The 55,854-nt window shown below is 69.0% G+C and carries 56 protein-coding genes, 1 tRNA gene and 3 pseudogenes (2 of these 60 cut by a window edge); 38 read left to right on the plus strand and 22 right to left on the minus strand.

The window, feature by feature from the left end:
- Both OG844_RS29545 and OG844_RS29550 read left to right on the plus strand, forming a co-directional pair.
- Positions 1-1,678 carry the 3' portion of an AMP-dependent synthetase/ligase gene (locus OG844_RS29545; RefSeq protein WP_406394366.1) on the plus strand. 245 nt of this gene lie to the left of the window's left edge, so the window shows 1,678 of its 1,923 coding nt (coding positions 246-1,923); its start codon lies off the left edge, out of view; it ends in the stop codon at positions 1,676-1,678.
- A 162-nt stretch (positions 1,679-1,840) separates the two neighbouring features.
- Positions 1,841-2,658 (plus strand): annotated as a pseudogene (locus tag OG844_RS29550) (M23 family metallopeptidase).
- 73 nt (positions 2,659-2,731) lie between these two features.
- Here the strand turns inward: OG844_RS29550 and OG844_RS29555 are convergent.
- Complete coding sequence (locus tag OG844_RS29555; RefSeq protein ID WP_406396302.1) at positions 2,732-3,463, minus strand: siderophore-interacting protein; 732 nt, start codon at positions 3,461-3,463, stop codon at positions 2,732-2,734.
- Positions 3,464-3,830: 367 nt separating this feature from the next.
- Here OG844_RS29555 and OG844_RS29560 point away from each other — a divergent pair, with 367 nt between their 5' ends.
- On the plus strand, positions 3,831-4,676 hold the full coding sequence (locus tag OG844_RS29560) for an LLM class F420-dependent oxidoreductase (protein ID WP_406394367.1): 846 nt from the start codon (positions 3,831-3,833) through the stop codon (positions 4,674-4,676).
- 143 nt (positions 4,677-4,819) lie between these two features.
- The gene (locus OG844_RS29565; RefSeq protein ID WP_406394369.1) at positions 4,820-6,304 is read left to right on the plus strand and encodes a peptidoglycan D,D-transpeptidase FtsI family protein; all 1,485 of its coding nucleotides are present in this window, start codon (positions 4,820-4,822) and stop codon (positions 6,302-6,304) included.
- 47 nt (positions 6,305-6,351) lie between these two features.
- On the opposite strand, the gene OG844_RS29570 is transcribed toward OG844_RS29565, so the two are convergent.
- Both OG844_RS29570 and OG844_RS29575 read right to left on the minus strand, forming a co-directional pair.
- Positions 6,352-7,557 carry a hypothetical protein gene (locus OG844_RS29570; protein WP_406394370.1) on the minus strand — a complete coding sequence of 402 codons (1,206 nt, stop codon included), beginning with the start codon at positions 7,555-7,557 and terminating at the stop codon, positions 6,352-6,354.
- Between the two features lie 155 nt (positions 7,558-7,712).
- The gene (locus OG844_RS29575) at positions 7,713-8,402 is read right to left on the minus strand and encodes an HAD family hydrolase (RefSeq protein ID WP_406396304.1); all 690 of its coding nucleotides are present in this window, start codon (positions 8,400-8,402) and stop codon (positions 7,713-7,715) included.
- 120 nt (positions 8,403-8,522) lie between these two features.
- On the opposite strand from OG844_RS29575, the gene OG844_RS29580 reads away from it, so the two are divergent.
- The gene (locus OG844_RS29580) at positions 8,523-11,105 is read left to right on the plus strand and encodes a bifunctional FO biosynthesis protein CofGH (RefSeq protein ID WP_406394372.1); all 2,583 of its coding nucleotides are present in this window, start codon (positions 8,523-8,525) and stop codon (positions 11,103-11,105) included.
- Positions 11,106-11,130: 25 nt separating this feature from the next.
- Here OG844_RS29580 and OG844_RS29585 read toward each other — a convergent pair whose 3' ends face one another.
- On the minus strand, positions 11,131-12,066 hold the full coding sequence (locus tag OG844_RS29585) for an SDR family oxidoreductase (RefSeq protein WP_406394373.1): 936 nt from the start codon (positions 12,064-12,066) through the stop codon (positions 11,131-11,133).
- Positions 12,067-12,285: 219 nt separating this feature from the next.
- Between OG844_RS29585 and OG844_RS29590 the strand changes: the two are divergent.
- Together OG844_RS29590 and OG844_RS29595 are read left to right on the plus strand one after the other, a co-directional pair.
- Positions 12,286-12,507 (plus strand): annotated as a pseudogene (locus OG844_RS29590) (carboxymuconolactone decarboxylase family protein); the annotation flags it as partial.
- Between the two features lie 118 nt (positions 12,508-12,625).
- Entirely contained in the window at positions 12,626-13,741 is a 1,116-nt protein-coding gene (locus OG844_RS29595; protein WP_406394375.1) for an ADP-ribosylglycohydrolase family protein, read from the plus strand.
- 99 nt (positions 13,742-13,840) lie between these two features.
- Here OG844_RS29595 and OG844_RS29600 read toward each other — a convergent pair whose 3' ends face one another.
- The 4 genes from OG844_RS29600 to OG844_RS29615 form a co-directional block, all read right to left on the minus strand.
- Complete coding sequence (locus OG844_RS29600) at positions 13,841-15,415, minus strand: sodium:solute symporter family protein (RefSeq protein WP_406394376.1); 1,575 nt, start codon at positions 15,413-15,415, stop codon at positions 13,841-13,843.
- Between the two features lie 593 nt (positions 15,416-16,008).
- Positions 16,009-16,215: a DUF397 domain-containing protein gene (locus OG844_RS29605; RefSeq protein WP_406394378.1), complete on the minus strand. Its 207-nt coding sequence runs from the start codon at positions 16,213-16,215 to the stop codon at positions 16,009-16,011.
- Between the two features lie 257 nt (positions 16,216-16,472).
- A complete protein-coding gene (locus tag OG844_RS29610) occupies positions 16,473-17,330 on the minus strand; it encodes a helix-turn-helix domain-containing protein (protein WP_406394379.1) in 858 nt (285 codons plus the stop codon).
- A 218-nt stretch (positions 17,331-17,548) separates the two neighbouring features.
- A complete protein-coding gene (locus tag OG844_RS29615; RefSeq protein ID WP_406394380.1) occupies positions 17,549-18,262 on the minus strand; it encodes a GPP34 family phosphoprotein in 714 nt (237 codons plus the stop codon).
- A 164-nt stretch (positions 18,263-18,426) separates the two neighbouring features.
- Here OG844_RS29615 and OG844_RS29620 point away from each other — a divergent pair, with 164 nt between their 5' ends.
- The 3 genes from OG844_RS29620 to OG844_RS29630 all read left to right on the plus strand — a co-directional run bounded on the left by OG844_RS29620 (position 18,427) and on the right by OG844_RS29630 (position 24,252).
- Positions 18,427-21,189, plus strand: a complete 2,763-nt coding sequence (locus OG844_RS29620; protein WP_406394381.1) for a D-alanyl-D-alanine carboxypeptidase — start codon at positions 18,427-18,429, stop codon at positions 21,187-21,189.
- Between the two features lie 221 nt (positions 21,190-21,410).
- Positions 21,411-23,234 carry an MFS transporter gene (locus tag OG844_RS29625; protein ID WP_406394382.1) on the plus strand — a complete coding sequence of 608 codons (1,824 nt, stop codon included), beginning with the start codon at positions 21,411-21,413 and terminating at the stop codon, positions 23,232-23,234.
- A gap of 130 nt (positions 23,235-23,364) precedes the next feature.
- Positions 23,365-24,252, plus strand: a complete 888-nt coding sequence (locus tag OG844_RS29630) for an adhesin (RefSeq protein ID WP_406394383.1) — start codon at positions 23,365-23,367, stop codon at positions 24,250-24,252.
- Between the two features lie 18 nt (positions 24,253-24,270).
- Here the strand turns inward: OG844_RS29630 and OG844_RS29635 are convergent, their stop codons facing one another.
- Both OG844_RS29635 and OG844_RS29640 read right to left on the minus strand, forming a co-directional pair.
- Entirely contained in the window at positions 24,271-25,020 is a 750-nt protein-coding gene (locus OG844_RS29635) for an ATP-grasp domain-containing protein (protein ID WP_406394385.1), read from the minus strand.
- A gap of 148 nt (positions 25,021-25,168) precedes the next feature.
- Positions 25,169-25,669, minus strand: a complete 501-nt coding sequence (locus tag OG844_RS29640) for a GNAT family N-acetyltransferase (protein WP_406394387.1) — start codon at positions 25,667-25,669, stop codon at positions 25,169-25,171.
- A gap of 247 nt (positions 25,670-25,916) precedes the next feature.
- Between OG844_RS29640 and OG844_RS29645 the strand changes: the two genes are divergently transcribed.
- Positions 25,917-26,351 carry a hypothetical protein gene (locus OG844_RS29645; RefSeq protein WP_406394389.1) on the plus strand — a complete coding sequence of 145 codons (435 nt, stop codon included), beginning with the start codon at positions 25,917-25,919 and terminating at the stop codon, positions 26,349-26,351.
- A gap of 57 nt (positions 26,352-26,408) precedes the next feature.
- On the opposite strand, the gene OG844_RS29650 is transcribed toward OG844_RS29645, so the two are convergent.
- Positions 26,409-26,786 (minus strand): winged helix-turn-helix transcriptional regulator, encoded by a 378-nt coding sequence (locus tag OG844_RS29650; protein ID WP_406394390.1) that lies wholly within the window; start codon positions 26,784-26,786, stop codon positions 26,409-26,411.
- A gap of 105 nt (positions 26,787-26,891) precedes the next feature.
- Between OG844_RS29650 and OG844_RS29655 the strand changes: the two genes are divergently transcribed.
- Positions 26,892-27,254: a DoxX family protein gene (locus OG844_RS29655; RefSeq protein WP_406394392.1), complete on the plus strand. Its 363-nt coding sequence runs from the start codon at positions 26,892-26,894 to the stop codon at positions 27,252-27,254.
- Positions 27,255-27,504: 250 nt separating this feature from the next.
- On the opposite strand, the gene OG844_RS29660 is transcribed toward OG844_RS29655, so the two are convergent.
- Entirely contained in the window at positions 27,505-27,735 is a 231-nt protein-coding gene (locus OG844_RS29660) for a hypothetical protein (RefSeq protein ID WP_406394393.1), read from the minus strand.
- On the opposite strand from OG844_RS29660, the gene OG844_RS29665 reads away from it, so the two are divergent.
- The gene (locus tag OG844_RS29665) at positions 27,728-28,186 is read left to right on the plus strand and encodes a hypothetical protein (protein ID WP_406394395.1); all 459 of its coding nucleotides are present in this window, start codon (positions 27,728-27,730) and stop codon (positions 28,184-28,186) included. The two genes, OG844_RS29660 and OG844_RS29665, sit on opposite strands and share 8 nt — an antisense overlap.
- Positions 28,187-28,238: 52 nt before the next feature.
- Here the strand turns inward: OG844_RS29665 and OG844_RS29670 are convergent, their stop codons facing one another.
- Positions 28,239-29,582 carry a lipase family protein gene (locus OG844_RS29670; RefSeq protein ID WP_406394397.1) on the minus strand — a complete coding sequence of 448 codons (1,344 nt, stop codon included), beginning with the start codon at positions 29,580-29,582 and terminating at the stop codon, positions 28,239-28,241.
- 725 nt (positions 29,583-30,307) lie between these two features.
- Between OG844_RS29670 and OG844_RS29675 the strand changes: the two genes are divergently transcribed.
- Positions 30,308-30,718 (plus strand): hypothetical protein, encoded by a 411-nt coding sequence (locus tag OG844_RS29675; RefSeq protein ID WP_406394399.1) that lies wholly within the window; start codon positions 30,308-30,310, stop codon positions 30,716-30,718.
- A gap of 594 nt (positions 30,719-31,312) precedes the next feature.
- On the opposite strand, the gene OG844_RS29680 is transcribed toward OG844_RS29675, so the two are convergent.
- Positions 31,313-31,633: a hypothetical protein gene (locus tag OG844_RS29680; protein ID WP_406394401.1), complete on the minus strand. Its 321-nt coding sequence runs from the start codon at positions 31,631-31,633 to the stop codon at positions 31,313-31,315.
- Positions 31,634-32,378: 745 nt separating this feature from the next.
- Between OG844_RS29680 and OG844_RS29685 the strand changes: the two genes are divergently transcribed.
- The gene (locus OG844_RS29685) at positions 32,379-32,555 is read left to right on the plus strand and encodes a GntR family transcriptional regulator (protein ID WP_406396305.1); all 177 of its coding nucleotides are present in this window, start codon (positions 32,379-32,381) and stop codon (positions 32,553-32,555) included.
- Positions 32,556-32,951: 396 nt separating this feature from the next.
- On the opposite strand, the gene OG844_RS29690 is transcribed toward OG844_RS29685, so the two are convergent.
- Positions 32,952-34,421, minus strand: coding sequence for a PIN-like domain-containing protein (locus tag OG844_RS29690; RefSeq protein ID WP_406394402.1), 1,470 nt, complete (start codon positions 34,419-34,421; stop codon positions 32,952-32,954).
- A 220-nt stretch (positions 34,422-34,641) separates the two neighbouring features.
- Between OG844_RS29690 and OG844_RS29695 the strand changes: the two genes are divergently transcribed.
- Complete coding sequence (locus OG844_RS29695; RefSeq protein ID WP_406394404.1) at positions 34,642-35,550, plus strand: YDG/SRA domain-containing protein; 909 nt, start codon at positions 34,642-34,644, stop codon at positions 35,548-35,550.
- Positions 35,551-36,146: 596 nt separating this feature from the next.
- Here the strand turns inward: OG844_RS29695 and OG844_RS29700 are convergent.
- On the minus strand, positions 36,147-36,812 hold the full coding sequence (locus OG844_RS29700) for a YdcF family protein (RefSeq protein ID WP_406394406.1): 666 nt from the start codon (positions 36,810-36,812) through the stop codon (positions 36,147-36,149).
- 2 nt (positions 36,813-36,814) lie between these two features.
- On the minus strand, positions 36,815-37,603 hold the full coding sequence (locus tag OG844_RS29705; protein ID WP_406394408.1) for a GntR family transcriptional regulator: 789 nt from the start codon (positions 37,601-37,603) through the stop codon (positions 36,815-36,817).
- A gap of 161 nt (positions 37,604-37,764) precedes the next feature.
- Between OG844_RS29705 and OG844_RS29710 the strand changes: the two genes are divergently transcribed.
- The 12 genes from OG844_RS29710 to OG844_RS29765 all read left to right on the plus strand — a co-directional run bounded on the left by OG844_RS29710 (position 37,765) and on the right by OG844_RS29765 (position 44,349).
- Entirely contained in the window at positions 37,765-38,094 is a 330-nt protein-coding gene (locus OG844_RS29710; protein WP_406394410.1) for a hypothetical protein, read from the plus strand.
- 2 nt (positions 38,095-38,096) lie between these two features.
- The gene (locus tag OG844_RS29715) at positions 38,097-39,455 is read left to right on the plus strand and encodes an FtsK/SpoIIIE domain-containing protein (RefSeq protein WP_406394411.1); all 1,359 of its coding nucleotides are present in this window, start codon (positions 38,097-38,099) and stop codon (positions 39,453-39,455) included.
- Positions 39,456-39,539: 84 nt separating this feature from the next.
- Positions 39,540-39,725 carry a hypothetical protein gene (locus OG844_RS29720; protein ID WP_406394413.1) on the plus strand — a complete coding sequence of 62 codons (186 nt, stop codon included), beginning with the start codon at positions 39,540-39,542 and terminating at the stop codon, positions 39,723-39,725.
- 76 nt (positions 39,726-39,801) lie between these two features.
- Complete coding sequence (locus tag OG844_RS29725; protein WP_406394415.1) at positions 39,802-40,464, plus strand: DUF2637 domain-containing protein; 663 nt, start codon at positions 39,802-39,804, stop codon at positions 40,462-40,464.
- A gap of 19 nt (positions 40,465-40,483) precedes the next feature.
- A complete protein-coding gene (locus OG844_RS29730; RefSeq protein WP_406394416.1) occupies positions 40,484-40,669 on the plus strand; it encodes a hypothetical protein in 186 nt (61 codons plus the stop codon).
- A 2-nt stretch (positions 40,670-40,671) separates the two neighbouring features.
- The gene (locus tag OG844_RS29735) at positions 40,672-40,860 is read left to right on the plus strand and encodes a mobile element transfer protein (RefSeq protein ID WP_385488361.1); all 189 of its coding nucleotides are present in this window, start codon (positions 40,672-40,674) and stop codon (positions 40,858-40,860) included.
- A 14-nt stretch (positions 40,861-40,874) separates the two neighbouring features.
- Positions 40,875-41,159 (plus strand): hypothetical protein, encoded by a 285-nt coding sequence (locus tag OG844_RS29740; protein WP_406394417.1) that lies wholly within the window; start codon positions 40,875-40,877, stop codon positions 41,157-41,159.
- 89 nt (positions 41,160-41,248) lie between these two features.
- A complete protein-coding gene (locus OG844_RS29745) occupies positions 41,249-41,431 on the plus strand; it encodes a hypothetical protein (protein WP_406394418.1) in 183 nt (60 codons plus the stop codon).
- Positions 41,432-41,436: 5 nt separating this feature from the next.
- Positions 41,437-41,604, plus strand: coding sequence for a hypothetical protein (locus OG844_RS29750; protein ID WP_406394419.1), 168 nt, complete (start codon positions 41,437-41,439; stop codon positions 41,602-41,604).
- On the plus strand, positions 41,601-43,013 hold the full coding sequence (repSA, locus tag OG844_RS29755; protein WP_406394421.1) for a replication initiator protein RepSA: 1,413 nt from the start codon (positions 41,601-41,603) through the stop codon (positions 43,011-43,013). Before OG844_RS29750 ends, repSA begins: the two co-directional genes overlap by 4 nt.
- Positions 43,010-43,198: a helix-turn-helix domain-containing protein gene (locus OG844_RS29760; RefSeq protein ID WP_030075792.1), complete on the plus strand. Its 189-nt coding sequence runs from the start codon at positions 43,010-43,012 to the stop codon at positions 43,196-43,198. The genes repSA and OG844_RS29760 overlap by 4 nt, the downstream gene beginning before the upstream one ends.
- A complete protein-coding gene (locus OG844_RS29765) occupies positions 43,198-44,349 on the plus strand; it encodes a tyrosine-type recombinase/integrase (RefSeq protein ID WP_406394423.1) in 1,152 nt (383 codons plus the stop codon). The genes OG844_RS29760 and OG844_RS29765 overlap by 1 nt, the downstream gene beginning before the upstream one ends.
- A gap of 71 nt (positions 44,350-44,420) precedes the next feature.
- Here OG844_RS29765 and OG844_RS29770 read toward each other — a convergent pair.
- The 5 genes from OG844_RS29770 to OG844_RS29790 form a co-directional block, all read right to left on the minus strand.
- Positions 44,421-44,493, minus strand: a tRNA-Arg gene (locus tag OG844_RS29770).
- Between the two features lie 159 nt (positions 44,494-44,652).
- Positions 44,653-44,889, minus strand: coding sequence for a hypothetical protein (locus OG844_RS29775; protein WP_406394425.1), 237 nt, complete (start codon positions 44,887-44,889; stop codon positions 44,653-44,655).
- A gap of 112 nt (positions 44,890-45,001) precedes the next feature.
- Positions 45,002-45,328, minus strand: coding sequence for a thioredoxin (trxA, locus tag OG844_RS29780; RefSeq protein WP_406394427.1), 327 nt, complete (start codon positions 45,326-45,328; stop codon positions 45,002-45,004).
- Positions 45,329-45,340: 12 nt separating this feature from the next.
- Positions 45,341-46,300, minus strand: a complete 960-nt coding sequence (trxB, locus tag OG844_RS29785; protein ID WP_406394429.1) for a thioredoxin-disulfide reductase — start codon at positions 46,298-46,300, stop codon at positions 45,341-45,343.
- Positions 46,297-46,710, minus strand: a complete 414-nt coding sequence (locus OG844_RS29790; protein ID WP_406394430.1) for an arsenate reductase ArsC — start codon at positions 46,708-46,710, stop codon at positions 46,297-46,299. Before OG844_RS29790 ends, trxB begins: the two co-directional genes overlap by 4 nt.
- Positions 46,711-46,799: 89 nt before the next feature.
- On the opposite strand from OG844_RS29790, the gene OG844_RS29795 reads away from it, so the two are divergent.
- The 10 genes and pseudogenes from OG844_RS29795 to OG844_RS29840 all read left to right on the plus strand — a co-directional run.
- Positions 46,800-47,108, plus strand: a complete 309-nt coding sequence (locus OG844_RS29795) for an ArsR/SmtB family transcription factor (protein WP_384609334.1) — start codon at positions 46,800-46,802, stop codon at positions 47,106-47,108.
- Complete coding sequence (gene arsB, locus OG844_RS29800) at positions 47,105-48,184, plus strand: ACR3 family arsenite efflux transporter (protein WP_406394432.1); 1,080 nt, start codon at positions 47,105-47,107, stop codon at positions 48,182-48,184. The genes OG844_RS29795 and arsB overlap by 4 nt, the downstream gene beginning before the upstream one ends.
- A complete protein-coding gene (locus tag OG844_RS29805) occupies positions 48,181-49,272 on the plus strand; it encodes an ArsO family NAD(P)H-dependent flavin-containing monooxygenase (RefSeq protein WP_406394433.1) in 1,092 nt (363 codons plus the stop codon). Before arsB ends, OG844_RS29805 begins: the two co-directional genes overlap by 4 nt.
- Positions 49,273-49,733: 461 nt before the next feature.
- On the plus strand, positions 49,734-51,110 hold the full coding sequence (locus OG844_RS29810) for an NAD(P)-binding domain-containing protein (protein WP_406394434.1): 1,377 nt from the start codon (positions 49,734-49,736) through the stop codon (positions 51,108-51,110).
- Positions 51,111-51,144: 34 nt separating this feature from the next.
- Positions 51,145-51,612, plus strand: coding sequence for an ArsI/CadI family heavy metal resistance metalloenzyme (locus tag OG844_RS29815; protein WP_406394436.1), 468 nt, complete (start codon positions 51,145-51,147; stop codon positions 51,610-51,612).
- Between the two features lie 7 nt (positions 51,613-51,619).
- Positions 51,620-52,099 (plus strand): annotated as a pseudogene (locus tag OG844_RS29820) (MFS transporter); the annotation flags it as partial.
- 41 nt (positions 52,100-52,140) lie between these two features.
- Entirely contained in the window at positions 52,141-52,440 is a 300-nt protein-coding gene (locus OG844_RS29825) for a tetratricopeptide repeat protein (protein ID WP_406394438.1), read from the plus strand.
- Positions 52,441-52,655: 215 nt separating this feature from the next.
- Positions 52,656-53,282 carry an RNA polymerase sigma factor gene (locus tag OG844_RS29830; RefSeq protein ID WP_406394439.1) on the plus strand — a complete coding sequence of 209 codons (627 nt, stop codon included), beginning with the start codon at positions 52,656-52,658 and terminating at the stop codon, positions 53,280-53,282.
- Positions 53,279-54,415 (plus strand): CU044_5270 family protein, encoded by a 1,137-nt coding sequence (locus tag OG844_RS29835; protein ID WP_406394441.1) that lies wholly within the window; start codon positions 53,279-53,281, stop codon positions 54,413-54,415. The genes OG844_RS29830 and OG844_RS29835 overlap by 4 nt, the downstream gene beginning before the upstream one ends.
- Before the next feature lie 112 nt (positions 54,416-54,527).
- Positions 54,528-55,854 carry the 5' portion of a class I adenylate-forming enzyme family protein gene (locus OG844_RS29840; RefSeq protein ID WP_406394443.1) on the plus strand. 464 nt of this gene lie beyond the right edge of the window, so 1,327 of the gene's 1,791 nt are visible here — the first part of the coding sequence; the start codon lies at positions 54,528-54,530; its stop codon lies beyond the right edge, outside the window.

The following is a 55,854-nucleotide window of genomic DNA, read 5'->3' on the forward strand; positions in this document are numbered from 1 at the left end:
CGCCGCGGAGGTGCAGGCGGTCGCCAAGGGCCTCATCGCCGAAGGCCTCAAGGCCGGTGACCGGGTCGCGATCATGGCCCGTACGACCTACGAATGGACGCTGCTCGACTTCGCGGCCTGGGCGGCCGGGCTGGTCACCGTGCCCGTCTATCCCACCTCGTCCGCCTTCCAGACCCGCTGGATACTCCAGGACTCCGGCGCCGTGGCCTGCGCCGTGGAGACGAAGGAACAGGGCCGGCTGGTCAGCCAGGAGCGGCAGCAGCTCGGTGATCTCGCCCACCTCTGGCAGTTCGACACCGGTGCCATCGGCCGCCTGAAGTCGCTGGGCAAGCAGATCCCCGACGCGGAGGTCGCCGCCCGGCGTTCGACCCTGGGGCCGGACAGCCCCGCCACCCTCGTCTACACGTCGGGCACCACGGGCCTGCCCAAGGGCTGCGTCCTGACCCACGGCAACTTCTTCGCCGAGGTCGACAACGCGATCGAGCTGCTGCACCCGGTCTTCAAGTCCGTCTCCAAGTACCCCGCCTCCACCCTTCTCTTCCTGCCCCTCTCCCATGTCTTCGGCCGCATGGTCGCGGTCGGCTGCCTGCGCGCCCGGGTCCGGCTCGGCCACGCGCCCTCCATCCGGACCGAGGACCTGCTGGCGGACCTGGCGGGCTTCAAGCCCTCGTTCCTGCTGGCGATCCCGTACGTCCTGGAGAAGGTCTTCAACACCGGCCGGGCCACCGCCGAGAAGATGGGCCGTGCCTCGTCCTTCGACCGTGCGGCCCGCATCGCCCAGCGCTACGGTGAGGCGGTCGAGGCCGCCGAACACGGCACGGGTCCCGGCCCGGGACCGGGCCTGCGCCTCGCCAGGGCCCTGTACGACCCGCTGGTCTACCGCCGCATCCGCGCCGCGCTCGGCGGCCATGTCCGGTACGCGATCTGCGGCGGCTCCCCGTTGGGGCACAGGCTCGCCGCGTTCTACGCGGGCGCGGGCATCGAGATCTTCGAGGGCTACGGACTCACCGAGACCACAGCGGCCGCCACCGTCACCCCGCCCCTCAAGCCCCGCCTGGGCACGGTGGGCTGGCCGCTGCCCGGCACCGCCGTACGGATCGCGGACGACGGGGAGGTACTCCTCAGCGGCGGCCAAGTCTTCCAGGGCTACTGGGACACCGAGCGCGGCGAGGCGGTCCCGTATCCGGAGGAGGGCAACTGGTTCCCGACCGGCGACCTCGGCGCACTGGACGAGGACGGCTACCTCACGATCACCGGCCGTAAGAAGGACATCATCATCACGTCCGGCGGCAAGAACGTCATCCCGGCCCCGCTGGAGGACTGGCTGCGGGCCCATCCGCTGGTCGGCCAGTGTCTGGTGGTCGGCGACAACCGTCCGTTCGTCACCGCTCTGATCACCCTGGAGCCGGACGGGCTCGCGCACTGGCGCCGGATGCGGAAGAAGGTCGACGTGCCGATTCGTGAACTCGTCAACGACGCGGAACTGCGCGCGGCGCTGCAGCGCGCGGTCGACGAGGCCAACCGGCTGGTCTCGCGCGCCGAGTCGATTCGCAAGTTCACGGTCCTGCCAAAGGACTTCACCGAGGAGAGCGGCCACCTCACCCCGTCCCTGAAGCTGAAGCGGGACGCGATCACACGTGATTTCGACGCGGAGATCGAGGACCTGTACCGCAGGTAGATGTCCGTCAACGCGTGGAGGGGCGGCCCCGGTTGGGGTCGCCCCCCTTTCCTCCTGGGTCTACTGGTGCAGGCGAAACTCCGGCACTCTTACGTCCGTTCAACACGGATTGATGCCTGTACCCCGTACCTCCCCGGACCCCGGACTCGACTCGGAGGAAGAATGCGCTCGATACGCATCGTGCTGCTGGGCCTGATCGCCCTCGTCGCGGGCCTGCTCACCGCGACCCCGGCGGCAGCCGCACCGAAATTCTAGGCCCCCTACCCCTGCGGTCAGCAGTGGACCTACAGCCACCACTCGGCCGAGGTCAGACAGGCCCTCGACTTCGTGCGGACCGACGGCGGATCCACGGCGGGCTCCCCCGTCCTCGCCTCATCGGGCGGCACCGCCCACCGCTACTCGCAGCCGAGCGGTGCGGGCAACTACATCGCCATCGATCACGGGGGCGGCTGGAAGACCTACTACTTCCACCTGGCCTCGTACTCCGTGGCCAACGGCGCCCAGGTCTCCCAGGGCCGGCAGATCGGCGTGACCGGATCCACCGGCAACAGCTCGGGCGCCCACATCCACTACGAGCAGCTGTACAACGGCGTCGGCCAGACCATCGTGATCAACGGCCAGTCACTGGCCCCGTACCCCGGTTCGTACTACAGCAAGTACCTGACCAGCGACAACGGTTGTGGCGGCGGCACCGCGAAGTACTGGGCCGACACCTTCGCCAACGCGACGGGCTACGCGGCGGCCAACACCGCCGACGCCCAGGGCGTGCTCAACGCCGGCACCAACTACGTGTACTGCAAGGTGTGGGGTGCCCAGGTCGGCTCGGCAGCAGCTACAACCACTGGTGGCTGAGGACCGACCTGGACACGGTCTACGCCGGCAAGAACGGGCGAGGGGCGTACGTGTCCGCGTACTACCTCTCCCGCTGGGGCAACGACGAGGCCCGCGACAACAACGGCACGGTGATCCCGAACTGCTGACCGGCCCGTACGTGCCGGCCCGGCGGTTCCTGCGCCGGCCCGGCGGGCCGAGGCACCCGCCCGCGACCGCGCCTCAGGCGGCGCGCCAGTAGCCCAGTGCGTTCACCCGGTCCTTGGCGAGGCCGAGTTCCTTGCGGGCGTACGAGGACAGGGCCCGGGTCGTCGCCGTGTCGCAGGCGATCCAGAGGTAGGCGTCCGAGGCGTCGTCGCCGAGCAGGTCCGGCAGGGCGGCCTTCACCTCGGTGACCAGGTGCGTGCCCGCGTCGCGCCGCGGGACCGTGTGCAGGGTGTGGCGGGCCGGGTCCAGGCGCAGGGGGAGCTTCTCGTCGGCGGCGTGCGCCGTCTCGAACCAGATCGTCGCCGGTGCCTCCGGGACCGCGTCCAGCAGGGAGTTGACCGCGGGCAGCGAGGCGGCGTCGCCGATCACGAAGAGTCGGGCGGGCCGCGGTTCGGGCAGGGTGAAGCCGGTGCCCTGAAGGGTGGCGTCGACCGTGTCGCCCGGCCGGACGGTCCGGGCCCAGGTGCTCGCGGCCCCGTCGTGGAGGGCGAACTCCAGGCTGAACGTTCCGGCCTCCCGGTCGGGGTCGACGAGGGTGTAGGCGCGCTGGTGGGGTTTGCCGTCGTGCTCGAACCAGATCCTGACCCACATCGTCGGGTGCGCGCCGCCCGTCGCTTCGAGCAGTCCGCCGTCGGTCAGATGCACCCGCCGGAAGTTCTCGGTGACCTGTTCGGCCCCGGTGACGGTGAACGTGAAGTCACGCCCCCGGAAAAGCTTGAGGACGACGCCCTCCCAGCCATGACCCACGACCGTGCCCCTCTTCACCCTAGAATTATTGAGGTTAGGCTAACCTAAATTATCGGCTCCGGGGAGTGGTGCCGCACCGAGGGGGGCGGTCGCGAAAGCGGGCTGACGCCCCAGGAACACCGGGTTGGTGAGCGCCGCCAGGGCTCCCGGCAGCCCCGGCATCGATGCCGGGGGTGTCGTGAGTGACGAGGGTGACGTACTCGAACTCTCGTATGAGGCCGTGAACTCCGGGGCAACGCAAGAGGGGGAACGGCCTTCGCGAAGCCGCACGACCCGGGTCGTGATCGGAAGCGCCGCTTCGCGCACCCGGCGGCACGCGACCGCATACCTTGGTGCCGTCACCGGACGACGACGGAGGTGTCCGCGCATGCGGATCGCGACAACGATCTTCCTCACCGACGAGACGATCACGCCCGTACGGCTCGCGCGGGAGCTGGAGCAGCGCGGGTTCGCCGGGCTGTACCTGCCCGAGCACACGCACATCCCCGTGAGCAGGGACACCCCGTACCCGGCGGGTGGCGAGCTCCCGCCCGAGTACGGCCGCCTCCTCGACCCGTTCGTCGCCCTGGGCCAGGCGGCGGCGGTCACGGAGCGCCTGTCCCTCGGCACCGGCATCACCCTGATCGCCCAGCACGATCCGATCGTCCTGGCGAAGCAGGCGGCGACGCTCGACCACCTCTCCGGTGGCCGGTTCACGCTCGGCATCGGCTTCGGCTGGAACGTGGAGGAGGCCGCGGACCACGGGGTCACCTGGTCGACACGGCGGGCGCTGGGGCGCGACCGGATGGCACTGATGCGCGCCCTGTGGGCCGACGAACCGACCGCGTACGAAGGTGAGTTCGCCTCGGTCAGGGCGAGCCACGCGTATCCGAAGCCGGTACGGAAACCGCGTGGCCCGGTGAACGGCCCGCGCACCCTGATCGGCGGCGCGGCGGGGCCGACACTGTTCGCGCGGATCGCCGGCGAAGCGGACGGTTGGCTGCCGATCGGCGGGCGCGGCCTCTCGGAGTCCGTACCGCAGCTGCGCGCGGCCTGGGAGTCGGCCGGCCGCGATCCGAAGCAGCTCCAGGTGGTGCCGTACGCGGTCGTGCCCAGCCCGGGGAAGCTGGCGCACTACGCGGACCTGGGTGTCGAGGAGGTCGTCCTGCAGTTGCCGCCGGCGGGGGAGCCGGAGGTTCTGCGGGCACTGGACGCGTACGCCGTGCATCTCTGACGGCAGGGCGGCCGGGTGGTCGGGATCGGCCGGTGGCGATCTTCGGATGCAACCACCGACGCTAAAGTTGCATCTTTCACCGACGGACATCGATGGTGCGGCCCGTGTGCGTGTGTGCTCGGCTGCCGGGGAGCGGGAGCGCGATGAACAGGCCGTTGCGGCACATAGCCATCTTCTGCGGGCTGCTGATGCTCGCCCTGCTGATCCGGACCAACTGGCTGCAGTTCGCCAAGAGCGAGGAGCTCGCCACCCACGAGCACAACCGCCGGGTCAAGATCACCCAGTTCGCGACACCGCGCGGCGACATCATCGTGAACGGCAAGGCGATCACGGGCTCGAAGGAGGTCTCCGGGACCGACTTCAAGTACCAGCGCACCTTCAAGGACGGTGCGATGTACGCCCCGGTCACCGGCTACGCCTCCCAGGCACAGGGCATGTCCCTGCTGGAGAAGACGTACGACAGCGTGCTCAGCGGCCAGGACGAGCGCTTCGCCTTCTCGAACGCCAAGGACATCCTCACGGGCGAGGAGCGGCGCGGCGGTGATGTGATCACGACCATCGACCCGAAGGCGCAGGAGGCCGCGTACGAGGGCCTCACCGACCTCGACGCGCGGGGTGCGGTCGTCGCCCTCGACCCGGAGACGGGCAAGGTGCTCGCCCTGGTCTCGACCCCCTCGTACGATCCCTCGGTCTTCGCCGGCAACTCCTTCAAGGAGGGCGACAAGTTCCAGTCGCTCGTCGACGCCAAGAGCAAGCCGCTGGCCAACCGCCCGCTGCGCGAGACCTTCCCGCCCGGCTCCACGTTCAAGATTCTCACGGCGGCCGCCGCCCTGGAGCACGGCGTCGTCACCGACGTCGACGCGGCGACCGACGCGGTCTCTCCGTACAAGCTGCCGCTCTCCTCGAACACGATCAGCAGCGAGGCGGGCGACCGGACCTGCAACAAGGCCTCGTTCAAGACAGCCATGCAGTTCTCCTGCAACAACGTCTTCCTCGACGCGGCTTCCGAGCTGGGCGACGACAGGATGCGGGAGACGGCGGAGAAGTTCGGCTTCAACGCCGACGTGTACTCCGAGGACTTCGGCGACATGCTCGCCACGAAGAGCCTCTACCCCGGGGAGCTGGACAAGCCGGGTACGGCCCTGACCGGCATGGGCCAGGGCAGCCTGACCAGTACGCCGATGCAGATGGCCATGGTGACCGCCGCCCTCGCCAACGACGGCAAGCTGATGCAGCCGTACATCGTCGAGGAACTGCGCGGCCCGGACCTGTCCACGCTGGAGAAGCACGAGCCGAAGCTCAAGAGCCAGGCGGTCTCCGGGGACACGGCGAAGAAGGTCCAGGAAATGATGGAGTTCACCGCCCGTGAGGGCAGCGCGAAGCGCGCGCTGATCGACGGTGTGACGGTGGGCGGCAAGACCGGTACGGCGCAGCGTGGTGACGATGTGACCAAGGAGGTGCCGTACGGCTGGTTCGTCTCGTACGGCAAGAAGCCCGACGGTCAGTCGGTGGCGGTCGCTGTCTTCATCGACCCGACGGCGATGGACATCTCCCGCGAGGACATCTCGGGCGGCGGCCTGGGCGGCCCGATCGCACGTGACGTGATGAAAGCGGTCCTGGGGAAGTAGGCCGGACCTCGGCCCCCGCCCGGCGCGTGGCCGGGCGGGGGCCGACGTCATCCGGCGGACCGGTCCGGCAGTGCGGGGGCCGTGGTGGGCGGGTCCGGCAGGGCGGTGGGGGCCGAGCCGTCGTCGGCCTCGGCGCCGCCGCCCGCCAGCCGCAGTGTCAGGGCGGTCAGGAGGCCGGCCACCAGCCCCCAGGTCAGGGCGGCCGGGACGCCGCCGCCGAGGCCGCCGGACAACTGCACCAGCCCCCAGCGCATGCCGGAGTCCGCACCGGTCAGCGCCATCTGCAGCAGTTGTCTCGCCAGCAGCCCGATCACGGTCGCGCAGACCGCGCCGACCGCCATCGCCGGAACGGTGGCCGCGGCGAGCAGTACCGGAAGCTTCCGAAGCGCCCACCACACCACGGCGAGCAGCAGCGCGTCCGCGACGCGGTACAGGAACCAGTCGCCGAGCGGGGCGCCCGCCGGGCCCGCCCAGCCGCCGAGCAGCAGCCACGTGCGAAGGAACTCGCCCGGTTCGGCGAGCAGCCGACCGGACAGGGAGACCGTCTGGACGGCTGCGGCGACCGGCTGGTACGAGAGGACCAGCAGGGACAGCGCGACCACGGCGGTGCCGACGGTGGCGGCCAGGCGGGAGGCGCGGGCCGGGCCCTGCCTCAGCGGAAGCGGTCCGGCGCCCTTGGTGGTGATCCGTGCCGCGAGCACGGTCGCCGCCGCCGCGACGAGCGCGGCGAAAACGGTGATCTGCTGCCCGGACGAGCTCGAGGAAGCCAGCTGGGGCAGGAAGCGGTAACTGCCGTGCCCCCGCGAGGCGATCGACCACGGTGCGGAGACGGTCGCCGCCAGCATTCCGGCCACCAGGCCCCAGGCCCATACCGCGAGCAACGCGGCCGTCGTCCGGCCGCGCACCGGGGGCAGCCTGCGGACGAGGAGAAGCGCCCCGGGCACGAAGACGGCGAAGAGGGCGCCGAACCGTATCTGCATGGAGGTCGCGTACAGCGAGAGATAGCGGCTGCCGTCGGTGACGGCCGCGTCCCCGGTCCCACCGGTCGCCTCGGCGTTGTACCGGAGCGAAGCCGGAGCGTCGTACGACCAGGGGGTGAGCCAGTACTCGAGCTCGGCGGCCGCCCGGCCGCCGAGCACCTCGGTGGTACCCGCCAGGTGCAAGGCGTTCACGCTCGCCCCCGCCCACCACAGAAGGGCTGTGAGCAGCAGCCCTCCGACCAGTGCCGGTATCGCTGCGCGCCGGTATGTCATGTACGGCCCCCGCCTTGATCGCACACCCCGTCAATACTTCTGGCGGGTTGGAGGTTACGGGGTGGTGATCACGTGGTGATCACGGTCGGCGAGCGCTTGGACCGTGGGCTGTCCCGCGTCCTCGGCACGTTGGAGGGCCGCCGCTTCGGCACCGCTCACGGGACCGAGCGGAGGCCGGTTCCGATGCGGGGCGCCGCCCCGGACGGTGCCGCGTTCACGAGTGCCGGCAGGTCCGTCAGCGCGTTGATGCACCAGTCGGCCGTCTCCGTCACGTCGGGGTGGTCCGCCCACCAGTGCCCGTACGCGCCCCGGCGGATGTGCGCCGCCCGCAGGCCCGACACCTTGGCCGGGAACAGGTCGTTGGCCGGGTGGTCGCCGACGTACAGGGTGGCGTGGGGGGCTGCCCCAGAGACCTCCAGTACGCGCTCGAAGAACTCCCGGTCCGGTTTGGCCGCACCCCATTCCTCCGACGTGACGACCACGTCCGCGGGAAGGTCCAGGGCCCGCAGCAGTTCTCCTGCCCGGACGGTCTGGTTGCCGGCGATCACGATCCGCAGGCCGAGCGCGCGCAGTTCCGCCAGGGCCGGGCGGACGTCGGGGTAGAGGTCCGACTCGTCCAGGTGCTCGCCGCGGCCGGCTGCCGCGCGGGCGTGGTAGGCCTCGGTGACGTCCATGTCGGGGCGCAGGATGCGCAGCGCGTCCGAGCTGTCGCGGCCCTGCACCACCGCGGCGCCGACGAGTGCGCTGACGGTGTGCGTCGGGACGCCGAGCCAGTTGGCCCAGGAGGCCCAGTGGCGGTCGTCGCGGACGAGGGTTTCGCCGATGTCGAAGACGATCGTTTCCATCACCGGACCGAGCCTACGGGGCAAGTACGACATAACGGCCAAGGCGCCAGGAGGGGTCGGACGGTTGCTGCGGACAGAGGCCCTGATCCGGGCGGGGTGCGTCGCTCGTATGCTCGGTTCATGACCGATCCCCAGCTCGGACGCCCGACCACCAACGCCATGCGGCGCGCCCTGCGCCGCGCCCGCGACGGAGTCGCCCTCGACGTGGCCGAGGCCGCCGTACTGCTCCAGGCGCGGGGGGACGACCTCACGGATCTCGCCGCGTCGGCGGCCCGGGTGAGGGACGCGGGGCTCGACGCCGCGGGCCGCCCGGGAGTGATCACGTACTCCCGCAAGGTCTTCATCCCGCTGACCCGGCTCTGCCGTGACACCTGCCACTACTGCACCTTCGTCACCGTGCCCGGCAAGCTGAAGCGCGCCGGCCACGGGATGTTCCTGTCGCCGGACGAGGTCCTCGACATCGCCCGCAAGGGTGCCGCAATGGGCTGCAAGGAAGCGCTCTTCACGCTCGGGGACCGGCCGGAGGACCGCTGGCCCGAGGCGCGGGAGTGGCTGGAGGCCGAGGGGTACGACGACACCCTGGCCTACGTCCGCGCCATGGCGATCCGGGTGCTGGAGGAGACGGGGCTGCTGCCGCACCTCAACCCCGGGGTGCTGACCTGGACCGATCTGCAGCGGCTCAAGCCCGTCGCGCCGTCCATGGGCATGATGCTGGAGACGACGGCGACCCGGCTGTGGTCCGAGAAGGGCGGCCCGCACCACGGGTCCCCGGACAAGGAGCCGGCCGTCCGGCTGCGGGTGCTGGAGGACGCCGGACGCTCCAACGTCCCGTTCACCACCGGCATCCTGATCGGGATCGGCGAGTCGTACGAGGAGCGGGCAGACTCCCTGTTCGAGCTGCGCAAGACGGCCCGCGCCTATCACGGCATCCAGGAAGTCATCGTCCAGAACTTCCGCGCGAAGCCGGACACCGCGATGCGCGGGATGCCGGACGCGGAACTGGAGGAGCTGGCCGCAGCGATCGCCGTCGCCCGCCATATCCTGGGCCCCTCCGCCCGTATCCAGGCCCCGCCGAACCTCGTCGACGCCGAGTACGCCCTGCTGATCGGCGCGGGCATCGACGACTGGGGCGGCGTGTCACCGCTCACGCCCGACCATGTGAACCCCGAGCGCCCCTGGCCGCACATCGACGAACTCGCCGCCCGTACAGCCGAGTCCGGATTCCAGTTGCGTGAACGTCTCACCATCTACCCGGAGTTCATCCAGCGCGGCGAGCCCTGGCTCGATCCCCGCCTCGTCCCGCACGTACGGGCGCTCGCCGACCCCGAGACCGGTCTGGCGAAGGAGGGGGCGATTCCCGCCGGGCTGCCCTGGCAGGAGCCCGACGAGGGCTTCAACGCCTCCGGCCGTACCGACCTGCACCGCACCATCGACACCGAAGGCCGCACCGGCGACCGGCGCGACGACTTCGACGAGGTCTACGGGGACTGGGAGGCGCTCCGGGAGGCCGCCGTCCCCGGCATGGTCCCGTCCCGCATCGACACCGACGTGCGCCAGGCGCTGAGCCAGGCCGCCGACGACCCGACGAAGCTCACCGACGACCAGGCGCTCGCCCTGCTCCACGCGGACGGGCCGGCGCTGGACGAGCTGTGCCGGATCGCGGACACGCTGCGCCGGGACGTGGTCGGCGACGACGTCACGTACATCGTCACCAGGAACATCAACTTCACTAACGTCTGCTACACCGGCTGCCGTTTCTGCGCCTTCGCCCAGCGGCGCACGGACGCCGACGCGTACACCCTCTCCCTGGACCAGGTCGCCGACCGTGCCGCACAGGCCTGGGACGTCGGCGCGGTCGAGGTCTGCATGCAGGGCGGGATCCACCCGGACCTGCCCGGCACCGCGTACTTCGACATCGCGCGGGCCGTACGGGAACGCGTCCCCGGTATGCACGTCCACGCGTTCTCGCCGATGGAGGTCGTCAACGGCGCGACCCGCACCGGCATGTCCGTCCGCGAATGGCTGATCGCCGCCAAGGAGGCCGGACTCGGCTCGATCCCCGGCACCGCCGCCGAGATCCTCGACGACGAGGTCCGCTGGATCCTCACCAAGGGCAAGCTGCCGACCGCCGACTGGCTGGAGGTCATCAGGACCGCGCACGACGTCGGGCTGCGATCCTCGTCGACCATGATGTACGGGCACGTCGACCAGCCCCGGCACTGGCTCGGCCACCTCCGTACGCTGGCCCGCCTCCAGCAGGAGACCGGCGGGTTCACCGAGTTCGTGACGCTGCCCTTCATCCACACCAACGCCCCGGTCTACCTGGCCGGGATCGCCCGTCCCGGTCCCACCGACCGCGACAACCGGGCCGTCACGGCGATGGCCCGCCTGCTCCTCCACCCGCACATCACCCACATCCAGACCAGCTGGGTGAAGCTCGGCACCGAGGGCGCGGCCGAGATGCTTCGCTCGGGGGCCGACGACCTCGGCGGCACGCTGATGGAGGAGACCATCTCGCGGATGGCGGGCTCAAGTTACGGCTCGTACCGGTCCGTCCAGGACCTCGTCGCCATCGCCGACCTCGCGGGGCGGCCGGCGAAGCCGCGTACGACGCTGTACGGCGAGGTGCCCGAGGAGCGGATCCAGGCCGCTGCGGCGTCGGACGGGCACCTGCCCGAACTTCTTCCGGTGCTGGAGGGCTGAGGCTCTGCCGGTCGGCGTACGGGCGTCACCGGTACCCCGTCGCGTCGGCCGGCCTGCCCGCATCGACGACCTCGACCAGATAGCGCCAGCAGTCGGGGCGGGAACCGTCGAGGTCGGTGAAGCCGTACTCCTGGGCCAGCTGCCCGCTGGACAGCGACTGTCCGTTCCAGCGGGCGAGGCCGGTGTCACCGGCCAGGGCTGCGACCGCGCGCCCGACGTACGACGGGCTCTCCGAGACGCAGAAATGCGGCACGTCGGTCAGCGCGTCGCGCCAGTTCTCCTCGGCCACACCGAAGGTGTCGAGCATCATCTCCGAGCGGAGCCAGCCCGGGGTGAGGGCCACCGCCGTCCCGCCATGCGGCGTCAATTCGTGGGCGAGCACGAACGCCGTGCGCAGCACGCTGTTCTTGACCAGGTCGTAGAAGTAGGAGTTGCGATAGTTCGCCCCGTTGTACGCGGCTGTCCCGTCGGTCATCTCGACCACGAGCCCGCCCGGCTGCCGCACCAGCAGGGGCAGCGCGAAATGACTGGTGATCGCGTGCGTTTCCACGCCCAGCCGGAGCAGGCGCAGTCCGTCGTCGAGGTCGTGCTCCCAGACCGGCTTGTCGAACGCGAACAGCCGCTCGCCGCCCCAGACGTCGTTGACGAGCACGTCGATCCGCCCCTGCTCCGCATCGATGCGCTCGGCCAGCGCACGGACCTGCTCGGGCACCAGGTGATCGGTCGGCACGGCGATGCCGGTCCCGCCCGCTGCGGTGACGAGCTCGGCGGTGTCCTCGATCGTCTCCGGTCTGTCGTACTCCGAGCGCTTCTCCCGAGTCGTGCGGCCCGTGACGTAGACGGTCGCACCTGCCGCGCCGAGCTGGACCGCGATGCCGCGCCCGGCGCCTCGGGTGGCCCCTGCGACCAGGGCGATCTTCCCTTGGAGCGCCGGTTCCGATGTGGTCGATGTGTCGGACATGAATCCCCTTGAGGTCCTGGTCTGCCTGTTCGGCCGGTCCGGGTCCGTCATCGACGGCCGGGGACCATGCTCGACGCGAAACCCGACGCCTTGTGTCCTATTTCTTCGGTGTCGGGCAGCACATTCGGGCGTGCCACATCCCGCCGGGCTGAATCCGTCACGGAGGTGCAGGCATCAGCAACGGCACGGGAGGACACGATGAACGCTCGCCTGAACCACGACGCCGAGCGCGCCGCCCTGGAGCGGGCGGAGCAGGGCACCCGCATCGCCGACGCGGCCGGCGGCGTCACAAACGAGGCCTGGGCGAACGCCGCCAAGCACTACGACGAGGCGCACCTCACCGCCCTGGTGTCCCTGGTCGCCGTCATCAACGCCTACAACCGAATCAACGTCATGGTCCAGCTGCCCGCCGGTGACTACCAGCCCGGGCAGTTCGGATAACCCGGACGGTGCGGCGCCGCACTGTCCGTACATACCGTTCCAGCCCTGAACCAGCTCTTCCAGTTCGATTACAGTGCTTGCGCAGTCGCACGCCGGTGAACGGATGGGAAGGGGCACGGTGAGCACAGGGACCACAGCCGTCTGGGGCCGTGCGGAGCAGCAGGACTTCCGCAGCCGGGTGCGCGGGTCCCTGCTCGGAGGCGCCGTAGGCGACGCGCTCGGGGCGGGTGTCGCCGGGCTCACCCTGGAACAGATCCGTGCGGCCCACGGCGTCGACGGCGTCGTGGACTTCGTCCCCGCGCACGGCAGGCGCGGGGCAGTCACCGCCGTCACGCAGCTCACCCTCTTCACCGTCGACGGGCTGATACGCGCCCAGGTCCGACGTGACACCGGCGCCTGGCACCCGCCCACCGACGTGCACCGCGCGCATCTGCGCTGGGCGGCCACACAGAGCGCCTGGGGGCCCGACGAACGCCGCAAGGACAACGGCTGGCTCGCCCGGGAGGAGTGGCTGTACACACGCCGCGCGCCCACCCGGGAGTGCCTCGTCGGTCTCGGCGACACCACCATGGGCACGCTTGCCGTGCCCAAGAACCCCGCGGCCCGCGACTCGGCCGCCCTCACCCGCTCCGCGCCCTTCGGGCTGCTCGTCGGTTGGGAGTCGCATCTCGTTCTCCAACTGGCCGTCGAGTGCGCTGCCCAGACCCACGGCCATGCCACCGCCCAGCTGGCCGCCGGAGCCCTCGCCGTCCTGGTGCACGGGCTGGCGCGCGGCGAGACCCTGGACGGTTCGGTCCAGCACGCGCTCGCGCTGCTCGCCGACCGGCCGGGCAACGAGCAGGTCACCGAAGCGCTGCGGCAGGCCCTCGGATCCGTGCGGCAGGGCATTCCCGGGCCCGCCCTCATCGAGGCGCTGGGCGACACGGACTCCGCGGAGGAGGTCCTCGCCGTGGCGCTGTACTGCGCGCTGGTCGGCGAGGACGTGCGGCACGGGCTGCGCCTCGCCGTGAACCACTCGGGGCCGTCCGCGGCCACCGGGGCCGTCTGCGGGGCCCTTCTCGGGGCGCTGCACGGAGAGACGGCGCTGCCTCCGGCCTGGCTGGCCGAACTCGAGGGACGCTCGACCGTCCTGGAACTCGCCGACGACTTCGCGATGGAGATGACGCAGGGGCCGGCCCTGCACAGCCCGACCTCTGTGGCGCCCGGCTGGCTGTCCCGCTACCCGCGGGACTGAGGGAAGCGGGAAGGGGCGCGGACAGCAGCGCGCACAGACAGCAGTGGGCGGACGCCGCCGCGCCCGCCCACCGTTCGTACGTCCCAGCCGGAACGACGGTCAGTCCTTCACACCTTCCGGGACCGCCGTACCCTCCGGGCCGGGCTTCTGCGCCGGAACCGCGGCTTCGCCGTCCGGGCCCCCGCCATCCGTGTTGATCATCTCGATGAGCGCGTCGCGCTCCGGGGTGTCCTCGGGCTTGATGAACCCGATGACGATGTAGAGCACCAGCGAGATCGCCAGCGGCAGCGCCACCTGGTACTGCAGGGCGACGTCGGTCTTCACCGAGCCGTCGAAGTTGTAGTTGGTGAGGTAGAACGCGAGCAGACCGGCTGCCCAGCTCGTGAGCGCCGCCGTCGGACCCGACCTGCGGAACCTGCGCAGCAGGCCCAGCATGAACGGAATGGCGATCGGGCCCATCAGGCCGGCCACCCACTTGATGACGACCGAGATGATGTCCTTGAACGTCGGCGAGTTGATCTGCGTGGCCAGTGCCATCGACAGGCCGAGGAAGGCGAGCGTGGACAGCCGCGCGGCCAGCAGACCGCTGCGGTTGCTCCAGGTGCGGGCCGCCTTGGAGAAGACCGGCGCGATGTCCCGGGTGAAGACCGCCGAGATCGCGTTGGCGTCGGAGGAGCACATGGCCATCGTGTGCGAGAAGAAGCCGACGACGACCAGGCCGAGCAGACCGTGCGGCAGCAGCTGCTCGGTCATCAGGGCGTAGCTGTCCGAGGCGTCCGGCTTCTTGGCCTCGACGAGCAGCGGGGCGACCCACATCGGGAAGAACAGGATGACCGGCCAGACCAGCCACAGGATCGCGGAGAGACGTGCCGAACGGGTCGCGGAGCGTGCGGAGTCCGTGGCCATGTAGCGCTGGGCCTGGTTCCACATGCCGCCGTTGTACTCGAAGGTCTTGATGAACAGGTACGCCAGCAGGAAGGTCGTGGTGTACGGGCCGGCCGTCGGGTCCGTGTGACCCTCGGGCAGCTTGTCCCAGACCGTCCACAGGGAGCTGAATCCGCCCAGCTCGTTCATGACGATCACCAGCATGGCGATACCGGCGAAGAGCTGGATGATGAACTGCCCGAGCTCGGTGAGCGCGTCGGCCCACAGCCCGCCGACCGTGCAGTAGACGGCCGTGATGGCGCCGGTGATGAAGATGCCCTGGGTCAGGGAGATACCCGTGAAGACGGAGAGCAGCGTGGCGATGGCCGCCCACTTGGCTCCGACGTCCACGATCTTCAGCAGCAGACCGGACCAGGCCAGGGCCTGCTGGGTCTGGACGTTGTAGCGGTTCTTCAGGTACTCGAGCGGCGATGCGACGTGCAGCCGCGAGCGCAGCCGGTTGAGACGCGGTGCGAAGAGCTTCGCGCCGATGCCGATGCCGATGGCGATCGGCAGCGACCAGGTCACGAAGGACGTGACACCGTACTGATACGCGATGCCGGCGTAGCCGGTGAACATCACCGCGCTGTAGCCGGACATGTGGTGCGAGATGCCTGACAGCCACCACGGCATCTTGCCGCCGGCCGTGAAGAAGTCGCTGACATTGTCCACGCGCTTGTGCGACCAGAGTCCGATCGCGACCATCACACCGAAGTATCCGATGAGCACGGCCCAGTCGAGACTGTTCATGTGCCCCCTCCAGGGGTCCGCCTTGTGAACGGGAACGCACTTCGTCAGTACGGCCGTTCAGCGGGGCCCCCGTGCGGGAACGGGGACTTTGGGGATTGAACCGCCTGTTCGGGTCCTCGGTCAAGGTTTTTCGTGATCAGAGATGTGAACGCGGATCAGCAAGGCGAACGATTTTACTCGTTCTTGACCTTGCGGGGCGTTGTAGTGACCGTGACAGCGGCCACACGATGAGCGGGCACTTCGTCAGGCTGTGCAGAGACAGGACCGAAGCAGGAGCGCAGAGAACGCAGAACGACCGCACGGGATGCGGGTCCCGTGCGGCCGGAGAAGGAGGAGAGCTGAAGAACCGGGGTCCGAAGCGCTGAAGGTCTTGCGTGTCGGAGGCCTTCGCGTGCTGACGTGCTGTACATCGATCGGCCGCGCGAACTACGGCGGCCGAGACGTGGGAGCAGGTCGCGAGGTCGAGCAGTCGCGATGTCGAGCAGGTCGCGATGGGGGGCAGGTCGAGGCGTGGAGCGGGCCGAGCCCCCTCGGCCAGGACGGCGGACCAGTCGAGAGGGCTCCTGTCAGTGGTGCGCGGCGACCGGCGCCGGTCAGGCGTCGACGGCACCCTCTGACACATCGCGCACGAACGCGTTCCACGCGCCGGGGACGAAGGTGAGCGAAGGTCCCTCGGGGGCCTTCGAGTCGCGTACGGCGATCGCCTGTGCGACGGGGGACTTGACCTCGACGCATGCTCCGTTGCCGCCGGAGTACGACGACTTCGTCCACATGTCCGTAGCACCCTGAAGAATAGCCATGTTCACTCCGGTTCAGAGAGTTGTGTGAGGGACACCAACTTCGTTCCTGTTGGCGTGATCGACGCTACTCGCCAACATCGCTGAGTGGCGCGGCCGTTCACTCGACCGGATGGCATATTCCATGCAGGTCTTCCGGGGCGAGGCGGTGGCGGTGTATATTCCCGCCGCCACCTTCCTTACATCACTGCATGTCTCGCAAATCAGACTTCATGGCCGTGTCTGATTTCGACGGGTACCCAGCGGGGCCCGATGGTTGTTCAGCGGGTGTACTCCTTGGTGATGCCGCTGATGAATTGGCGGGTCTGCTCCACATTCAGTGCCTGGGCCCGCAAATGCTCGTACATGACGCTGTATCGCTGCACGTCATTCGCTTTCTCCAGATACAGGTCGCTGGTGACGCCTTCGATGTACACCACGCTGGAGTCCGCGGCGTCCGGGAATTCCAGAATGGCGTACTGCCCGTTGATGCCCGGATGTGCTCCCATTTCGAACGGCAGCACCTGTACGGTCACGTGCGGGAGTTGAGACTGTTCGATGAGGTGCTCGAGCTGCTCGATCATCACCTGCTTGCCGCCGACCAGCCGGCGCAGCGCGGACTCGTCGATCACCGCCCACAGCCTCAGGGGGTGTTCGGGAGCGTTGATGCGGTCCTGGCGCCTGGCCCGGACGTTGACCCGCTTCTCGATGTCGGACGGCGGTGCCTCGGGGAGTGCGCCGGTGATCAGCGCCTCTGCGTACTGCCTGGTCTGCAGCAGGCCGGGGACGACCTGGGGCTCGTACACCCGGAGCGATTCGGCGTCCGTCTCCAGGCCGATGTAGACGCTGTACGGGATGTCGCCGAACGCGTGCCACCAGCCCTGCTGGCGGGAGTCCTTGGCCATCTGCATGAGCGAGTCGACGACCCGGTGGTCCTCGACCTCGTACACGCCGCAGAGGTCCCGGACATCGCGCTGGCTGATCGAACGGCGGCCGTTCTCCAGGCGGCTGATCTTCGACTGGGAGACCAGCAGCCTCTCCGCCACCTCCTCGGCCGTCATGCCCTTGATCTCGCGAAGGCGGCGCAGTTCCTGGCCCAACCGGCGTCGCCTGACGGTGGGATTGACGTTGGTCGGCACGGAAACGGCACCTCCGGCTATGCAGCTCTTGTAGCTGTGCGTATCTACTGCTCAGCAGATTGCCACCCCTGGCCGTGGGCGCGCTGGAAAACGGCCACACACAGGCGCGCGGGGCAGCCGGTGGATCCGGCTGCCCCGCGCGTGGTGCGGCTCCCGAACCGGGTCTGTGGGGACGTCGGTGCGGCGGTGTTCGGTTGTCCGCGCGATGCTCCGCGCGGTCAGTGCACGGAGGTGTGCGCCATGCTGCCGCGACGCGCTTGCTGCTGCAACGGCACGCCTGCCGCTTGCTGATTACGGCGCGGCTGTACGGCCACGCCGTTCTGGACGTCCATCACGGCATGCGCCACGAGGCCGCCCATGGGGTCGTGTCTGATCAGGTCCCGGAGCCGGGAGCGCGAAGAGCGCCCCTCGTTCCCGGGGTACAGGTGCTTGCCGAGTCCGACCGCATGGGCCAGCGCGGCGAGCGCCGCGGTCCGCGGGTCCGGCGGTACGCCGGTGCGGATCGCACTGTCCAGCCGGTTTCTGATGTCCCGGCTTATTGCCGTGTCCGTCGCCTGGTAGCGAGTCGTCGGCAGCACTCCGCACATCTGGCCCGCCACGGCATGCACCATGCCGCACCGCTCCAGATGAGCGAGGTAGATCTGGCGAAGCCCCAGCCGGGGTCCGCCGATCCAGTGGACGGCCCGGACCGGGCTGCCGCGACGGCGCAGCAGTTCCAGTGCGGAGTCCAGAGTCGGATCTCCTGTCGGCCGTGGCATCACCACGGCGATACGATCCCCGTCAGGGGCTATCCGTCCTGCCAGAGCCAGCTCTACTAGCTGTGCCCCGGCCAGGCCGAGGTCGAGCGACTGCGGCTGCGCTGTGGTACCCGTGGTCGGGTCCAGAGCGAGCAACAGAAGCTCCTCCGGAATTGTTCTGCGGCTCCTGCCCATCCATGCCTCCCCGCGTGGATGAATGACAGGGTGACCCCTCTCACATTGGTCTGTCGAGGGCGCCTGGGTGCTTTGTGAGGGAACCGTTAGGTATGTCGTTCTCGTCTAGCGGCCCAGCCAAGGGTTCACACAGGACACTGGTAGATGGTTCGGACAGTGCGGGCATGTCCCCGCGGCGCATGGAGGAGGCATCGGTGGCGGGCGAGTCCCCCGACAATTCGGAGCAGCGGAAGTCGTCGGGGACGGCTGAGGGACGCGATCCGCGTCTCGCCGTGTTCCGCGAACCGGACTCTCCGGCGGAGACCGGGAGTACGACGGACACCGCGACGGATACCGCGACAGCGGTTTTCCGTGCGCCGTTTTCCGCGGATGCTGCCGACGATCCGTCCGATGCGTCCGGCGATGTGTCCGAGGAAGCGTCTGCGGCTTCTTCGGCAGCTGCCGGGAGCGAGACGGATGCGGCCGGAGCGGACGCTCAGGACTCCGCCGGCTCCGACTCCGGGGCCGCTGAGGGCTCAGCGGGCGCCGTGGAGGGCGTGAAGGCCCCTGTGGAGGACTCCGAGCCCCGCGAGGCGGTCGAGGAGGTTGCCGCGCCGGACAGGGCGCCTGTGCCCTCCGGGACGGACGAGGAGGCCGCGGCCGAAATCGACCCCACGCCTGAGGATTCCGCCGGCGCGGGGTCTCCGGACGACGAGGGCTCCGACGCCGATTCCGCGCCGGCCGCCGAGGCCGGTTCGGGCAGCGGTGCCGGGCCGGAGGCGCCGAGCGAGCCGTCCGACTCCGAACCTGTGCAGGAATCCCGCTCCGAAGTCGAAGCGGAAGCCGAAGCCGAAGCGGAAGCCGAAGCGGAAGCCGACCCGGAAGCCGAAGCCGCTTCCGGGCCCGACGCCGAGCCTGAGTCCCGCGCGGAGGCCGACGCCGACGCCGCCTCAGGAACCGCTGACGAGAACACCTCCGAGCCCTCCGCCGCGGCCGCGCCGAACGACGCGCGGCTGCGCGCCGCCGTCGCGGCGTGGGTCGCGAGCGGCGGCGACGAGGACTCCGCGCCCGAGGACTCCGAGCCTGGCGACTCCGCGCCCGAGCCGGACGCCGAACCCGCATCGGGCGAGGCGTCCCAGGCTGTGACCGGGTCGGACACGGACGAGGCGGCGGACACCGGCGCGACCTCCGACGCGCCCCGCGTGCCCAGGACTCGCGAGGAGGCCACGCCAGCGGAGGCCGAGACCCCCGAGAAGGCGCAGCAGGGCGAGAAGGCCGCGTCCGAGGACGCGGCCGTTCCGGCGGAGGCCGCTGAGGACAAGCGAGGAATCGATCAGCCGACCACCGCCTTCAAGGCGCTGCGGCCCGGCCGGGTCGACCAGCCGACGACCGCGCTGAAGCTCCCCCGGGACACCCGGCGGGACGCCCCCGAGGCGCCCGCCGAGCGGACCAGCAAGTTCGTACCGCTGCGGTCGGACGACGCAGGGCCGCCGCCGGCGCCCGCCCCCCGCCGACCGGATGCGTCCGCGTCCGCGCCCCGCATCGGCCCCACGGTCACCCCGGACCTCGCCCCGGGCCGCACGGCGGATCCCGGCCGGCCGGCCGCCGGAGCCGTCCCCGGGCTCACCGAGGCCGAGCGCACCCGGCAGCAGCCCATGCCGCCCCTGCCACCGCTCGACCTGCTCGCCGAGCTGACGAACACCCCGCCGCCCCCGCAGACCCCGGTCCGCACGGCGGTCCGGCGGGTCAAGATCTGGACGCCGCTGCTGCTGCTCGTCGTGATCGTCTTTGCGATCGCGCAGGCGGTGCGTCCCCTTCCCGAGCCCACGCTGACGCTCTCCGCCGACCCCACGTACACCTTCGGCGGCGAGAAGCTGGAGATGCCGTGGCCGGAGGAGGGCCAGGGTGTCGTCGAGGTCGAGGGCGTCGGCACGATCGGCTCGTACGGCACGGAGAAGACCGCGCCGATCGCGAGCGTCGCGAAGATCATGACGGCGTACGTGATCCTCAAGGAGCACCCGATCACCGGCAAGCAGGACGGTGAGCAGATCGTGGTCGACAAGAAGGCGGGCGAGGAGGCCGACCGCCCCGACGAGTCGACGGCTCCCATCCAGGAGGGGCAGAAGTACACGGAGCGTCAGATGCTCCAGCTCCTGATGATCCCCTCCGGGAACAACGTGGCGCGGCTGCTCGCCCGCTGGGACGCCACGACGGTGGAGGCCTTCGTCGACAAGATGAACGCGGCGGCCGAGGACCTCGGGATGACGAAGTCGACGTACACGGACCCGAGCGGTCTCGAGTCCTCGACCGAGTCCACACCCGCCGACCAGCTCAAGTTGGCCAAGGCGGTCCTGCAGTACGACGTCTTCCGCGAGATCGTGAACATGCCCCAGGCCGACATCCCGGGCATCGGCAAGACCATCTACAACAACAACAACATCCTGCTGGAACCCGGTGTCAGCGGCATCAAGACCGGTTCCTCCACCCCGGCCGGCGGCAACCTCATCTGGACCGCGGACACGGTCATCGACGGGAAGAGCCGGCGGATCATCGGCGCGGTGATGGGTGCCGACGTCGACGGCACGCTGGACGCCAAGCTGCAGCGCGCCATACAGAGCAGCCTCGGCCTGATCCAGGCCGCGCAGAAGGGCGTTGACTCCGCCACCGTCGTCAAGAAGGGCCAGGTCGTCGGCTACGTCGACGACGGGCTCGGCGGCAGGACACCGGTGGTCTCCACCAAGGACCTGAAGGCGGTCGGCTGGGGCGGGCTGCAGGTGGAGCTCGACCTCGGTGACGGCGGGGAGACGCTCCCGCACGCGGCGAAGGCGGGCACGGTCGTCGGCGAACTGACGGTCGGTACGGGCCCGGGGAAGGTCTCGGCCCCCGTCGCCCTCCAGAGTGAGATGACGGAACCGGCCTTCGGCGACAGGCTGACCCGGATCACCTGACGGCGGTCCTGCCCGTGTCCCTGCCCTGCCGCGCACAGCGGCGGGCAGGGACACGGAGCAGGAGGTGCGGGGCAGGAAATGGGGCAGCGCGGAGAAAAACGTGCGTGCTAGCGTCCCGGAAGCAACGGTCGGGCGCCGGGACGCGTCCCTCCGGGTACGGATGAGGCCCGTGCGGTACATCGACGGTTCGGCAGGCCCGGGCGAGGACGGGGAGAGTCGCAGTGACGACGGCTGAGCCGACACGGGCGAACGACAGTACGGCTGCCGGAGATCTACGGGTCCGGATTCCGGCGCCGCGCGACGGCCGGCAGGACGGGCCCGACACGTCCCTGCGGGACCGCCTCCTGCGCCATCCGGTCCTCCTGACGACCGCGGTCGCAGCCGCCGTGCACCTGCTGTGGTTCTTCTTCTTCGCGAACAGCGGCGGCGACATCGCCGCCCAGGACGCCTGGGCGGAGTTCGTGGGCCGGCACCCCGGTACCGCGTACAACCTCGCCTGGTACGGGGGCATGCACCCCGTCTCGTACAGCGTGGTGTCGCCCTATCTGATGTCGGTGCTCGGCGTCCGCACGACGATGATGATCGTCGGTACGGTCTCCTCCGCGCTCACCGCGCTGATCCTGGTCCGGGTGCCGGCCGTCCGCAACCCCCTCGCGTGCGCCCTCGCCGGGGCGTTCGCGTACCTGTGCAACGCCCTGTCCGGGCGGGTGACCTTCGGGCTCGGCATGATGTTCGCGCTCGGTGCGGTCGCCGCGGTCTTCTGCTGGCCGTACCGGTGGCGGTACAGGCGGTGGGCGAAGGCCGTCGCCGCCGCGCCGCTCGCCGCACTGGCGACGGCGGGCAGCCCGGTCGCCGGGCTCTTCCTCGGTGTGGTCGCCGCGGCGCTCTTCCTGAACAAGCGGCGCCCCGGGGCGTACGCGATCGGCCTGCCCCCCGTCGTGGTCGTGGTGCTGTCCGCGTGGATGTTCCCCTTCTCGGGTACGCAGCCGATGTCGATCGGGACGCTGTCCCTGCCGTTCCTCTTCGCCGTCCTGGTGTTCCTCCTCGTGCCCCGGGACTGGGCCACCGTGCGCACGGCCGCCGCGGTGTACGGCATCGGCACGCTGCTGACGTACGTGATCGACTCGCAGATCGGCTCGAACGTGTCGCGCATGGCGATGCTGTTCGCCGGGGTCGTGCTGCTCGCCGCCCTGCCGTACACGACGCCGCGCACCCGCCGCTGGTACGCGCTCGTCATCGCCTTCGCGGGCCTGAACTTCTGGATCGGCTTCAAGGGCGTCGACGACATCGTCCGCACCGCCCCGACGGCTTCCTGGAACCGCGAGCTGGCCCCTCTGGTCAACCAGTTGCAGAAGGCCGGGGCGGAGAGGGGCCGGGTCGAAGTGGTGCCCGCCAGCAGCCACCGGGAGGCTTCGGCACTCGCGCCGTACGTGAACCTGGCCCGCGGCTGGAACCGGCAGGCCGACATGAAGCGCAACCCGCTCTTCTACGACGACACCCTCGACGCCGTGAACTACCGGGAGTGGCTCGACCGCTGGGCCGTGCACTACGTCGTGCTGCCGACGGGGCAGCCGGACTCCAGCGGGGCGCTGCAGGAGACGGAGCTCGTCCAGGAGGGCCAGCCGTATCTTAAGGCGGTCTGGAGCGACGCCAACTGGAAGCTGTTCCGGGTCTTGGACCCCGTTCCGCTCGCCGATCCGCCCGCGACGGTCGAGCGGGCCGGAGCCGACGAGCTGACGATCCGGGTGCAGTCGGCGGGCCGGGTGCTGATCCGCATCCCGTACTCGCGCTGGCTCGCCGTCGTGGACGACGAGGGCAAGAGCGTGGAGCGTCCGCAGGAGACGGAGGCCTCCAAGCGGCGTTCCGCGGAGGACGACGAAGCCCCGAAGGACTTCACCAACGCGCACGGCTGCCTGATCAAGGTGGACGAGGACCCGGACGGCGACGAGTGGACGGAGCTGCTCGCACCGAGGCCCGGGGTCTACCGGCTCGCGGCGCCGTACCAGCTGCAACCGGGTACGCCGTGTCCGGAGGAACTGCGCTGACGGGCTCGCGCCCGGCGCCCGGTCGGGCAAATAGTGCGGGAACTCTCCCTCTGCGGGCGCAGCACTGGCAAGGTGTGCTGCCATGAGGTGCCAACATTGCGGGGGCGAACACATAGGTCCGTTGCCGGGGATGGTCTGTCCCCGGTGCGGTTCAGTGGCGCGTTCGGCCGGGAGCGGTTCCTGGATCGCCCAAGAGACCCTGATGGGCCGGGTCTCCACCCTGCCCAGGAGGCGGAAAGTCTTGCTCGCGGCCGGAGTTGTGGTCGCGGCCGGGAGTCTGGCCACCGCCGTGTCGCTGCTCGCCTCGGGGGGCGGAGGAGGGCGACCGGAGGCTTCGGGCCGGGCCGGCGCCGTACCGGCTCCGATCGGCGGCGGAGCTCCGAGCCGGATCGGACCGGGAGGCGAGGAGAGCCCGGACGCCCCAGTGACGGAATCCCCGAGCTCTCCGGGCTTCCCGGAATCCTCGGGACCGGCGAGCTCTCCGGGCAGTCCTGCGGAGACCGGCGGATACCGCTACGCCGCCTGGGCGGGCCCCGGCTGTACGACGGGCGACTACGCCGAGCACGGCCGCTTCGAGAACGGTGACGCGGGCTGGTACACCGTCGAGTCGGGTGGTTTCAGGGACGGTTCGTGCGACGGCCGGTTCAGCGCGGTCCCGATGTCCGGCAGTCCGTCCGAGGACCGGGGCGGCAGTGCGGTCTGGTCCTGGTATCTGGGCGAGGGCTTCAGCGAGTGCACGCTGACCGTCTTCGTGCCGACGAGCGTCCGCGACAACGATGTGGCGGGGAACCCCAGCGTGTACCGGGTTCTCTCCGACCCCGGCGACGCGGACTCCGCCTATACGGGCTTCGCCGTGCGCCAGCCGGAGCACCGGGGTGAGCCGGTCGACGTGAAGAGCTACCCGGTGAAGGGCGACACCTTCGCCGTCCAGCTGATCGACCGGGGCCGGGACTGGGGCGACACGGACCTCGTGGGCGCGCACCACGCGGCGGCCCAGGTGAAGGCCTCGTGCCGCTGAGCCGGGCGGCCGTGCGGGTCAGCGGACGAACGCACGGTCCCGTTCGCTGAGTTGGCCGGCCGGACCGGCGGCCCGGAGGACGACGTCGAGGGCGCGGTCCGGATCGGAGGCGTAACAGCCACTCGCCCACGCCGCGTTGGCCTCGATGACGGCCCACTGGCCGGCGTCGGTGGTGCCGGCGTCGACGACGATCGCGGACGGCAGGGTATGTCCGGCGGCGGCGAGCAGATCGGCGCCGAAGGCGAGCGCCCCGGCCGGCAGCGGAGCCGGGCGGAGCCGGCCGCCCTCGGCGTACCGGCTTCCGCAGACCACGTGGCCGTCGAGCACATACAGGCGGTACTCGGCGGCGAACACCATGACATCGCTCACCAGCACCACGGTCCCGGGATCGACCGCGTCCGGCCCGGGCAGCCGGGACCCGTCCGCGTACACCAGGGCCGGAATGCTCTTGTCGTTGGGCGACTTGACGAACGCGGGGCGGCGCAGCCGGTACGCCTCACGGATGGGCACGGCCCGGATCTCACGCCGGGTGAACGCGACGGGCAGCCGGGCCAGCCAGTCGGCGGGGGCCTCCAGCGGCGCGATGCCCAGTGCGGGTGCCACGGCGTCGGCGAAGGACGGTCCGGCATGCAGATGGGCGCCCCCGCCGCGCAGCCCCTCGGGCACGTCGAAGTCCGGCAGCTGCACGGTCCGCAGGCCGCGCCTCCGGGCGGTGTCGCCGAGGGTCCGTGCCGAAGCGGTGGGACGAGGAGGGAGTACGAGGGTCATGGGCGCCGATCATTACGCAGCGCACCCGTGTGCCCCACCGGATTTCGCCACCGCCGTGAGCCCGGCGGAGGCGCTCCGGGGCGTACCCGTGGGCGTCGACCGGGCGACTCGCAGCCCGCACTGCCTGGCGGCTGGACCGCGTCGGCACTCACACGGCACGCTCCATGCACACCAGATCGCCCCGCTCGTCCCAGGACTCGGTGACGGCGAAGCCGAGCCGTTCGTACAGGGCGACGGCGCCAGTCCGCCACTTCCACACGGACAGCCCCACCGTACTCACGCCGTCCCGCGCACATCGCGCGAGCGCGGCACCGATCAGCTCCGAAGCGACGCCCCGGCCCCGGAAGGACGGCGCGGTCCAGAGCCGCTTGACCTCGCATCGCTCCTCGACGGGGGCAGTCACCACCAGGCAGCCCACCGCTTCGGCCCCGCTCAGTGCCACCAGCACGACATCGTTCGCGAACGCGGTCCGCGGATCCAGGATCTCCGCTCGGTAGCGGTCCGGCAGCGCTCCCACGTCGGGGACGGCCGCGCCCTTCTCCTCCTCGGTGCGCAGGTGGTAGGCCGCCAGCAGCCCGGACAGTCCGTCCTCCGCGGACGGGCCCCGACCGGGCCACGGAACGATGGCGATCTCGCCTCGATCAGTCATGAAACCAGCATCGCAGGACGGGGCCCGGGTCTGCGTAGGGGCCGTCACGGGGGTGCCCGTGAAGGTCGTGGGAACGCGTGTGCCAGGGTGTGCCGACAGCTCACGCCGGCCGGGCCCCGCGAGGTGGACCGGTCGGCTGATTGCCGGGCTCCGGAACCTGCGGTGGCGTCCGGGGCCGGGCTGCCGAAACCCCGGCGGGAAAAGCATCCCGTCCGGGCCAGGCATCCAACCTCGTAGGAGTACACCCGTGAACGGAAAGCGCCGTCGGCTGCTGCTGGCCGCCGTCGACCCCATGCTCGAGCCCGAGGAGCGGGTCGAGGTGACGTCCATCGTGAACCTGAGTTCGGTCTCCGTGCGCCGCACAGCGGCGTTCGCGGCAGCCTCGGCGATCATGAGCGGCGGTGGCATGGCCGTGATCCCGGTGCCGGTCCCGATGTACCTGGCGATGACCGACCGTCGCATCTTCGTCTTCCGGGCCAACCCGACGTTCGCCCGGCCCGAGGAGCACCTGATGACGATTCCGCGCGCCGGTCTCGTCCGCTCGGAGATCAAGGAGCGGCTGCTCAACTCGTCCTTCGTCGTGTCCTCGCCGGACAACGAGCAGGGCTTGAAGATCGTCTTCCCGCTGGCCGGGCGCAAGGAACGGAACGCGATAGCGGCGGTCCTGCCCCTGGCGGGCTGACCCTCTTCCCGGAACGGGCCTTCCCGGAACGGGCCGGCGGCCGGGCGGAGTGACGTCTCAGGGCTGTTCCGAGTCGTAGTCCGCCTGGCTCAGCTCGATGCCGGGGTTGTTGTCGACGGCCCACTCGGCCAGCTTCACAGCGGGTTCGATCAGGGTGCGACCCATCGCGGTGAGCTCGTACTCGACGCGCGGCGGGACCTCGGGGAACACTGTACGGGTGACGAGGCCGTCGCGCTCGAGGTGCCGGACCGTGCGGGTGAGCATGCGCTGCGAGATTCCCGGGATCCGCTGCTGGAGCTCGGTGAAGCGCATGCGTTCACCGTCGAGTGTGGCCACCACCAGCAGGGTCCACTTGTCGCCGATGCGGTCCAGAATGCCTCGGACGGCACGGCCGCCGTCGCCGCGGATGAGGCAGCTGTTGCGGTACTTCGACATCGGCGTCCTCTGTTCGCAACGCACACCGGTGTGCCTTTTGTAAGGTTTTCCATAGTCACCGATCATGTGCTTGCTTACAAGTCGTAACCATGACGGAGGACGCACATGGAGATCGCCTACTGGATCGTCGCCGGGCTGCTGGGAGTCTTCTACCTGTACGCGGGCGGCAAGAAGGTCGCGCAGCGCAAGGAGCAGCTCGCGCCCATGATGGGCTGGGTGGACACGGTCCCGATGCCCCTGGTCCGGATCATCGGAGCCGTCGAGATCCTGGGTGCCGCCGGCCTCGTGCTGCCGCCGCTCACGGGGATCGCGCCCGTCCTCGCGGTCCTGGCCGCGCTCGGCTTCCTCGTGCTGCAGGTACTGGCGACGGGTCTGCACCTGTCGCGGGGCGAGGTCAGGGAAACCGGTCTCAACGTCGCCCTCATCGTGCTCGCCGGCGTGGCAGCGTGGCTCGCCACGACCTGGTGAAGGTCCCGGTCGCCCGGCGTACGCCGTCCGCGGACGGAAGCGGGACTGTTCGCCACTCGGCGGCCCCCGTTGACCACAGGAGCACGATCGTTACCCGTTCCCTCTCCTGTGACGCAGCCTGCCCAGGCTAGGTTCGCGACGCAACTCAAGAGCGCACTTCAGGGGGATACGGCATGCGGCTCGGACGCGGCGTCATCACAGGCGTGGCCACTGCGGCCCTTATGGCCGTCGCGGCCACCGGCTGCGACGATCAGGACGCCTCGCGAAGCCGCTCCGGCCCCGCCGCGGCGACGGCTGCCGCCCCGAGTTCCTCGTCGACGCCGGATTCCTCCTCGGCCCCGGAGCGAAGCGGCACCCCCCACCCTTCGGCGCCCTCTTCGCCGAGTGCCGAGCGGACGGCCACCGGTGTGCCCACCTCGCCAGGTCCGGCGCCCGAGGCTGTCACCGCGGCCCCTGTACCGACGTTGCTCTCCATGTCCATGGCCACGTCCGGCGGCAGCATCGGCCTCGTGCGCGGCGGTGCGCCCCAAGAGCTGACGTTGACCCTCCGTAACGGCAACAGCCGTGCGTACAGCCACCTGCGACTGGTCTTCCAGATGGAGATCCTGGTGGACGGAACCCCGGCCGCCGAACGTCCTCCGCAGGACGGATTCACGCTGGAGCGGTGGGACCGGACGGCAGGGACGTGGCGCCGCGAGGAGCTGCGGATCGCCAACGACGCCCTGCCCCACAGCTCGTACGCCGGCGGATTCGCCCTGGCCCGGGACGCCGTGCGAACCGAGCGGTACCGCCTGCGCGCACTGGACGCCGGGCCGACCGGAAGCACCCCGTTGATGGTGAACCTGATCGACACCGGCGCACCCGAGGGAGCACCTCTCCACCGGGTACGCCCCGCCTCGTTCAGCATTCCCCACACCACGCGCCGGGGCTGATCGCGGCAGCCGGACCGAGGACGGCGGGGCCGCGCTGCGGCGGCCCGGCCGGTCACTTCGTGACGGTCGGGATCTCCGGCTCCAGCGAGTTGCCCGCGGGAATCCTGCCGCAACTGGTGGGGGCGGTCCGGCCCGCGAAGCGGTCGTCCAGCCACGCCATCGCGCGCGGCGCCCAGTACAGCATGGAACCGACGTGGCTGAGCAGGTCGTACTGCTCGTACTTGATCGACTTGTTGCCGGTGGCGCAGTACTGCCGGGCCAGCGCCCGCACGTCGCCGGCGACCATGACACCGTCACCGGTGCCGATGCCGGCCCGTTTGTTGAGCGTTCCCTCGAGCACGCCCGCGTTCCCCTGCCCGATGAGCCCGGGGACGGTCGGGGTGGCGGCCTGACCGAGGTTGATCTTGTTGACCGCCTCGACGAAGGCGGGAATGGAGTTCGGGTCCTTGTACTCCGGTTTCGTCATGTCCTTCCAGGTCATCCCCGGGTAGCGGCCCAGCGCATCGACGATCGAGCCGTACTCGAGCTCGTTGTAGACCTTGAGGCCCTTCTCGCTGAGGTAGGGCTTGATGTCGATGCCGTACGAGCGGGTGACGCCGATGACCGCCATCGGGATCACGCCGTTCCACACCAGGGCGCCGTCGACGTACTTCAGATTGTGCGCCGGGTCGACGAGCAGCCCGCCCTCGGTGAAGCCGACCAGCTGCCGGTTCACCTCCGGCGCGTACTCGGGGGCCAGGGCCGCCGCCCAGTTGGTGGCGATGGCCCCGCCGGAGTAGCCGAACAGGCCGAACCGCGTGGCGCTGTTCAGGCCGGTCCCCTCGGCGCGCGTGCTCGCGCGGATCGAGTCGAGCGTGTTCGTCCCGTATCCCGGACCGGCCGCGAAGTCGGCGCTCTGCCCCTCGGTGTCCGGGATGACGACGTCATAGCCCCGGAGGAGCAGCGGCGCCAGAACGATCGTCTCGACGTTGGCGATGATGCCGCCGAGGGAGACCTCCCCGGCGATGGCACGGGAGGGTCCGTCCTCCGGGTCGAGGGAGTCGTAGAACGACTGGTACGACACGGCCTTGCTGCCGTCGCTGCGGTGCCCGCGGACCACCGTGGTCACGTTCGCCGAGGGCCGGCCCTGGGCGTCGGTCGAGCGGTAGAGCAGCTGGACGGCCTTCACCGGCGTCGGAATGCCGACGATGTGGTAGTCCAGCGTGCGCTTCTTCAGGACGTCGCCGGGCTGGTACGAGGACAGAGGCTTGCTGCCGTCGTAGCGGTAGAACGGGTCGGACGCCGTGGCGTTCACCTGTTCACCCGCGGTGGGCGCGGCCGTCGCGGCCGGTGCCGTACCGACGGTGAGGGCGGTGACGGCGGCGGTGGCCAGCAGGCTGACGGTGATCCGGTTCATGACTTCCCCCGATGCGTGCAGCAGGACAGGTGTTATTACTCCGCGGTAAGTTACTGGTGGTAAACGTCGCCTGTACATAGGCGCGTCAGCAGAGATTTCAGGTCCCGCCTCGGAGAGGTGGCGACGCGCCCGCCGTCGGATGCCCGGCCGCACGTCGGATCGCCGGACGGAGACCGCCCGCGGCCGCCGGGCCGCGATCTGGCGGAGGAACAGATCGGCCTGGCTCCCTACCAGCTCCAGCCAGGCGTGCGGCCCCATGGGAACGCGGCCCGGAGTACGAGTGGCTCAAGGCCGTTCGCCCTGCCGATGGGTCTTACAGGCGTTGTCCGGGGATTCCTGGAGTTCGAGACGCCTCGCGTCAGGACGTAGGCCGTGCCCAGGCCTTGGTCGGCTTGGCGCTCGCGACGGTAGGGGCGGCAGCAGTCGCGTACATGATCTTCGTGCTCACGCGTCCGGACCTGCCGATTCAGGGGTAGGTCGGTGGTGGCTCCATGACCGAGTCGATTCGGCAGGGGCGAGGTGTGGCGAGTTGGGTCCTGACCTGCGGAACGCGAACCTCGGTGCCTGCTGACGGTGAGCTCCGCCGGCAGCCGCAGTTCCGTGTGGGTCCCGACCGATCTGGCGCGGTTGTGGCACGGGGACTTGTGATCCGTGGCCGAATGACTCAAGCGGAGGTGAGTACTCGGACTCTGGCCGGCTCCAGGGTGAGCCGGAATGCTTGAGCCATGTCGCAACGACCTCTGAAACTCGTTCCCCAGCTGATGGCGATCCTCGTGCCGGCTGTGTTGGCGCTAGCGGTGTGGGCCGCCTGGCTGGGCTGGGACCAGCACCGTGACGTGCAACCTGATGGTTCCGAGACCGGCCCCTACGAGGCGTGGCAGGTGATCGGGCTGGTGCTGACTCTGCTGGCACCTGTGTACTGGGCGGCATCCCGGCGCTACATCGCAGGCGCCGTGCTCGGCGTCACAGGCGGCCTGACCGTTGCCGCCTATTACGACTGGTCGGACGACTCCAGCGGCCTGTTCATGGTCGGCGTGGGGATGGTCATGATGGGAAGCCTCGTCGTGACCGGCGTTGCTTCCGCCGTGATCGCCTCCGTGCGAACAAGGGCCGACTCATCTCGGCAGCGATCTTGAAAACCGTCGTCGCAGCGATGTGACCGTGGGTTCGAATCCCGCACCCACCGCAGATGAACGGCCCCTGACCAGGCGAATCGGTCGGGGGTCGTTCTCATGTGGGGGACCTGGCCGGCGAACCGGGACAGTCGCTGTCCGGCAGGGCGGGCCCTGGGCTGTTCGACTCCGAGGTACAGGTGACCGAGGCCCTCGCGGTGGACGACTCCCGATCGCGGTGCGAAGTCTTCCTGGGTGGCCTTTCGCTTGTGCCCCCGGCAGGATTCGAACCTGCGACACCCGCTTCAGGAGCGAGGTGGGGCGAGTTGGGACCTGACCTGCGGGATACCGACTTCGGTGTCTGTGTGCTGTCGTTCCTGCCAGTAGCCGCAGTTCCCTGTGAGTCCCCGCCCCTTCCGGCGCGGTTGTGGCACGGGGACTACTGATCCGTAGCTCTGTGTGGACCGGTCGCTGTCGTCCCTGAAGGTCGCGCTGCGGCCCTACGAGGACGCTGCCGGACGGGATCCGGTCGCTGTGGTTGCGGTACTTCGCTGCTGTACCCAACCAGAGTCCCGGCAGGCAGAGGGATGCCCCTGACTGCCGGACGCGGCGACAGCGTCACCCCTCGTAGCGCTTCCACTTGTCGAGTGTGGCCTGAGCCTCCGCGCGATCTTGAGAAGGGAAGCAGTTCGGATTCTGGGTAATGACGTAGGCATGTGTGCGCACGCTCAAGACGAAATCGTCGGAGTCGAGCTCTTCGTCCAGGCCGAGCCTGTCCACCTCGAGTTCCGCCTCCTTCTCGACGGTCCGAACCGCCGCGCAGTCCTCTTTCCCTGGGTCCGCTTCCCCTGAGTCCGCCGCCGTGGCACGGCCAGCAGCAAACCCTCCACCCCCGGCAAGGACCGCCACGATCACGACGCCCAGGAGCAACCTGGACATGAATGACCGTGTTGTTGATGAGTTGGACGCATCCGTAACGGCACTTGTCATGATTCCCCCAGGTGATCGGCGTGGCGGAGAGAGTACAGCCAGCGGTCACTGGTCGCATCTGTAGAGCTGAGGTGAGGATTCCTGGTGACCGAGAGGGGCCGGCGGGCACCATCAAGCCTCCGAACTGGCCCTTGGTCCGTGCCCCCGGCAGGATTCGAACCTGCGACACCCGCTTGGGAGTACGGCTGGTTGGGGCATGTTCCTGCATGACTAGCCCTCAGCACCGCGAGGTTGGTTCGCGCGCGCCCGTGCTTGACCACCCGTGTGCGCCGACGCTGCCGTCACCTACGCCGAGCACCGCGTCAATCCGCAATGTTCGCGCATCGTCAAGGGCTCACTCTCAGGGGTGTCCCATCGATGGCAGGCGTACCCGCTATGTCGAACCGATCGCACCATCGCAGACCTGTCGGAACGTGCAGCGCAGCCACCCGAGCCGCACGCCCTGCCACCGCCGGGCGCTCCGTACTGTGCGCGGGCACCTGGGCTCAGTCTGACGCTGTACACATGGGGCGAGCTGACTTGATGCGCAACCGCGGGGTGTCCCGTGGTGTCGCGCTCCGAGTCTTCGGTGTCCTCTTGAGGAGGGCGTCGCGGAGCCGGTGCCCGGTGGTCGCTGGCGGGTGCTACGCCGCGGGCAGACCTCCGACCGTTGGTCGAGCGGCTCGCTGCCGTGATCACGGATGACGAACTTGCCGTGGGGGCAATCTTCCCGAGTGCGTCAGCTCTGTGTGCGCGGTTCGATGTCGCGCGGCCGACAGTCAGCAAGGCACTCGACAAGTTGCAAGCCGTTGGGCTGCTTGCGGAAGGGAAGCAGGGGAAGCGGCGAACCGTATTGGCCCTGCCGAGCCGAGAGGAGAGTTCCAAGCCTTGAGCACTACGGAGCTGACCGAGTGGGCTTACTCCTCGCAGAGTCACTGCTCGCTGAGCCCCTGCCACCCGATGAGCCATCTCGGTCCTGAGACTGTGGAACGTGACTGCCGTCAGACGCTGCCGTCAAAACGGCCCGGACCATGATCGGTCCGGGCCGTTATGCCTGGTGCCCCCGGCAGGATTCGAACCTGCGACACCCGCTTTAGGAGTTCGGCCGTGGCAACCCAGACAACTGCGCCTGCCTCGACTGTAGACGCCCTCTGCGACCGCCCAAAGCTGCTGTTGTACGTCGTCGTTGATGTCAACCGTGGATGTCAACTGCCCCTGGCACGAAGCCTGCACGCTGATCTCTCGGACGTGGCGCCGATTTTGCCTGGATAGCTACACCTCCGGCAACTCAGTCCCCCTTTTCACGAAGACGCAATTGTACGTAGCGAAGCTGACGCATTAGATTTTCTTCTGCCTCTTGCAAGGCTTCCAGCCTCCGGTTAGTGGCGTCATGCATTTCCAAAAACATTTGCATCTCATCTCGATCCACCTTGTCATCCTGTAGAGAAATCAAGGCTTCCAATTCCCCCCTCTCCTTCGTCAGCGAATCTCGCTCCAAATGCACCTCCTGTAGTTGATTCTGCATAACATCAGAGCGCTGATGGAGGTTACTCTGTCTACTGACTCTGTGCGTTTGGCGTCGATCAGTACGCCCCCTTCCGAACCTGCCTCCTTCCTTCCTCATCGCTTCCCATTCTTCCGGATTCATTTGCATGGACTCTGTGCCGTCCGAATGCTGAATCGTGGAGGCGTTTCGGGCGAGAGTCAAGGCGTCTTCCATCTCGCTTCTGCGCCTTCTGAAGACCTCCCTCTCCGCAACGCCTAGCCCTGGTTCCATGAATGCAGAATGCAGGTTTCTTTGTCGCGCGATCAAATTCTCCACTACGTCATTGTATTCTTCTCTGGCGATTCTTACCTGTTCCGAACCATTCCCCGTGGCACTTGGTCCGATGTTTTCAGCTTGAGCCACCGTTGATTCGCTGATGGCGGCCCCCAGCTCGGACACAGCGACTTTGAGAAAAGTGCCCAAGTCTGCAAGGAGAAAGTCAAGTCCGCAACGCTCCTTGAACTCACGCACCAATTCTGGCCGCGGACCAATAGTGATCCCGGATTCCAGCTGAATCCAATCTTCCTTTGCGTCATTCGTGACTAGCAGGACAGGCATTTTCCGGGACGCCGCTTCGCGCAGTACCTGTTCCCATACAAAGTAGTCACCATGGGCATTATCCGCCTTGTTGGCATCCTTATATCCTGGCGGGATTTTCTTATCCGCCCTCTCGGCAAACCCTTCGATAAGCTTCCTGGACTCCTCCTCCTCGAATGGAGCCCCTGTCTTCTGGTCTAGAATTTCGGCGAGCGCCTCAAGGATTGGGTCATTCGTTGCAACCTTTGCGAGGCTGAGATCGAAGGCCTCCCCGTGTTTCCGAATTTCTGCGATTACGGATTCGAAGGCCTTATTCAAAGGGTCGATCAATTTCTGTCTATCTTCGGGCGCCATGGATCGCCTTTTGGCGAATGTATTGAGTTCCTGGAGTGCCTTATTTCTCGTATCGTTGAGAGCCTTTGGGACGGAGGTGTAAAGGGTGATATGTTCATTTACGGCAGTCAGACGCCGCGAATAGTACTCCTTGGCTACTTGGTGCGAAACCCACAGCCGTTCTTGCAAGGTCCTGAGGACCGAAAGTAGCTCGTTTCGAGCCTGCGGTGTAAATCGATAAAGGTTCAAAAGAACATTTGTATCCAGAGTAACGAGATACTCTTTTGCCCCTTTCTCGTAGTCAGATAGGGGGCGCCTCCACATTCCTTCGAAACCCGACAAGAATGACGAGTATGGCATTTCTAGACCTCCCGATCCGTTGGCTGTTGATGACGCCAAGGTAGCCGCAAAAGGCCCTTCCTTGCAGCCAGTCGGCTCCATTGCACACAAAGGAGGCTAGGCGAGTAGCGCGTCAGCGCAACGCAGAGCCTTCTGTCCACTTGGGGCGGCGCGTCCTCGAAAGCACTGCCGTGATGTCAGCTGCGCGTGCGAGGCTGAGCCCATGATTGGTGAAGTGCCGAACGTTGAAGTGGGCCAGGAGTACAGCACGCGTCGGCTGGCGCATGACGTGGGCGTGCACAGGCCGTTGCAGGCCGGCATCTGCGGAACGCTGAGAACTGGAGCTGAGTCCATCGTCGTGTCTGGCGGTTATAAGGACGATGAGGATTATGGGGATGTAATCGTCTATACCGGTCATGGCGGTCAGGACGGCGCTGGTAACCAGGTGAGCAACCAGTCCTTGGACGATCCCGGCAACGCAGCCCTCGTGACAAGTCACCTTGAAGGCCTGCCCGTCCGCGTGCTCCGGGGATGGCAGAGCGATTCTGCGTATGCACCAGAGTCCGGCTACCGGTACGACGGCCTCTACCGTGTCACCAGCTACGGGAGCAAGCTGGGCATCGACGGCTACCTCATCTGGCAGTTCCGGTTGGAAGCTTATGACGGCACTCCCATCCCGCTGGTTGCGCAACAGCAAGAGCTGCCGGTCACGCCTGCGGAACCGGAAGGACTGAACAACGCCGCAGTGGTCGAGGGAAATGAAGCACCAGAGCGGGTCACCTCGACCGTGCAGCGCATCGTGCGTAGCAGCGCCGTAAAACGCCAGGTCAAGACATGGCACGACAATCGTTGCCAAATTTGCGACCTTCGCATCGAGGTTCCCGGAGGTAGCTACAGCGAGGGCGCGCACATCCAAGCTCTTGGTACGCCTCACAATGGCCCGGACATCACCGGAAACATCCTCTGCCTCTGTCCCAACTGTCACGTAATGCTCGACGCCGGCGCGGTCGTACTAAGCGACGACCTCTCCGTAGTCCTTGATGGCGCGGAAAGTGGCGTATTGCGGACTCACCCGAAGCACGCCATCGACCTGGAATGCGTGAGGCACCATCGTGAACGCTGGCGCCAGTAACACCCCAGGCTCGCTGTCATGTGGGGCCGACCGGGTCCCAACCTGACCTGCCGGTTTAGAACGACTCGCAGGCGGTCTTGAGCGTCGGCGTGCTTGAAACCGTGGGCCATCCATGCTGTCACGCTGAAGCGAGCCATCACCACCCATTCCGACCCACCACGTACCCAGCTCCCATCCCGTCCGCCTTCGACCCACACTCCGTGGAGCGGGCGTGGTTCAGGGCGTCAAGGTGGAGCGCGCCACTGTACGAACGACCTTGACGCCCTGGGCCGCGACTGCTCGGCTCTGCCTGGGTCGAAGGTGGTCGGGATGGGAGCCCACCACGCTCACCACGAATCCGCCGGCACCCGCAAACGGCGCCCCTCCCATCCCGGAGTCTGAGCGCCCCCGCCGGAGGCATGTCTTGGACCCGCGGATCGGTCTCGACTCATGCCCTTCGGCCTATCCACTGCGGGCGCGCGTCGGCGGCGGCAGCGACGAGCGGGCCGAAGGCAGGAGCGCGGGAGCGGCCAGAGCCGGGAAGCGCGCCCGGCGGAGCGGAGCGCAGCCGGGTGCCTTGATGAGGTAGAGAAACCTGTAACAGCTCTTGGCGTTGGTCAAGCAGAGTGCGAATCGGTCGGCAGGAGTCGACTGGTGAAACCGGCTTGGCGGAGTCGCTCGTACGCCTCGGCTACGTCGGCAGGTACGGGCTGGCGGATCATGAATCCCTGATCCGGATAGATCATCAGACGCTGTAGTGCGCCCGTAAGCATGTCGATCACCAGGCGTGCGTCACCGATGGAGTCGACGTACTCGTCCAGAGTCATCGGTGTCGAAGCGCTGACGATCTCGACCTCGGGCCACAGCTTGCGGGCAGTGGCGTATGCCCGGCGTTCCTCGTAAGGCTTGCTGATCAGCAGGACAGAAGCCACCTCGACGCCCCCCTCCTCCAGCACTTCTTGCGAGAAGCGGATGTTCTCACCCGTGTTGCGCGCCCTCGGCTCCACAAGAACAGCCGAGCTGGGAACACCCAATTCGAGTGCCCGCTCCCGGTAGTGGACTGCTTCACCGCGGGGCATCCGCTCCCGGGTCGTGGGGCTTGTGGCTCCGGTAAAGAGTAGTAGCGGCACCAATCCCCGCTGGTACAGGTTGGCCGACGTCTCCGCTACTCCCAGATCATGGCTGCCGAGCCCGATGGCAACGGAGCAGGGTTGAAGAGCGTGGCCCATTTGGTGGTAGTCCCAAATCCGTCGAGCGTCGGCCCAGTCCTGTGCAGAGATCACTGTCAGCCTTCCTTGTCACCCGCGGAATCAGGCACCTGGAAGTCGTATTCCCAGGCGAAACGTGATGCCGCGTGCACCCCGATGGCGAACTCAACCACCGTGCCGTCAGCTGTGAACGTCGTCCGGTGCAGTTCAACAACTGGCTCTCCGGGCGGCAGCTGGAGAAGCCTCGACTCATCCGGGGTGGCGGCCCGAGCGAAGATCCGCTCTTTCATGTGGTCGATCTCGTAACCAGCGTCGTAGAGCACGCGGAACCCTCCGCCCCGGCCGGCGGGTCCGGGAGTTGGGTCAACGATGCGGGTTCCCTCGACGTGTTCGGGCCGGTAGTAGCTCGTCAAGGTGTGGGTGGGCTGCTCGCCTTCCTTTACAAGGCGCGCCCGCGCGTACACCTCGGCTCCTGCGGGGAGGCCGTGAGCTGTCGATACGGCGGGGGGAGCCTCTACAAGGCTGACGGTCTGTGTCTGCTCGTTCCGGCGGTAGGTACGTCCACTTGCCACGCGGTCCGCGATGAACGCCACTTCGTCGCTGTCACGCCACTTGGCCTTGTCGTATCGAGCGATTCCGAGTCGCTTGAGAGGAACTTGCTGACGCACGACCGTGCCGTGGCCGCGGGATGAAGTGACCAGACCTTCCGCTTCGAGAGCCTTGTAGGCGGCGTGAACGGTGGACTTGGATCCCTCACCCGCCTCCACAAGCTCCCGGATGTGCGGAAGCTGCGCGCCCGGAGCGTAGTCACCGCCCCTGATCTGCTCGGCAAGCTTGTCTGCCAGCTCTCGCCACTTGGGCGCCATCCCGAACCCCTCTCGTCGGAACCAAGTCAAACACAGTCCCAGGACTGTTGACAGTCCCAGGACTACGGTCCATCATCTTGCTTAGTGGCTCGCAGTCCTAGGACAGTGAGTTTCTGGGGGCCCTCTTTGGGCTGCTCCACGTCAATCCAGGGAGTATTCAGATGCCGTCCTTCAAGATCGATGTTTCGACCGCTGTCGTGTTCGTGGCCACACCTCCGACGCCGAAGCTCGTGAGCAAGCAGACCGGTGAGATCGCGATGGACCGGGAGACCGGTGCTCCGCTCGCGACGGTGGGTCTTCTGATCTCGGATGAGGGGGAGGGCAACCTCTACCAGGTGACCGTGCCGAGCACGGGTGTCCCGGAGAACCTGACCCCGGGCACGCCAGTCACGGTCGTCGGCCTCAAGGCGCGGGACTGGGAGAACACCTTCAACGGCCAGACCCGGCACGGGATCAGCTTCCGCGCGGTGGCCATCACGGCGGGTGCCTGATCATGTCGGACATCGCCACGGTGATCGAGGTGGCTGGGGCCTTATCGGCTGCCGGTGGTCTCGGCTATGCGAAGGTTCGCGCTCCTCGCGTGTTCTGGTCGCTGGTTGGTCTGCCGGTCGCCCGGGTCCGCTTCGCCGCCACGTACCGGTCCACGATGGATGTGTGCGGGCTGACGGTTCAGCCGTCCCGCCTGCGGGCGTTCATGGTCCGCAACGTGGCCCGCCGCCAGGACGTGCAGCCGGTCCCGCCCAAGGTCCGCCGGGTCCGCGGCTCGTCCACGGGCATGCGGGTCACCCTCCGCCTCCCGGCCGGTCTGGAGCCTGCCGACGTGGCTGCTGCCTCGGAACGGCTCCGGCACGCCTGGGGCGTCCACTCCGTCCACGTCGTAGAGACCAAGCCCGGTTTCGTCGAACTCCGTATGACCGGTTACGACGTGCTGCGGCGGGTGAAGATGCCGCGCCGACTGCCCCGCAAGGTCACCTCGGGCCCGTTGGTGGTGCCGGTGGCCCTGCGGGAAGACGGGACCGCGTTCGTCCGCGACTACAAGAAGATCCCGCACAGCCTGATCCTGGGCGCGAACCAGTCGGGCAAGTCGATGTACCAGCGCAACCTCATCACCGGCCTCGCCAAGCTCCCGGTCGGTCTGATCGGGATCGACTGCAAGCGCGGAGTCGAACAACGCGGATACGCACCCCGCCTCTCCGCCCTCGCCGTCACCCCGGACGAAGCCTCACAGCTGCTGGAAGTCCTGGTCCGAGAGATGGAAGAGCGCTTCGACACCCTGAGCGCCCACGGAGTCTCAGACCTCTGGGACCTCCCGGTGAAGGCTCGGCCGGTGCCCCTGGTGGTGCTGGTGGACGAGGTGGCCGAACTCTTCCTGACGGCAGCGAAGAAGGACGAGGAACGCCGAGACCGCATGGTCATGCACCTGGTGCGCCTGGCACAGATGGCCCGTGCGGTCGGGATCTACCTGGAGATCTGCGGGCAGCGCTTCGGCTCCGAACTCGGCAAGGGCGCCACCATGCTCCGCGCTCAGCTCACTGGCCGCGTCGTCCACCGCGTCAACGACAAGCAGACCGCCGACATGGGCTTGGGCGACATCGCCCCCGATGCGGTCTTCGCTGTCACCACGATTCCGCCGGATCGCCCCGGTGTGGCCGTGGCCGGTGACGCCTCTGGTGGCTGGTCCCGCATCCGCACCCCCGAAATGAGCGCCGCCGACGCCGTGGCCCTCTGCCACGAGTACGCGCACCTGACCCCTGGCGTCCCGGCCTTGGCCCCGTTCCGGCCGGTCGTCCGCACCGCCGCCGCCCCGGCTCCGGCCTCTCCGCTGGCCAGCCCGCGGCCGGTCACCGAGTAGGGCCCGTACTTCCCCCGGTTGGCGTGACCGTCTCGCGCCAGGTCCCTACCCCGCCCATGCCCGGAACCGGAAGGACCCCACGTCATGGCCACACGGACCACCAAGCCCAAGAAGCCCCCCGCCTCGACCGAGCCGGCCGCCTGCAAGCCCTGCGGCGGGACCGGATACGTCCCCACCACGGTTCGGGTCGGTCGCAAGCGTCGCCCGGTCGGCCAGCAGGACGGGCTCTGCCTCAACTGCCTCGGCTCCGGCACTGCCCCCGACGCCTGACCCTTCGCCCCGGGTGCCGGGCGGTGACCACCAGATCCCGCCCGGCCCCGGCTCACCCCCGAAAGGAGGTGACCTGATGTCCCGCAAAATCCGCCCCGACGCCGTACTCGTTCAAGCCGTCATCGCCGGTGCGCTGTCGTTCTCGCACCTGCACGACCTTGCCGAAGCTGCTGGGCAGGACGGCTGGAAAGCCTGGGCCTACCCGATCAGCGTGGATCTGCTCCTCGTCGCTGCTTGGCGCCGCATGCGCACCCACGCCGACAACCGCGCCGCCTGGGTCTGGTTCGTCATCGCGCTCGCCGCCTCACTAGGCGCGAACATCGCCACCGCCGGACTCCTCGACCTCGGCAACGTGCCCGCCTGGCTGCGCATCCTCGTCGCCGGATGGCCCGCTCTCGCCTTCCTCGGCGGCACCCTCCTCGCCCACGCACCCACCACACCCGAGCCCACAGCCCCGGGTACCGCACCGCTGGCTGGTCCAGACCCCGGACCGGCCCCGGACGTCACGGTGGAGCGGGCCCCCGAGCCGGCTCCCGAACTCCCGCCGGCATCCGTGCCGACCCCGGCTCCGGCTGCTGTTCCGGCCGTGGCTGTTCCTCCGGCCTTGCTCGACCACGCCCGGAAGGTCGCGGACACACATCACGCGACGACCGGTGCCCGGATCGACTCGGCCACCCTCCGCGCCCGCCTCGGCGTCCCCGCCCCACTCGCCGATGCCATCACCGCCCAACTCGCCTAACACGAAAGGAACTCAGTAGATGGCCCTGCTCAACTTCAACCGACCCGCCGACTACGTCGCCGCTGCCCGGGAGATGGCCGACGCCGGCCGCCCGACCCTCGCCCGCCTGCTCGCCGAGGAAGCGGCCGACCGGACCGACAACCCGGCCGACGCCGCCCGAATCCTCAACGAGTTCCCCGGCAACAGCCTCCGCCAGGAGGACTGACCATGCCGCGCCCGAACCGCTTCACCGACGTGATCCGTATCGGCCCCGTTCAGGTCGGCACGCACTACGACGGCCGGGGCCGCACCAAACACACCGCTGTCTGCACCGCCCCCGGCTGCAACTTCTCCGCCGACTACCACGGCCGCGCCGCCGCGGAACTCGCCGCCAAAACCCACCGCTGCAACCCCTGACCGGAGGTGACTCCGTGCGCTACCCCGAGGACCAGCTCAACGCCGGTCACATCCCGGCTGACCTGCTCGCGCAGCTCCCGCCCGGCACCGACGCCCGCCAGATCGTCATCGTCCGGCCCGCACCCCGCAACTACACCGGTCCCATCCTGCTCGCGCTCACGATCACCGGCGGAATCGCCCTGATCGTTCTCATGATCGCGGTCACCCTGCACGTGGTCGCCGCCGCGACGGTCGCTGTTCTCTCGGCAACCGGCGGCGTGGGCCTCACGCTCAAGCGCTCCTCGCACCGCTGCAAGTAGCCCCCGGGGCGGCCTCAACCGCCAAGTATCCGCCGCCCCGGGCGCCCAACCCACTCCAGATCCAACGGACCCGAAAGGGAGATCCCATCATGCCCCAGCACATCCGCCCCCGGCCGATCTGCGCCCACTGTGACGGCTTCCCCCAGGTCACCATCACCACCGGCCAGACCACCCCGGACGGACGCCGGCAGACCATCACCGCAGACTGCCCCGCCTGCCACGGCACCGGCCACACCGCCCCCACCCGCGCCTACGCCCGTGCCGGGGCGTGATCTCCATGGCCCTCCTGAACTGGAGCGACAAGAAGCACTTCGACCCCACCGGCGACAAGCCCTGCGTCCTCTGCGACAAGCCCACCCCGCTGCGCTCCGACCGCGGCAAGCCCGTCCACAAGGTGTGCGCCGAGGACTGGATCGACAACCACCCGCCCAAGGAGAACCAGTGACGGACACCGCCACTGCGGCGGGCCTGGACCCGACCACCCTCGCCGATGTGCTGAGGGTGGCCGGGTCCACCGGCTTCGACCGCTGGAACGAACAGATCCGCCGCACCCAAGGATGCGCACAGCCCATCCACCTCAGCGGCGCCACCAGGACCACCGACCGGGCAACCGGCACCCTCCTGCACCACTACACGACCGACACCGAGCCCGGCGGCCTGTTACGCATCGCCTGCGGCAACCGCCGCGCCTCCCGCTGCCCCGCCTGCGCCTGGACCTATGCCGGCGACACCTACCACCTCATCCGCGCCGGCCTCACCGGAGACCCCGACAAAGGCACCCCGCACACCATCCGCGAACATCCCCGCGTCTTCGCCACCCTCACCGCCCCCTCCTTCGGCCCCGTCCACAACCGGCTCGGAAGCCGGCCCTGCCGCTGCGGCACCCACCACCCCGAAACCGCCCCCGAACTCGGCACCCCGCTCGACCCGGCCACCTACGACTACGCCGGCGCCGTGCTGTGGAACAACCACGCCTCTGACCTCTGGCGCTACTTCACGATCTACCTCCGCCGAGAGATCGCCCGCCGAGCCGGCCTCACCCAGAAAGCAGCCCGCGAACAGTCCCGGCTCTCCTTCGGCAAGGTCGCCGAGTACCAAAAGCGCGGTGCGGTCCACTTCCACGCCGTGATCCGCTTCGACGGACCCGACGGCCCGGACTCGCCGCCCCCGGCCTGGGCCACCCTCGATCTCCTCGACGACGCGATCCGCGCAGCTGCCGCCCGGGTCGAAGTCACCGTGCCGGCCAACCCGGCCTCAGGGATGCCCAATGACTGGGTACTGCGCTGGGGCACACAGCTCGACGTTCAGGCGATCGGCGCGTTCGGGAACGGCGAAGACCTCACCGAACAGGCCGTGGCCTCCTACGTCGCGAAGTACGCCACCAAAGCAGCCGAGACCACCGGCACCGTCGACCACCGCATCGGCAACAAAGAAGCCCTGATCCTCCTCGACGTCCCGGAACACCCCCGGCGGTTGATCGAAGCGTGCCTCGACCTCCACCACGCCTACCCCGACCGCAAGCTCCGCGACTGGGCCCACATGCTCGGCTTCCGCGGCCACTTCTCCACGAAGTCACGCCGCTACTCCACCACCCTCGGGGCCCTCCGCCAGGTCCGCGCCGACTACCGCGCCGCACAGCAACGCGAAGCCCTCGGCCTGCCCCACCCGGACGACCACCCCGAAGCGACCACGCTCACGCTCGCGCACTGGGCCTACGCCGGCCACGGCCATACCCCCGGCGAATCCTGGCTCGCCGCCAACATCCACCGCGACATCCAACACAACCGCGACCACGCCCGCGAACACCGCGTCGAACTGCAAGACCAACTCGTACTGGAAGGGGCCGACGCATGACCACCGCAACTGCCGAACTGCTCACCGTGCCTGAGGTCATGGCGCGGCTCAAGCTCGGGCGCTCCACCGTCTACGACCTGATCCGTTCGCGCCGACTGACCTCGATCACCATCGGTCGATCTCGGCGCATCCCCGCCGACGCCGTTCGGGACTTCATCGTCAACGAGATCGAGGAGGCCGCCTGATGGGCACTCAGCGAAAGCGCAATCCCAATGGCGCGGGCACCATTACCAAGCGCAAGGACGGCCGATTCCAGGCCGCGGTCTACGTCCTCCAGCCGGACGGCACCCGCGCGCGCAAGTTCGCCTACGGCAAGACCTGGGCCGAGTGCGACACCAAGCGCCGTGACCTGCTCGGCAAAGTGGACCAGGGCGTCCCCGTGCCCACGCGGTCTGCAAAACTCTCCGAGTGGCTGCCCTACTGGCTCGACAATGTGGTGAAGCCTCGGCGCAAGCTCAGCACGTACGACAAGTACGAAGCGCACGTCCGGCTGTACCTGGTGCCCCTGGTCGGAGGGAAGCGGTTGGAGTCGCTCGGTGTCGCTGATGTCCGGCGCTTCCTCGTCCAGCTGGAGAACAAGACCACCGCGGCTACTGCCAAGGAATCGCACCGGGTTCTGCGCACCGCCCTCACTGCGGCCTGTCGGGAAGAACTGATCACTAGGAACGTAGCCAGCCTTGTTGAACCACCCCGGGCAAAGTCGAGAGAGCTGAGCCCTTGGTCCCTGGACGAGACCCTGACCTTCCTGGCTGCGGCGCGCAAGGATCCGCTCTACGCCGCGTTTGTCCTCGCCATCACCATGGGCCTTCGGCGCGGGGAACTGGTCGGGCTTCGTTGGACTGACGTGGACCTGGACAACCGAGTCCTCTACGTCCGCCAGCAGACCCAGCGGCGGCGCGGTGTTCTTTACGACGACGATCCCAAGGGGCGACGCCGACGGGCTGTGCCGCTCCCGGCCATGTGCATCGCGCCCCTTCGCTGGCACAGGATGCGACAGGTTGCCGCCAAGGCTCGAGCGGGGGAGTCGTGGCAGGAAGGCGGGCATGTCTTCGTCACTCGGACCGGTCGCCCGGTGGAGCCGCGGAACGTCTACCGCTCCTTCACCCGCGTTGCCGAATCAGCCAGCCTCCGGGTGATCCGCCTTCACGATGCCCGGCACGGCTGTGCCACGATCCTCACCGCGGCCGGGGTGGCTCCTCGCGTCGTGATGGAGATCCTCGGCCACAGCCAGATCAGCATCACCATGGACGTCTACACGCACGTCGTCCAGGACACCCAGCGCGAAGCCATCAGCCACATGGACAGGCTGCTTAAGAGGCGGCCCGGCCGTGACTGACCGCCGCCGTTGATGTCAGACGTGGATGTCAAAGACCCCGGACCATGATCGGTCCGGGGTCTTTTCGCTTGTGCCCCCGGCAGGATTCGAACCTGCGACACCCGCTTTAGGAGAGCGGTGCTCTATCCCCTGAGCTACGAAGGCGGGGATCTGTCGGAAAACGTGTCTGAAAGTCTGCCTGGGGAGGCGGACGCTCAGGCTTGTTCAGCGACAGGTCGTGGTGGCGGCCTGTGAGGGCGTAGCCACCGCGGTCAGTGTAGCGGGTGGCGTCTGGTCCGAGGGCGGAGAGAGGTGGGTGCCGGCTCAGGCTGCGAGCGAATGGGCGATCTTGGCGCGTGCGACGGAGTTGCTCAGCGAGGCGTAGCCGATGTAGATCAGCGGGGCCGCGTTTGCCCCGTAGGCGGGGACTCTCGCGGGGCGGTTGCTCTGGTCGAAGCTGGAGTGCTGGGATTCGCGGCCTCGGCGGAAGCCCCTGAGGCGGCGCCGACGTGGGTGTCCGGCGGGATCTGCCTCAGGTGCTTCGCCGCGATGGAGCTCCACTTCGCCGAGGTGGACTTCCGCACCCCATGCGCCAAAGCTCCGGCCTCCGCGATCCGTTCGTCCGGCATTCAGAGTCTGTTCAGCCAGCGGGCGGCGGGCGGCGGGCGGCGGATCAGTCGCCGATGAACGTCTCGAGGTCGCGCACGATGGCGGCCTTCGGCTTGGCGCCGACGATCGTCTTGGCGACCTCACCGTTCTGGTAGACGTTCAACGTCGGGATGGACATCACGCCGTACTTGGCGGCGGTGGCCGGGTTCTCGTCGATGTTGAGCTTCACCACCTGGATCTTTTCACCGTGCTCGGCCGCGATGGCTTCGAGGGACGGCGCGATCTGGCGGCACGGTCCGCACCAGGCGGCCCAGAAGTCCACCAGCACGGGCTTGTCGCTCTTGAGGACGTCCTCTTCGAAGGAGTCGTCCGTCACGTTCTTCAGTGCCATGGCAGTGTCCTTCTACTCGGTTCCGGCGTCGGCCAGTGCGGCCAGGTAGCGCTCGGCGTCCAGAGCGGCCGCGCACCCGGTACCCGCCGCCGTGATCGCCTGGCGGTAGGTGTGGTCGACCACGTCGCCGGCACCGAAGACGCCGGGGACGTTCGTACGCGTGGAGGGAGAGGCGACCTTCAGGTAGCCGTCGTCGTCCAGGTCCAGCTGCCCCTTGACCAGTTCGGTGCGCGGGTCGTGCCCGACGGCCACGAACAGGCCGGTGGCGGGCAGCTCCGAGAGGTCCCCGGTGACGGTGTCGCGAAGGGTGAGGCCGGCGAGCTTACCGTCCTGCTCGCGGAGTGCGGCCACCTCGCTGTTCCAGGCGAAGGTGATCTTCGGGTCGGCGAAGGCACGCTCCTGCATGGCCTTGGAGGCACGCAGCGAGTCGCGGCGGTGCACGATGGTGACCGACTTGGCGAAGCGGGAGAGGAAGGTGGCCTCTTCCATCGCGGTGTCGCCACCCCCGACGACGACGATGTCGTGCTCGCGGAAGAAGAAGCCGTCACAGGTCGCGCAGTACGAGACGCCGCGGCCGGAGAGCTCGTCCTCGTGCTCCAGCCCGAGCTTGCGGTGCTGCGACCCCGTCGTCACGATCACCGCCTTGGCGCGGTGAACGGTGCCCGCGGTGTCGGTGACGGTCTTGATGTCCTCGCTGAAGTCGACGGCGACGATGTCGTCGGGGATCAGCTCGGCGCCGAAGCGCTCCGCCTGGGCCCTCATGTTGTCCATCAGGTCCGGGCCCATGATGCCGTCGCGGAAGCCCGGGAAGTTCTCGACCTCGGTGGTCTGGATCAGCGCGCCTCCGGCGGTCACCGACCCTTCGAAGACCAGCGGCTTCAGCGACGCCCGCGCCGTGTACAGCGCGGCGGTGTAGCCGGCCGGGCCCGAGCCGATGACTATGACATTGCGGATCTCGTTCTCAGCGGTCACTTCACGGCCTCCGGGGCGATCTCTTCGATGAGTCCTTCGACGAGCTTCTTGATCTCGTCGCGGATGGGTCGCACGGCTTCGACGCCCTGGCCGGCCGGGTCGTCCAGCTTCCAGTCCAGGTAGCGCTTGCCGGGAAACACGGGGCAGGTGTCGCCGCAGCCCATCGTGATGCAGACGTCCGACTCCCTCACCGCGTCCACGGTCAGGATCTTGGGGGTCTCGGCGGACATGTCGATGCCGACCTCACGCATCGCCTCGACGGCTGCCGGGTTCACGGAGCCGGCGGGGGCGGATCCGGCCGAGCGGACCTCGACGCGGTCCCCGGCCAGGTGGTTGAGCCATGCGGCGGCCATCTGGGAACGGCCTGCGTTGTGGACACAGACGAACAGCACGGAGGGCTTGTCGGGCATCGAAGTCTCGCTTGCTTCGTTTCGGGTCGGAACCGATTCGCATCAGCATCCGGTGGTGTCAGCGACCACTGATGTGAGAGTATCAGTACATGATGACGTCAGTCGACACTGAACTGATCCGAGTTCTGGGCGACCCCCTGCGGCTCCAGATCGTGACCCTGCTCGCCCGCGAGACGCTGTGCACCACCCACCTCGTCGAGGAGACCGGTGCCAAGCAGACCAACCTCTCGAACCATCTGAGAGTGCTGCGCGAGGCGGGGATCGTGGAGACCGAGCCGTGCGGACGCTTCACCTACTACAAGCTGCGCCCCGACGTCATCACGCAGCTCGCAGACCAGTTCGCCGCGCTGGCCGCCACCGCGCGCACCGCCGCAGAGAACAAGAGGGCCTGTCCGTGACGCGTACCGAACCAGCCGCGACGACCGGGGACCCCTCGGTCGTCGCCGAGTTGTCGACGCTCGACCGCTTCCTCGCCGTCTGGATCCTGATCGCCATGGGCCTCGGCCTCGGGCTCGGCCGGCTGATCCCGGGCCTGAACGATGCTCTGGCAAGGTTCGAGATCGGAGGCATCTCGCTGCCGATCGCCGTCGGCCTGCTGATCATGATGTACCCGGTCCTCGCCAAGGTCCGCTACGACCGCCTTGACGCCGTCACAGGCGACCGTCGACTGATGATCTCCTCGCTGGTCATCAACTGGGTCCTGGGCCCGGCCGTGATGTTCGCCCTCGCATGGATCTTCCTCGCGGACCTGCCCGAGTACCGCACGGGCCTGATCATCGTCGGCCTGGCGCGCTGCATCGCCATGGTCATCATCTGGAACGACCTGGCCTGCGGAGACCGCGAGGCGGCGGCCGTGCTGGTGGCGCTGAACTCCGTCTTCCAGGTCATCGCGTTCGGCGTGCTCGGCTGGTTCTACCTCGACCTGCTGCCCGGCTGGCTCGGCCTCGGCAACGGGGAGCCGCTGGACATCTCCATGTGGAAGATCGCGCTGAACGTCGTCATCTTCCTCGGCGTTCCCCTGCTCGCCGGCTTCCTGACCCGCCGCATCGGCGAGAAGAAGCTCGGCCGTGAGTCCTACGAGAGCACCTTCCTCCCGAGGATCGGTCCCTGGGCGCTGTACGGCCTTCTGTTCACGATCGTCGTCCTGTTCGCACTGCAGGGGAAGACCATCACCTCGCAGCCGCTGGACGTCGTCCGTATCGCGTTGCCGCTGTTGGTCTACTTCGCCGTGATGTGGTTCGGCACCTTCCTGCTCGGCAAGGCGATCGGCCTGAACTACGAGCGCACCACGACCCTCGCGTTCACCGCGGCCGGCAACAACTTCGAGCTGGCGATCGCCGTCGCCATCGCCACGTTCGGCGTGACCTCCGGGCAGGCCCTGTCCGGCGTCGTCGGCCCGCTGATCGAGGTCCCGGTGCTGATCGCCCTTGTGTACGTGTCGCTTGCCTGGCGGCGGAAGTTCGCCACGTCGTGACCCCTGACGCGGATGTGGTGGTGATCGGCGGCGGTCAGTCAGGGCTCGCCGCCGGTTACCACTTGCGCCGCCTCGGGGTGGACTTCGTCATTCTTGACGGCCAGACCACGCCGGGCGGCGCCTGGCGGCACACCTGGGACTCGCTGCACCTGTTCTCCCCTGCGGCGTACTCCTCCCTGCCGGGCAGGCTCATGCCACCGCAACCCGGCGAGACGTATCCCGACGCCGCGCACGTCGTCTCCTACCTCACGGACTACGAAGAGAGTTACGAGCTGCCGATCCAGCGACACGTCCGCGTCAAGGGCGTCCACAGGCATGGGTCGCTGCTGCGCGTGAGCACCGACGCCCGCACATGGCATGCCCGCGTCGTCGTCAGCGCTACGGGTACCTGGTGGCGCCCGTTTCTGCCCACGGTGCCCGGCCGGGACCACTTCACCGGCGTACAGCTGCACACCATGGAGTACCGCCGCCCGCAGGACTTCGCCGGGCAGCGCGTCGTCGTGGTCGGCGGCGGGAACTCCGGGGCCCAGATTGCCGCCGACCTGGCGTACGACACCGATCTCACCTGGGTCACTCGGCGAGAGGCCCGGTTCCTGGCCGACGAGATCGACGGCCGCGCCCTGTTCGACGCCGCCACCGCCCGTCGTCGCGCGCTCGACGAGGGTCGCGCCGACACCGGCGGAGTCGCCTCGCTCGGCGACATCGTCGCCGTACCGCCCGTGCGGGAGGCCCGCGACGCCGGACTGCTGAAAGCCTCCCCGATGTTCAGCCGCGTCACCGCGACCGGGGTCGAATGGGCCGACGGCACCCGGGCGGACGCGGACGCGATCATCTGGTGCACCGGTTTCCGGCCTGCCCTCTCCCACCTGGCGCCCCTCGGCCTGCGCGGGCTCCGTGGCCACATCCCCACGACAGGTACTCGGGCCACGGACGAACCCCGCCTCCACCTGCTCGGATACGGCGACTGGACCGGCCCCGCCTCGGCCACCCTCATCGGCGTGGGCAGCCCCGCCCGCTCCGCCGCTCAGGAGATCTCCGCCCTGCTGAAGGAGACACACTGTCCGGCGAAGGGCTCCGGGGCCCGGTAGTCCGTGACGTGCAGGAGGTCCCGGTGAAGGAGCCCGGGCAGGGCGGTGCGGTTCGGCTTGCCGAAGCCGCCGGTAGCCGCGACCGCTGCGCGTGCCGTCAGGTGAGTCCGCTCTCCAGCGCCGGCGCGCACCCGTTCGTCCGCCCGGACCTCGCTGACGCGCTCCCCGACGGGCAGGCCGGGCAGCGAGCTGTACCGGGCCGGGAAAACCGGGTGAGGCTGTCGTAGCAGGCGGCCAAGGGCCGGTCGTCCGCCCGGAGGCCGCCGGCACCACCGGCTCCAGCCCCTGCTTCCGCAGGGCCTGCGGGGCAGCCGGCCGGACTCTCCGCCGCCGATGACCGCGACATCGAGATGCTCCATCATTCCACCCTTGATTCGACGTATGTCTATGTTGACGTTCATCGAAGCAGGTGGCATCCTGGACGCAAGAGATCGACAGACATCGAAATAACTGGAGTCATCGTGACTGCGCCGATCAACGGGGTGCCCACCAACGACCTGCCCGCTGTGGTGATCGGTGCCGGCCCGATCGGCCTGGCCGCCGCAGCCCACCTTGCCGAGCGCGGCATCGAAGCGTTGGTCCTGGAGGCCGGAGACAGTGCGGGCAGCGCGGTCCGGGAATGGAGCCACGTACGCCTCTTCTCGACCTGGGCCGAGCTCGTCGACCCGGCAGCCGAGAAGCTTCTCGCCCCCACCGGCTGGGTGAAGCCGGACGGAGCCACCTACCCCACCGGTGGCGACTGGGCGGAGCGCTATCTGCAGCCGCTGGCCGAAACCCTGGGCGACGCGGTCCGCTTCGGTGCCCGCGTGACCGGTGTGTCCCGCCTCGGCCGCGACCGGGTCGTGGATGCCGACCGCGAGCAGCAGCCCTTCACCGTGCACATCCTCAACACCGACGGGACCGAGGAACGGATCACCGCCCGAGCCGTCATCGACGCCTCCGGCACCTGGTCCACACCCAGCCCCATCGGCGGCGACGGCCTCCCGGCTCTCGGCGAGCGCACGGCTTCCGACCGCATCTCCTACCGCGTCCCCGATCTCAGGGATCCGTCCGTACGCGCCCGTTACGCAGGCAGGCGCACCGCCGTCATCGGCTCCGGGGCATCCGCGTTCACCGCCCTCGCCTACCTGGCGGACCTGGCCAAGGACGTCCCGGGCACGCACGCCGTGTGGGTCCTGCGGCGCGGCATCAGCGGCTCCACCTTCGGTGGCGGCGAAGCCGACGAGCTCCCCGCCCGCGGTGCGCTGGGCCTCGCGGCCAAGGCCGCAGTGGAGGACGGGTACGCCTCGGCTGCCACCGGCTTCCGTACCGGCGTCGTCGAGAAGGCCGGCAACCAACTGGTGCTCGTGGCCGAGAGCGGACACCGACTCGATCCGGTCGACGAGGTCATCGTCCTCACCGGCTTCCGCCCCGACCTGTCCTTCGTCTCCGAGCTCCGTCTCGGCCTCGACGAGCGACTCCAGGCCCCGACGGAGCTTGCCCCGCTGATCGACCCCAACCAGCACTCCTGCGGCACCGTCTACCCGCACGGCGTCAACGAGCTCTCCCATCCGGAGAAGGGCGTCTATCTCGTCGGCATGAAGAGCTACGGCCGGGCGCCGACGTTCCTCGCCATGACCGGTTACGAGCAGGTCCGCTCCATCGCGGCCGCGCTCGCCGGGGACCAGGAGGCGGCGGAACGCGTCGAGCTGACGCTCCCCGAGACCGGGGTCTGCGGTGGAGCCGGCCTGTTCGACGAGCCCGGCGCGGCCGAGTCCGAGGCAGGCGGCGGCTGCTGCGCCACCCCGACCACCCTGCAGATCGGCGTAGGAGCCCCGGCGAACTCCGGCGGCTGCTGAGCCCTCACCCCAACCACACAGCAGGAGGCACGCCATGTCCCGTGTACAGCTCGCCCTCCGCGTCCCCGACCTTGCCGCGTCCATCGCCTTCTACACCAAGCTCTTCGGCGCAGAGCCGGCCAAACTCCGCGACGGTTACGCCAACTTCGCCATCACGGAGCCCCCGCTCAAGCTCGTCCTGATCGAAGGGAAGGCGGGAGAGGACACCCGCATGGACCACCTCGGTGTCGAGGTCGACATAACCGAAGCCGTGCACGCTGCCACCGCCCGCCTGTCCGATGCGGGTCTGGCCACAGCAGAGGAACACGGCACGACCTGTTGCTACGCCCTCCAGGACAAGGTCTGGGTCCACGGCCCCGGCCAGGAGCCCTGGGAGGTGTACGTCGTGAAGGCCGACGCCGACTCCCTGGCCAAGCAGCAAGGCAGCACCTGCTGCGGCACGGATGCCGCCGACGCCCGCGTGGGCGAAACGTCCGTCGTCGCCGGCTCGGGCTGCTGCTGACCTGAAGATGACCGACCTTCGCACCTCCGAGGCCGCGACCGGAACCGGGGACCGGTCGCGGCCTCGCGCCGCCCTCCCCGCCCTGTGCGCCACCCAGATCACCAGCTGGGGAATCCTCTACTACGCCTTCCCCGTCCTGCTCCCGCACCTGACCGCAGACACCGGCTGGTCCACGAGCGCCGCCACCGCCGCGTTCTCCGCCGCGCCGCTGAACTCCGCCGTCGCCGGGATACCCGTCGGCCGCATCCTCGACCGGCGAGGCCCCCGCGCCGTGATGACCACCGGCTCGCTGCTCGCAGTCGCCGCAGTGCTGGTCATCGCCGTGGCCCCCAATCTCTACGTATTCACGGCCGCCTGGTTCATGGTCGGCATCGCCATGGCCGCCACCTTCTACCAGCCCGCCTTCGCGGCGTTGACCCGCTGGTGGGGACCGGACCGCGTCCGTGCCCTGACCATCGTCACCCTTGCCGGCGGTCTGGACAGTACCGGGAGGTTCTCGGCGCCGCCGATCCGTACACGCTGACGAGCATGATGAACCACGCGACCGCCCTGGTCACCAACAACAGGACGGCAGAGGCGGTGGCGCTGGAGCGTGAGGCGTACGCCGACCTCGTCCGCATCCTGACAGCCGATCACTACGACGCGATCGGGTGTGCGTCGAACCTGGCGATCGACCTGCGGGCGACCGGAGCGACGGACGAGGCGGCGGCCCTGCATCAGGACGCCCTGGAGCGGGCCGCGGCGACGATGGGGGCGGAACATCCGACCACGCTCGCGGTGCAGGCGTGGGGGAGACTCGACTCGGACATCGAGCCGCCCGCTCCCTGACCCCGCCCGCTCGCTTAACTGGGACTGTCCCGACCCGTCCGCTTCTTACCCAGGACTGTCCCGACCTCGCCCGCTCATTACCCAGGACTGTCCCGACCCCGCCCGGTCCCGGACGCTTGATCCTGACCTCGGGCGTCCCGAACCGGCGTCATCATGTGACGCGCATCACAGGAACTGCGGGTCGTGGGCGGACAAGTCAGGAGGTGAACTACTCGATGCATGCCCGCATCCGCGCGGGGGACCCGGAGGCGTTCCGCGAGCTGTTCCGCGACCATGCCCAGCTCGTCTACCGGCACGCGGTGCGGACCACGGGGGACTGGGACGCGGCCGAGGACATCGTGTCGCTGACCTTCCTGGAGGCCTGGCGACTGCGTGGGAAGCTGCGGGACGAAGGTGACAGTCCGCGGCCCTGGCTGATGGGGATCGCGGTCAACGTGCTGCGCAACACACGGCGCGCGGCCAAGCGGCACGAGAGGGCTTTGGCCAAACTGCCCCTGCGGGACGCGCTGCCCGACTTCGCCGACGAGTTGGTCGGGCGGATCGCGGATTCTGAGGAACTGGCCGCGGCGAAGACCGCGTTGGGGCAGTTGCGCAGGAGCGAGCGCGAGGTCTTCACGCTGTGCGTGTGGTCCGGGCTCGGTTACGCGGAGGCTGCCGAGGCGCTCGGGGTGCCGGTGGGCACGGTGCGTTCCCGGCTGTCGCGGGCGAGAACCCGGCTGCGCAAGCTCACGGACGGGGAGTTGCGCCGTCTGCGGAGAAAAAGGGAACCGGTCGGGACGGGCGGACAAGTACAGGGTGGCCGCGTCGATGCGGTCCGGTCGCACGAGGAGAGGAACCGATGAATCGCACCCCTTGGCGGCGGCGCAGGGAGCCGCTCGACCATGTGGAGTCGGCGGCGCTGCTGCCGGCGCCAGGCGATCCGGTGCTTTCGCACGACCGCCTGACCACGCTCGAGGAGCACCTGATGAACGAGATCCGCCAGGCGCAGGACCGGAAGTCCGCCGATGCCCATCTCCGGACCGCGGCCCTTTTCCCGCCGCGCTCTCCCGAGCCGCCGCGCCGTACCGGCAGCCGCCGGCTCGCGCTGATCGGGGCGGCCGTTGCGGTCGCCGTGCTGGCCGGCGCGATCGGAGTCGCGCGGTTGACGGGGCAGGAGGCCGTCGAAGCCGCCGGTCCACCGGAAGGATCTGTTCCCGCTTCGGTGGTACAGGTCGCGCAGGGCACGACGGAAGGGCTGAGCAGCACGGTCGATCGCATCTCCGTGGCTGCTGTGAAGGAGAAGCTCCCCGAGCCCGGGCCGGGGCAGTTCATCTACATCAAGAGCCAGGTGTCCTGGCTGTCGATGTCGCAGAACGTGGACACCGGGAAGAACGAGACGTATGTGCAGAAGCTGCACGCCCGCCAGGTCTGGCTGTCGCCGGACGGCCGCAGGGGCTGGCTGATCGAGCCGGGCAACGGCACGACGTCCAGGGACGGGATAACTCTTGACGACGACGGGGAGGCCTTGGAGCCGAGCATCGGTTCGCCCAGCTACGACTACCTCAAGACGCTGACCACCGACCCCGACGAGCTGCTGAGGAAGATCTACGAGGAGACGAAGGGGCAGGGCAACGGCCCCGACCAGCAGGCCTTCACCACGATCGGTGACCTGGTGATGGAGCAGGTGATGCCGGCGGAGCTGACGTCCGCGCTGTACCGGGCCGCCGCGAAGATCCCCGGCGTGGTGGTGGTGGATGACACGACCGATGCGGTGGGCCGGCACGGGATCGCCATAGCCCGGACCGATGAGACGGGCGGCGCCCGCACCGAGTGGATCTTCGACCCGAAGACCTTCAGCTATCTGGGGGAGCGCACGGTGCAGATGCGTGACATGGAGGGGGTCGAGGCCGGCACGGTGACCGGGCACACGGCGATCACGGAGCGGGCGGTGGTCGATGCGATGAAGGAGCTCCCGGGGACCAAGGGCAAGGTCTGACCTGGCCGAAAGGGTGAGGAGGGCAGGGGCGGGGAGCCGCTGTTTCTTGACGGGGGCGGGGTGCGGGCATAGCGTCGCCGGGTTGCTGAGCCAGTGCTTGGAGAGGTCGTCCGTGCCGCACACCGACCCCACCCCCACCCCCACCCCCACCCCTTCGCCCTTTTCCACTCCTGCTCCCGGCCACGATCAGGCTGCCCAGGCCGCCCAGGATCGGGCCGCCCGCGAGCGGGCCGAGGCGGTGCTGACCGCACCGGGCGCTCCCTTTGCCGTGGTCCGTGCCGAGCACGGCCCCCTTGTCTATGCCAACGGGCCCCGCACACTGCGCGAGTTCGTGGAGACCACCTGGGCCTTCGGCGACCAGCCGTTCCTGATCGCGGGTGAACGGACCTGTTCGTACGAGGAGTTCTTTGCCGGCGCGTCCTCACTGGCGCGGCGGCTCTCCGAGACGTACGGGCTGCGCCCCGGGGACCGGGCTGTGATCGCGATGCGCAACCACCCTGAGTGGCAGATCGCGTTCTGGGCGGCGCAGTTGGCCGGGCTCGTCGCCGTGCCGCTCAACGCGTGGTGGACCGAAGGTGAGTTCGGCTACGCCCTCGACGACTGCGAGCCGCGGGTGCTGCTGGTCGACGGGGAGCAGCTGCCGAAGGTGGCGGCCTGGGGGGAGAAGGCCGGGGCGCGCTTCGTCGTCTTCCACGACGAGGCAGTCGGGGAAGGAGGGCTGCCCGACAGGGCCGAGCGGTACGCGGACCTGCCCGCCCCCGACCCGCTGGCCGCGCCTCCCGAGGTGGAGGTCCGCCCGGAGGACGACGCCACGATCATCTACACCTCCGGCACCACGGGGCGGCCCAAGGGTGCCGTCGCCACTCACCTCGCCCAGGCGGGTGCCGCTCTCAACCCGCGTTACCAGGCCGCCGCCTCCGCACTGGGCCGCGGGATCATCCCCGGGCAGGGGCCGGCTCCGGTCACCCTGATGACGTTCCCGTTCTTCCACGTCGCGGCGTTCACCAGTCTCTACGCGGCGATGGCGACGGGCGGCACCCTCGTCCTGATGCGCAAGTGGGACGCCGACGAGGCCCTGCGACTGATCCGTGAGCACGGGGTCACCCACTACGCCGGGGTACCGGCCACCGCGCTCCAGCTGCTTGCGGGAGCGGAGCGTGCGGGTGACGGGCTGGAGAGCCTGCTGATGCTGAACACGGGCGGGGCAGCGGCTCCGCCCGACCTGGTCGCGCAGCTCACCGCCCGGCACGGTGAGCGGATCGAGCCGCGCAACGGTTACGGCCTGACCGAGACGAGTGGAGGAGTGCTGGCCAACTTCGGTGCCACGTACCGTGCCCACCCGGAGAGCGTCGGCACCCCGACGCCGGTCACCGAGGTGCGGATCGCCGGTGCCGCGGGGGAGGCGCTGGGGGACGGCGAGGTCGGCGAGCTCTGGCTGC

This window comes from Streptomyces sp. NBC_00887 (genome assembly GCF_045207585.1).

What these genes read in the sequence shown, in the direction of transcription:
- OG844_RS29560 (WP_406394367.1), top strand. Translation starts at nt 3,831, where the DNA reads ATGCGGATCGCGACAACGATCTTCCTCACCGACGAGACGATCACGCCC.
- OG844_RS29565 (WP_406394369.1), top strand. Translation starts at nt 4,820, where the DNA reads ATGAACAGGCCGTTGCGGCACATAGCCATCTTCTGCGGGCTGCTGATG.
- OG844_RS29570 (WP_406394370.1), bottom strand. Translation starts at nt 7,557, where the DNA reads ATGACATACCGGCGCGCAGCGATACCGGCACTGGTCGGAGGGCTGCTG.
- OG844_RS29575 (WP_406396304.1), bottom strand. Translation starts at nt 8,402, where the DNA reads ATGGAAACGATCGTCTTCGACATCGGCGAAACCCTCGTCCGCGACGAC.
- OG844_RS29580 (WP_406394372.1), top strand. Translation starts at nt 8,523, where the DNA reads ATGACCGATCCCCAGCTCGGACGCCCGACCACCAACGCCATGCGGCGC.
- OG844_RS29585 (WP_406394373.1), bottom strand. Translation starts at nt 12,066, where the DNA reads ATGTCCGACACATCGACCACATCGGAACCGGCGCTCCAAGGGAAGATC.
- OG844_RS29600 (WP_406394376.1), bottom strand. Translation starts at nt 15,415, where the DNA reads ATGAACAGTCTCGACTGGGCCGTGCTCATCGGATACTTCGGTGTGATG.
- OG844_RS29605 (WP_406394378.1), bottom strand. Translation starts at nt 16,215, where the DNA reads ATGGCTATTCTTCAGGGTGCTACGGACATGTGGACGAAGTCGTCGTAC.
- OG844_RS29615 (WP_406394380.1), bottom strand. Translation starts at nt 18,262, where the DNA reads ATGGGCAGGAGCCGCAGAACAATTCCGGAGGAGCTTCTGTTGCTCGCT.
- OG844_RS29620 (WP_406394381.1), top strand. Translation starts at nt 18,427, where the DNA reads ATGTCCCCGCGGCGCATGGAGGAGGCATCGGTGGCGGGCGAGTCCCCC.
- OG844_RS29630 (WP_406394383.1), top strand. Translation starts at nt 23,365, where the DNA reads ATGGTCTGTCCCCGGTGCGGTTCAGTGGCGCGTTCGGCCGGGAGCGGT.
- OG844_RS29635 (WP_406394385.1), bottom strand. Translation starts at nt 25,020, where the DNA reads ATGACCCTCGTACTCCCTCCTCGTCCCACCGCTTCGGCACGGACCCTC.
- OG844_RS29640 (WP_406394387.1), bottom strand. Translation starts at nt 25,669, where the DNA reads ATGACTGATCGAGGCGAGATCGCCATCGTTCCGTGGCCCGGTCGGGGC.
- OG844_RS29650 (WP_406394390.1), bottom strand. Translation starts at nt 26,786, where the DNA reads ATGTCGAAGTACCGCAACAGCTGCCTCATCCGCGGCGACGGCGGCCGT.
- OG844_RS29655 (WP_406394392.1), top strand. Translation starts at nt 26,892, where the DNA reads ATGGAGATCGCCTACTGGATCGTCGCCGGGCTGCTGGGAGTCTTCTAC.
- OG844_RS29665 (WP_406394395.1), top strand. Translation starts at nt 27,728, where the DNA reads ATGTCCATGGCCACGTCCGGCGGCAGCATCGGCCTCGTGCGCGGCGGT.
- OG844_RS29660 (WP_406394393.1), bottom strand. Translation starts at nt 27,735, where the DNA reads ATGGACATGGAGAGCAACGTCGGTACAGGGGCCGCGGTGACAGCCTCG.
- OG844_RS29670 (WP_406394397.1), bottom strand. Translation starts at nt 29,582, where the DNA reads ATGAACCGGATCACCGTCAGCCTGCTGGCCACCGCCGCCGTCACCGCC.
- OG844_RS29675 (WP_406394399.1), top strand. Translation starts at nt 30,308, where the DNA reads ATGTCGCAACGACCTCTGAAACTCGTTCCCCAGCTGATGGCGATCCTC.
- OG844_RS29680 (WP_406394401.1), bottom strand. Translation starts at nt 31,633, where the DNA reads ATGTCCAGGTTGCTCCTGGGCGTCGTGATCGTGGCGGTCCTTGCCGGG.
- OG844_RS29695 (WP_406394404.1), top strand. Translation starts at nt 34,642, where the DNA reads ATGATTGGTGAAGTGCCGAACGTTGAAGTGGGCCAGGAGTACAGCACG.
- OG844_RS29705 (WP_406394408.1), bottom strand. Translation starts at nt 37,603, where the DNA reads ATGGCGCCCAAGTGGCGAGAGCTGGCAGACAAGCTTGCCGAGCAGATC.
- OG844_RS29710 (WP_406394410.1), top strand. Translation starts at nt 37,765, where the DNA reads ATGCCGTCCTTCAAGATCGATGTTTCGACCGCTGTCGTGTTCGTGGCC.
- OG844_RS29715 (WP_406394411.1), top strand. Translation starts at nt 38,097, where the DNA reads ATGTCGGACATCGCCACGGTGATCGAGGTGGCTGGGGCCTTATCGGCT.
- OG844_RS29720 (WP_406394413.1), top strand. Translation starts at nt 39,540, where the DNA reads ATGGCCACACGGACCACCAAGCCCAAGAAGCCCCCCGCCTCGACCGAG.
- OG844_RS29725 (WP_406394415.1), top strand. Translation starts at nt 39,802, where the DNA reads ATGTCCCGCAAAATCCGCCCCGACGCCGTACTCGTTCAAGCCGTCATC.
- OG844_RS29730 (WP_406394416.1), top strand. Translation starts at nt 40,484, where the DNA reads ATGGCCCTGCTCAACTTCAACCGACCCGCCGACTACGTCGCCGCTGCC.
- OG844_RS29735 (WP_385488361.1), top strand. Translation starts at nt 40,672, where the DNA reads ATGCCGCGCCCGAACCGCTTCACCGACGTGATCCGTATCGGCCCCGTT.
- OG844_RS29745 (WP_406394418.1), top strand. Translation starts at nt 41,249, where the DNA reads ATGCCCCAGCACATCCGCCCCCGGCCGATCTGCGCCCACTGTGACGGC.
- OG844_RS29750 (WP_406394419.1), top strand. Translation starts at nt 41,437, where the DNA reads ATGGCCCTCCTGAACTGGAGCGACAAGAAGCACTTCGACCCCACCGGC.
- OG844_RS29760 (WP_030075792.1), top strand. Translation starts at nt 43,010, where the DNA reads ATGACCACCGCAACTGCCGAACTGCTCACCGTGCCTGAGGTCATGGCG.
- OG844_RS29765 (WP_406394423.1), top strand. Translation starts at nt 43,198, where the DNA reads ATGGGCACTCAGCGAAAGCGCAATCCCAATGGCGCGGGCACCATTACC.
- trxA (WP_406394427.1), bottom strand. Translation starts at nt 45,328, where the DNA reads ATGGCACTGAAGAACGTGACGGACGACTCCTTCGAAGAGGACGTCCTC.
- OG844_RS29790 (WP_406394430.1), bottom strand. Translation starts at nt 46,710, where the DNA reads ATGCCCGACAAGCCCTCCGTGCTGTTCGTCTGTGTCCACAACGCAGGC.
- OG844_RS29795 (WP_384609334.1), top strand. Translation starts at nt 46,800, where the DNA reads ATGATGACGTCAGTCGACACTGAACTGATCCGAGTTCTGGGCGACCCC.
- OG844_RS29815 (WP_406394436.1), top strand. Translation starts at nt 51,145, where the DNA reads ATGTCCCGTGTACAGCTCGCCCTCCGCGTCCCCGACCTTGCCGCGTCC.
- OG844_RS29825 (WP_406394438.1), top strand. Translation starts at nt 52,141, where the DNA reads ATGATGAACCACGCGACCGCCCTGGTCACCAACAACAGGACGGCAGAG.
- OG844_RS29830 (WP_406394439.1), top strand. Translation starts at nt 52,656, where the DNA reads ATGCATGCCCGCATCCGCGCGGGGGACCCGGAGGCGTTCCGCGAGCTG.
- OG844_RS29835 (WP_406394441.1), top strand. Translation starts at nt 53,279, where the DNA reads ATGAATCGCACCCCTTGGCGGCGGCGCAGGGAGCCGCTCGACCATGTG.